Here is a 57,671-nt window from a genome sequence, read left to right on the forward strand (position 1 = left end):
GAATACGGTACCATCTACAGTGCTGATTACTTAAAGCGAGGCAAAGGAGCTGGCGCCTATCACAAGTTTATCCTCTCAGAGCTGCTGCCTTCGATTTACAACACCTTTGACATTACCAGCGACCGTTCGAAGCGCGCTGTAATGGGCTTTTCGATGGGAGCACTGTCGGCTTTCGACCTTGTGTACCAAAATCCCTCTGTATTCGGACTGGCAGGCTGCTTTAGCGGCTCCTTCTGGTGGCGAAAAAAAGCCTATTTCAGAGGTTTCGATGAAAAAAAAGACAGAATCATTCACCGAATGGTGCGCAAGCAGGGCTTTAAACCCGGACTCCGCTTCTGGTTTATGGCCGGCACACAGGAAGAAGAAGATGACCGCAACAACAACGGAATAATCGATGTAATCGACGACCAACTCGACCTCATCGCCCAACTCTGCTGCACAGGTTACAAGCCCTATTACGAAATACACTATTTAGAAATTGAAAATGGCCAACATAACCAAAAAACCTGGCGATTGGGTATTCAAAACTTTTTAGAATGGGGCTTTTGCAAAAAAAGAACAGAAGGCTACCTGCTCAGGAAATAAGCAATAAATAAAATAATGATTATAGCACCGATCACGACTACTTTCTCGGCCAACTCATTCTCTTGAGCGTCTGACGAAGCAGAGACATTTTTAGGACGCAGCCTTCCAACGCTACTTCTGCGCTTTTTGTCTCTGGAATTCATATTAAGTTAAGTTTAAATTGCAACAAAAGTAAAAAATTATTTCATGCAAACCGAGATTTAAATTTTTTAATAAAAAGTTTTGAACAACTTTATATCTAAGCAAAACAAATTCAGTATTTTACTGAAAATTCCCTTTATTTTGCATTAAGCAATTGTCATTTTTCAGTAATGCCCGAGACAACCGGTGATAAAGTAATCTTTTCGCTGCTTGAGGTATGCAATAGCATTAAAAAAACACTCGATGCACGCTACACATCCCGCTTTTGGGTGCGAGCTGAGCTCATGAAACTCAATTATTACAAATACAGTGGCCACGCCTATCCAGACCTGGTGCAAAAAGACGACGGCCGCATTGTAGCACAGCTCCGGGGCATCATTTGGAAAAGCGACTTGTTAAAGATCCAGACAGCCTTTCAGCGCGACGTTAATCAATCACTTACTGAAGGTATTGAAATTCTTTTTGAATCCTCCATCACCTACGATCCCGTATATGGATTAAGCCTGCGCATTCATCAGATCGATACCACCTTCAGTCTGGGACTCATTGAAAAAGAAAAACTCCAAACCATTGAGAGGCTCAGGAACGAAGGCATTTTTGATTCAAACAAAAAGAAATCACTGCGTGAGCTTCCAAAAAATGTTGCAATCATATCTGTAGAGACCAGCAAAGGGTGGGCTGACTTCAGGCAGGTAGTTGAGCCCTACATTCAGTACTACGGGCTATTCTTCCTGATGTTTCCCGCTTTACTGCAAGGCGAAGGTGCCGTAAGCACCATTCGCGAACAGTTGCGTAGGATACAAAGCGTAGCATCGGAGTTCGACATGGTTATGATCATTCGCGGGGGCGGTGGCGAAGCAGGCCTCTCTTGCTACAACAACTACGACCTCTGTCGCGACATTGCCACCTTCCCTATTCCCGTGCTTACCGGTATTGGCCATTCCACCAACCTTACTGTGGCCGAAATGGTGGCTTATCACAATGCCATTACCCCTACAGCTCTTGCAGAGTATTATCTCGACATTTTTAAAACACGCGAATCCGAATTGATTTGGACGGCAGATAGCATCAGCAAATACACCTCATTGCGCATCCAACAGCAAAAAAACAAACTCAACAATACACTGCTTCGCGTACAGAACTCGTGTGCCCGACAACTTTCATCGATGCATTCAACAATCGAACAAACCGTTGAAAACATACATTTATCAACTCACCAGGCTCTTCAATGGCTCCCAACAGTAATAACCCAGGCCATTGAAAAGATGAGAAAAAATTTCTTCGCCTATTTATCAAAGCAGCACAAAGAGTTACAAACCTATTCACGAATAATTCGAATTCAACATCCAGAAAACATTTTGAAAAAAGGCTATGCGTACCTTTTGGCCGACAATGAAGCAATCAAAAACATTAATCAATTAACTCAAAACCAAGAAATAACCATTGTATTAAAAGACGGTAGAGCTTTAAGCAAGATTCTACACGTCGAAAAAAACACAACTAATGAGCAAGAAAAAAAAGAAACCGGTACAAATAATTGACTACACAGAACTTAAAGAAAAAATACTGAGAACACTCAGCATTGAAGCCGGAAGGCCTCTGAATCACAGACAAATAAGCGCCCGAATTGGTATAAGCTCAAAAATCGTCAGGCAACATGTAAGACAATGTCTCGACGAGTTGGTGGGAGAAAAGCTTATCGAAGCACTTTCCGATGGCAAGTACTTGTACCGTCCAAAAGCACACACTGTGACCGGTGTTATTGAAATAACCTCTGCTGGTCACGCCTATTTAATACCCGACCCGGAGCCCGATGGATCGCGCAGTCGCGATGTATTCATCCATCGCGATAGTCTCAACCACGCCTTCAACGGCGACCGTGTGGAAGTAGCCATATATGCCTATCTCAAAAAGGGATTGCCACACGGTGAAGTGATTTCAATACTTGAGCGAGCCAAAAAAGAATTTGTAGGTACCTATGTGGCAGCCGGTAAAAAATATGGCTTCGTCGTGCCTGATAACAAAAAGGTGTACACCGATTTTTATATCGTTGAAGAATTTAGAAATGGAGCTCAAGATGGCGACAAAGTGGTTGTAGAGCTCACAGACTGGCCAGAGCTCGCTACCAGTCCATTCGGGAAGATTGTTAAAGTACTCGGCCAGCCGGGTGAACACGAAACAGAGATTCACGCCATTCTTGCTGAATTTGATCTACCATACGAATTTCCGCCAGATGTAGAGCGCGAGGCAGAACAAATTCCTGAAACCCTCGACCCCAAAGAGATAGCACGCCGTAGAGATTTGCGAGGGATCACCACCTTCACGATCGACCCAACGGACGCAAAAGACTTCGACGACGCACTCTCGCTGCGCAAGCTCGACAATGGACACTGGGAAGTAGGTGTGCATATCGCCGACGTCACTTATTATGTAAAACCCGGTTCAAGACTCGACGATGAGGCCTATCGACGGGGAACATCGGTCTATTTAGTCGACCGAGTTGTGCCTATGCTTCCTGAAAAGTTATCAAATTTCCTCTGTTCCCTGCGTCCCAACGAAGACAAGTTCTGCTTTTCCGCCATTTTTGAAATGGACAATAACGGCAATATTTTTTCAAAATGGTTTGGCCGTACGGTAATACATTCAAATCGAAGATTTACCTACGAAGAAGCTGAAGAAATTCTAAAAACTGGCAATGGTGATTTTTCAGAAGAGCTCAACACGTTAAATCACATCGCAAAAAAATTAAGAGCTGCGCGATTTAAAGCTGGCTCTATCGGCTTCGACAAGTCTGAAATAAAATTCCACTTAGACGAAAAAGGTAATCCCACTGGTGTATACCAAAAATCGATTGGCGACAGCAATCACCTCATTGAAGAATTCATGCTTTTAGCCAATAAATACGTCGCTATGGAAGTCGGTCGCACCCCTGAAGGCAAAGCCTCTGGCCGCACTATGGTCTATCGCGTACACGACGATCCAGACCCAGACAAACTCCTTGAGCTTCAAAATTTTGTGTCAAAATTTGGATACAGGCTAAATATTTCGAGCAGAAAGCAGATCACACACACCATGAATGCCATGCTCGAGTCTGTAAAAGGTAAACCCGAGCAAAATCTCATCGAAACTCTGGCCATACGCTCTATGGCTAAGGCCGTGTACAGCACAAAAAACAGAGGACATTACGGTCTTGGCTTTGACTATTACACTCACTTTACATCGCCGATTCGACGATATCCCGATGTAATGGTGCACAGAATACTGCACATGCACCTCGAAGGACGCGAGGCCAAAAATCGCAACGAATGGGAAGAGCGCTGCAAACATGCCTCACTGCGCGAAAAACTCGCCACCGATGCTGAACGCGCCTCCATAAAATACATGATGACAAAATACCTGATGGACAAATTGGGACAAGAATTTGAAGGTGTAATCTCAGGTGTAACAGAATGGGGGGTCTACGTCGAATTAGTTGATAACAAATGCGAAGGAATGATCCGAATTGGCGACTTTAAAAATGATTACTACATCTTCGACGAAGAAAACTATCAAATCATTGGTTCTCGAAAAGGTAAAAAATATCAACTCGGCGATAAAGTGCGCGTACGAGTCAAAAAAGCCGATTTGCAACGCAAACAAATTGATTTTTCACTCGTAGAGTAACTTTTTATAGTTACTTTCGCCAAAAATTCGCAATTCATGGACTCAAAAAAGCTTGAACTTGCTACCATAATTACTGGTTCTGTAGCCATTTTGATGGCGATTTATTTTGGTTTTATTGCTGCTTCTGCCCTCTCATCATCTAAATTAATAAACTATGTTTTTGCTATAGCATTTCTTGTATTTATTGCATATAATTACATCAAATCAACTGAATACGAGAAAATAAAAAAACAACTCACTGATGAGATATCTGAATTAAATAATCGCATTGAATCTCTTACAATTGATATTAATAAAAAAACTGCCGAAATTGAAAAATTAAATAATGAACTTTCAGTAAAAGATAAAAAAATCACTGAAATAGAAAGCGAGAACAAGAAATTACAACAAAAAGTAGAAAGTTTAGAAGAAAAAATTATAGAGCTCAGCCAAAAAATCGATAATCCCACCGTTTAGTGGTAGAGCTGATTATAGCAGCCGTAATTTTGGGCATCACCTTGAGTTTTATGGTAGGCCCTGTCTTTGTATTACTGATTGAAACGAGCATTTACAGCGGTGCTACCAAAGCCCTGGCCTTTAATTTGGGTGTTCTTTTATCCGACATTTTCCTGATCGCGCTTGCCTCATATGGCAGCGAGCAACTTTTAAGTGACATTACCGGTAATAACTATATTTATTTAGCTGGTGGAGCAATTATTCTTATTTATGCTATATTCTCTTTTGTAAAAAAGCAAAAAATTTCTGTACAAAAAATAGAAATACAAAGCAGTTATTCGAAGAATATTTTAAAAGGATTTTTGATAAATTTTATGAATGTTGGAGTTTTAGCTTACTGGATGACGAGCATCGTACTTGTGGGTAATAGATATGACTACCAATTTAAAAAGATGTTCATGTATTTTTCGATCACATTAGGTACATATTTTTCGGTCGATTTGATCAAAATTCTCTTTGCTCGCAAAATGAGAAAATACCTTCAGCATTCCCATATGCAAAAGCTTAACACTGCAGTAAGCATCATTTTAGGTATTTTCGGAATATCCCTGATACTAAAAGGCTTATTGCTCAAATAAGCCAATAGATCCCCCCACCCAAGTTTTGTTTTTATTGTATTTCACGCCGATCATCTCGCCCTTACTTAGACGCATAAGGTTGATCATCGGTTTTGGTTTTTCCTCCTCATCAGGCCAAACGTAGAGAATGCGAAATTCAGCTTTTGACTTTTGAACATCACTCGGATCAGCAATGATTTCAGCATAAGTCACTTTTTCCTGGAGCACATAGTTGTCTTTCTGATGATCAGGTATGGACACAATGTCTTCAGGTGTTACGTTAAATATTACTCCACTGCCTGAGAAGCTAAATAGCGGTTTCAAAACAAAGGCCTCTAAGTTTGAGGGAATTTCTTTTACTTCAGATAACTTAATGCATTTAGGAGAAAATTTGGAATCAATATGTGGCAACAGAAGTTTAGAAATCTTAAAAAACCAATTCGGATGCGTGATCCATTCTACATCGTACTCTTTAGTAAAGTCGAGTGAATATTTCAGATCTTTTCTTTGATCTAATTCATCGAAAATAATGCGGTTATATATACGCTTTATCTCTATTTCTTTGCCATTTTTTTCATAATAGAGTTTGTTGCCTTTTACAAGGATTTTCGAAAGACATATATACTCTATTCCAAGTACTTTTTTTGTAACAATAAAATCAATAGCAGTATTTTGTTTTTCAGGTTCTATTTCGAGTAAAATGACATTTTCAGGTGCAGAATCTCCAAGAATAATTTGTTTTAAAGTGTCGTAATATTCAACTTCACCTGCCTTACAAAAAAAAGGAGTCAGATGAAGAGGTAGATCGTAATGCTCCAAATAGTGGTGATAGAGCCATGGCTGGTAGTAAAATAAGGAAGGAAAACCCTGTAGCTCAATGAGTTTAGGAATAATTTCTCCTTCCTGAGAAAGAGTAATACCAAAATCGATGGCTATAAAGTGAGGGCGTTTTTCATTGCCGGGCACAATCTTATTTTCAGGAATAATTCCTTCTGCTATTTTATTCAAATCAAGAGATAGGACTTGATGGAGTATTTCTTCAGCTGCCGTCAGAAAGATTTCTTTTTCTTTCTTCGAAAAAAAAACGGGTGATTCCGCTACTCTGAAGGGGATAGAATAATCAAATTCTTTGTTAAGCTTTTGCAAAAATTTTTGATAGGAAGCTTCTGAAAATTTTTCATTAAATGCTTGTCTATATTTGAGGTACATGGGCAGAAGAATTTTTTTCTTTTATTTGATGTGCTTCATTCAGAAAATTCATTAACACTGTATTGCGAGTAAGAAGAATTTTATCAGAGTCATTTATGCTCTTTAGCATATCATAGTACTTATCTTCTCCATACGTGTCGATAATGAATTTTTTCTTTTCCGGATTGTGAAGGTAGTTCAGCATACCTTCTACATTAGCTTCCGGATGAAATTGAGTGCCAAAGATGTATTCATCGAAGCGCATGCACATTACAGCGCGCTCCAGTTTCACATGAGGTCGCAACTTTTCAATACAGAGTATCTTGCTGCCCATCAGATTGAGGGCCACCTCGTTGGGCTCTGTGATTTGGTAATCGCGGCTATCCACAGCCCAGAAAGGATCGGGCAACTGTACTAAGTAACGGTCCATTTTACCATCTGTAGTTTTGTGAATGGGAAATATTCCGAACGAGGTGGATTTGCGCTTTGACAATTTTCCAAGCCCGTAATGGCGTACAAAAATTTGAAAGCTGTGACAGATCAAAAACAACAACTTTGGTTGATCAGGATTTCTCCGGTTGTGTGCTCTAAGTTGTTCTATAAAGTCAAAATAGGCCTTTTCCCATTCGCTGCCCTCGCTGTCGATTGGGCTACCAGGGCCGCCTGTCGATATATAAGCATCGTAATTTAAGCCTGGTACTAGGGCCGATCCTCGTGTATCGTATTCTACAACGATTGGATGAAGGTTTCGCCGTTCACAGAATTCGGTAATAATGCTGTGAATGCCTTTTTTGCCCTGATTAGGTTCACCCAAATACATATCGAGTATCGCGACTCGAAAAATCGACTTCATTCAAGAAACTTTAAAGTGAAACGGGTCTTTTTCGGGTAGTACGCTGCTCAATGCGCTTCTCGTAATGAGCCCCCTGGTAAATGCGCTGTACAAAAATTCCTGGTGTGTGGATAAAATTGGGATCAAGAGCTCCGGCTGGTACCAACTCCTCAACCTCTGCCACGGTTATTTTACCTGCCATAGCCATTACATGGTTAAAATTCAGGGCTGTTCCCTTGTAAATGAGATTGCCCGCCGTATCACCTTTCCAAGCCTTTACAAAAGCAAAATCGGCCTCAAAGGCATATTCTAAAATATGTGGTTTACCGTTAAAAATTCTTACCTCTTTCCCTTCAGCTACTTCAGTGCCGTATCCGGCAGGAGTGTAAAAAGCAGGAATACCTGCCCCAGCTGCCCTACACCTCTCGGCTAAGGTGCCCTGCGGAATAAGCTCTACCTCCAGTTCACCGCTCAGCATTTGACGTTCGAACTCCTCATTTTCGCCCACATACGACGATATCATCTTTTTGATCTGTCTGGTCTTCAGAAGCAAGCCCAATCCAAAATCATCTACACCAGCATTGTTGCTAATACATGTGAGGTTTTTAATTCCAGCTCTCCGTATAGCGGCTATGCTGTTTTCCGGAATTCCGCACAACCCGAAACCACCAAACATTACCGTCATACCATCTTTTAGACCTTGTATGGCTTCGTCTGCGTCTTTTACCGTTTTGTTAATCATTTTTTAAATGAATTTATTTGGCAAAAGTAGAATTTAATTTGGAAGCATAAAACAAATCAACGGAGGTGACTTCATTGAATTTCTCCAATTTAAAATACTGATAATCAAATTTATACATACATTCTTTTCCTCTTTTGAAGAATTGTTCTCAGTTTTCAAAATTTAGCTCATCTGTATTGAGAAAGATAGAATTCAGAATTCCTATCTCTTAAAAATTCTAATACTTTTGAGCCGCTTTAAATAGCCTGACACCTATGGAAATCATTGCATCGTTAGTCACACTTACTGTTCTCGAAATCGTACTAGGCATTGATAATATAATCTTTATCAGTATTTTATCGTCGAAACTTCCTGTACATCAGCAGGCCAAAGCCAGAAGACTTGGGCTCACCCTTGCTATGGCCACTCGAATATTACTGCTACTGTCGCTGAGCTGGATGATGCGGCTTACTAAACCACTTTTCGAACTTCCATTTGATTTCATTCACCCAGAAACCAGAGAATTCTCAGGGCGTGACATAATTCTTTTGGCCGGTGGTCTTTTTCTCATTTACAAGAGCACCACCGAAATTCACCATAAACTCGAAGGTGGGTCTGATAGCCACACGACTTCGATTAAGGCCTTATCTTTTTCGTCGGTTATTGTTCAGATTTTATTGTTAGATATCGTTTTTTCGCTCGATAGTGTCATTACAGCTATCGGAATGGCCAATAAGGTATGGGTAATGGTAGCTGCTATCGTAATTGCTGTAGGTGTAATGATGATCTCTGCAGCGTCGATTAGCAATTTTGTCGAAAAGCATCCCACCATCAAAATTTTGGCACTTAGTTTCTTATTGCTGATAGGTGTCTCTCTACTCATGGAAAGTTTTGACCAAGGCATCCCAAAAGGTTACATCTATTTCGCAATGGCCTTTTCCGTATTTGTGGAAGTACTTAATCTTCGATTACTGAAAAAGCAGGTTCAGCAATAAACGTCAAGTAAACAAGCGAGTTATTCATAAATCTTCGCAAAGCGGTTGCCCTTGCTGTTGCGACCAGCGCGAAACATCCCTTCCGTATTGTAATCGTGATAAAGGTTACCCTTATCATCGATGGCGATCATACCTCCACTTCCGCCGAGATTTTTAATTTCTTCTAAAGTGCTTCGTATGGCTTTCGAAGCTTTCTGCCTTCCAAAACGCATTCGAGCAGCTACCTGGTAAGCTGCTGAGGTGCGAATAAAGTACTCGCCATGCCCAGTACAACTAACAGCAATTAAACCATTTTTGGCATATGTACCTGCACCTATGATGGGTGCATCGCCTATTCGGCCGAATTTTTTCATCAGCATTCCTCCCGTCGAAGTGCCTGCGGCAAGATTGCCATCTTTGTCGAGCGCTACGCATCCTACGGTGCCATATTTTTGGTTCTTGAGGGCTTCTTCCCATCTCGCTCGCATATCGTCAGTAATGAAGTATGAATTAGGAACACTGTCAAGTCCGATTGAAAAGATAAATTTTTCAGCACCTGCACCCGATAGCATTACGTGTTGGGTTTTGTCTTTTACCGCCTGGGCAGCCAATATCGGATTTTTAACATGCCTCAATCCACTCACTGCACCAGCTTTCTGATCATATCCCGTCATGATAGATGCATCTAATTCCGCTATACCTTCTTCGGTGAGTACAGCTCCTCTACCTGCATTAAACAAAGTATTATTTTCAAGCATCATCACTACGTGTATTACAACTTGCTCGGCCGATTCACCGCGCTGAAGCATCGAATACCCAGAATCTAAAGCTGCATTTAGTGCTGCTAAATACACGTTTACCTTTTCCGGATTATTTCTCAATGCCATGTAGCCAGCTCCGCCATGCAGTACGAGTCCAAAGTTTTGAATTTGACCGAAAAGATTTAAAAAGCTAAACAGCATGGCAGCATTAATGACATTTTTTAGCATAAAAGTATTTTTTTATTTTTGTACTAAAAAGCAAAACTATGGAGCAGGATAAAAATTTCAAATCGCTGAAAGAATTCTACCCATTTTACCTCACAGAGCATCAAAATCCCACCTGCAGATTATTACATTTTATTGGTACCGGATTGGTATTTATAAGCTTCTTTATGTTTTTATATACATTTAATTGGATCTATTTTGCCATTATCCCCGTATTAGGATATGGATTTGCATGGGTCGGACATTTCTTTTTTGAAAAAAATAAACCCGCCACTTTTAAATATCCAGGTTACAGTTTAGCATCTGATTTCATAATGTTTTTCGACATATTGACGGGAAAACAACCCATTAATCCCAAATAATATTTTCATTTGTATTTGACTAGAAGCACATAAGAAATCATGTCTGAAATACAGTTTACCAAGAAACTGCTGCGCTCTTACACCTTTTTTGCAGCAGTTTCAATAGCTATTTATACTCCTGTAATTTATTATTTGGGAATATATGAAGTAGCCTATCTAGCAGCATTGCTAGTGGTTCTTATGATTGTATCATATTTATTGACTTTTTACAATCAATTCAACTTATCTCGAATCATCTTTTTTGCCTCGATAGCTGGCGTAATTGTAGCATCTATTATAAGCAAAAAATACCTCAATGGAGTAAGTTTATACATTTTTCCATTAATGGCATACACATTTGTGTTAACCTTTTCTCACGAAAAAGAATTTAGGCGATTAGTATCATTAATTGTATTTGTTGCTTTTCTCTTAATTATAGTTTTTTTGTCGTTTAAAGAGAATATTTTATTCACGTTAGAATACAAAATATTTTATCTTCTCAACTTTGTTTTAGCCTTTCTGCTTCTGAGTTATTTGCTCGGTATTATATCATATAAAAACATCAGAAGAGAAAAAGCGTTACAAGAAAATCAAGCCAATATTCAGACGATCATAGATACCATTCCACAGCTTGTAATTCAAGTAGATCGAGAGTATAGGATTAAATCATTAAACAACAGATTTGCCGCTATAGTCAAATCCCTATTTGATAAAAAAATTGCAGAAGGCGAAAGCATTTTAGAATTTACATTCGATACCGATACAGAGAGGGTAAAAAAAGCTATTGATTTGGCTTTCAATGGACAACAAACTATTGTAGAAAAAAGAATAAAGTTAAAAAACCACAATGACCTTTGGATTCAATTACATTACTTGCCTGTTACAGTACAAAATACTATTACCTCTGTTTTATTGATAGTTTCGGATCAAACAGAATATAAAAAACTGCTCATCAATGCTAACAAACTTGCTGATATTGTAGCGGAAAGTCCTATACCTATTTTTGAAATTAATACAAACGGACTCATTCTATATGCAAATTCAGAATGTGCAAATGAATTTGGATTAAATACAGGAAATTATGTTCCATCAAACTGGATGGATTTTATCATCACTGTATTTGATGATGAAGCATCGGAAACAGAAATAAAATTTAAGAATAAATTTTACCGTTTTATTGCAAAAAAAGATAAAGCAGGTGAAACACTCAGAATGTACGCTCTTGATTTTACATTGATCAAGGAAAACAATTCATTGTTGGAGCAACAAAAATTGTTTTATGAAAGCCTTTTAGATGTAATACCCTCAGATGTAGTAGTGCTCGACAGTGATCTTAAGTATAGATTTGTTAATAAATATGCAATTAAAGACGATAGTAGAAGAAAATGGATAATAGGGAAATCAGATAAAGAGTATTTTGAACTTAGAAATTTTCCTCAGGAATTATACGAACAACGAAGAGAAAAATTGATGAAATCTATTGAAACCAGAAGGGAAATCGAGTGGACAGAAGAATTTACAATTAACGGAGAAAAAAAATACTTCCTCCGTAAAGTAAAACCATTCTATGAAGAAGGAAAAAATTCACTGTTATTACTAGGATATGGTACGGAAATAACTTCGCAAAAAATAGCAGAAAATGAAATAGAAAAACAAAAGAAACTATATCGTGAAATCTTAAACAATCTTCCGATTAGTGTCTTTCTTAAGAACCTTGAAGGCAAATATCTCTTCGGTAATACCCATACATTGAAATACATAGGTATAAGTGAAGATCAATTTGTAGGAAAAATCGATTACGATATTTATCCTTCGAATTTAGCAAGTGAATATCGAAAAACAGATATCGTAGCAATTGAACAAGGTGAGCATACCTTTGAAGAAAAACTCAATACCCCATGGGGAATTGAGTACATTTATGGAGGAAAAAAATTAATCCGCTTGGATGAAAAAGAAAGTTTAATTTTAGGATTCTCGATCGATGTAACTGATAAGATAAAATCCCAATTAGAACTTAAAAAACAAACTGAACTAATCGAGAAATTCTTTGATATAAGCCCGACGTTAATTTACATCAAGAGAGCAGACGGAAGTATCTACATGGCAAACAAAGCGACTGCGAAAATGTTTGGATACGATTCGCCAGATGTTATCATTAATAAAACTCCCGAAGATTTACATGTGAAAAAGGAAGAGTTAGCAATCTGGAAACTACATGATTTAAAAGTACTTGAATCGAATGAATTACATATTTTTGAAGAAACTTTTACTACTCCTGACAATCGTGTTTTATGGTATCTTACACACAAAATTCCTTTTAATATTGACGAAAATGAAAAATGCATCCTCGGAGTAGGTGTTGATATCACCCCTTTAAAAAATATTCAAGCCGATTTGCTTGAACTCAACAGAAAAGCTCGAGAAGCTGCCGACGCCAAAATGATGTTTCTCAGCAATATGAGTCATGAAATTCGTACACCCTTAAATGCTATTATAGGTTTCGGACAGCTATTGATGCAAGAAGAGCTTGACGACAAAGTACGAGAGTTTGCCAAGACTATCCTTTTTGCCGCTAAAAATTTACTGAGCCTAATAAACGACATTCTGGATTATTCGAAAATACAAGAAGGAAAATTTCCTGTAAATTTTGTTTCTTTCAATTTGAATAAGTTTATATCAAACATCGAATCTATTTTTAAATTAAAAGCTCGAGAGAAAAACATCTATTTCAAAATTGAAAAAGAATTTGATGAAAACATTATCATTCAATCGGATAGTACTATACTAAATCAAATTTTAAATAATCTTATATCCAACGCCATAAAGTTTACAAAAATTGGAGGAGTAAAAGTGATCATTTCAGTAAAAGATAAGAATTTAAACATAGAAGTTCATGATACAGGCATTGGCATTTCAGAAGATTTTAAAAACAAAATTTTCAATACTTTTGAACAAGAGAATTCTCAAATTAGCAGAGAGTTTGGCGGTACAGGTTTAGGGCTTGCTATTACAAAAAAATTCGTCGAACTACTAAGTGGAGAAATTTACTTTGAATCTACACAAGGAGTTGGAACTATTTTCTATGTAAAAATTCCGGTTAATGTCATAAAATTCAATGCAGAGGATCAGAGGAAAAATTCAATTGAAGAAGAGAGAAATCAGATTTTAGAATATTCAGAAAATCACAAAAATTACACCATCTTAATAGTAGAAGACAATATCGTAAATCAGCGATTACTTGTAAACATATTGGAGCGATTGGGATTCAATTACGATGTGGCAAACAATGGCTCTGAAGCTGTTATTAAAGTAAACCTGAAGAAATATGATTTGATTTTGATGGATTTACACATGCCGGAGGTGGATGGCTTCAGAGCAACTGAACTTATTCGGCTGAGTTCGGGAAATGCGACTTCGAGCAATGTGCCTATCATAGCTGTTACGGCCGATGTATTGCCTGAAACCTTAGAGCGCTGTGAAGCCATTGGCTTCAATTCATTTCTGAAAAAGCCTATGGAGATCTATCAACTGTACGCCATTCTAAAAAAACTCGTTGAAGGCAACTTTTCCTAATAGTGAAAGAAATATTTTTGTCGCGATTTTTAAAGTGTTGAATGAAGCGAATAGCGGTTTTTGCCTCGGGAAGTGGTAGCAATGCTGAAAAGATTGCAAAGCATTTTGCTGACAGTGAAATAGGTAGAGTTACTCTTGTTTGCACAAACAATAAAAAAGCCGGAGTAATTGACAGAATGAAAAAACTTGGAATTCCAGTTTACATCTTCACGCAAGAAGAACTTGAGAACGGAAACGTATTGTCTCGATTGCGTTCGGCTAAAATTGACTTCATTGCTCTCGCTGGTTTTTTAAAGAAAATCCCGTCAGATATTTTAGATGCTTACGACTACAGAATTGTTAACATACATCCTGCCCTGTTACCCGATTACGGCGGTGAAGGTATGTATGGCATGCGTGTGCACGAGGCCGTGGTAGAAAACGGCGAAGAAGAAACCGGCATCACGATACATTATGTTAACGAGGAGTACGACGACGGAGAGATTATCTTTCAAGCTAAAGTAGATATAGATCCAGAAGATACGCCGGAAGAAGTAGCCTACAAAGTTCAACAGCTGGAGCATGCCCATTATCCGGGTGTGATCGAATCCTTACTGCAAGAGTTGGATGACTGATCGCTCGCAGCCAGTCGTTAAGATATACACTGATGGAGCATGCTCGGGCAATCCGGGTCCTGGCGCCTATGTTGCAATATTGACTTTCAAAGACAAAGAGAAAATCCTTACGCGTCACTTTCGGCTTACTACTAACAACCGAATGGAACTTATGGCTGTGGTCGATGCCCTTAAAGCCATTAAAACCGAAGGTTTACCCGTAGAGATTTATTCTGATTCAAAATATGTAGTAGATGCCGTTAATCAACATTGGCTTACCAACTGGAAGCGCAAGGGCTGGAAAAAGGTGAAAAATGTGGATCTTTGGTTAGAATTTGACAAATTATATCAGAAGTTTAAGCCTAAACTTTTTTGGGTTAAGGGCCACAACAATCATCACTACAACGAACGCTGCGACCAAATGGCTGTCGAAGCACTCTCCAAACCAAATCCAGAAACAGATGTTATGTTCGAGAAATCATTAGAGAATTCTGGATTTTTATGATGCGACGTTTGTTTCTTTTCTTTTTTCAGCTAATTCCAATTTTGTTTTACGCTCAGTACACCCCATCAGAAGTTGATTTTTGGCGAGTAAAAACCACTAGGCAAAACATGCTGATACTTGGTGGCTGGGCTTTGGGAAACATAGGTGTTGGCATAGCCGGAATGAATGCTACAACGGGTAACGCTTATTACTTCCACCAGATGAATATGGCCTGGAATGTAGTAAACTTTGGAATTGCTACTGCCGGATATTTCTTTACAAAACCTCAGACCAGTGCCACCAATACATCCGTAGCAAATGCGCTTATTGATCTTGAAAATACTCTGATGCTCAATACCGGTCTCGACCTTGCTTACATCACAGCCGGCCTTGCTTTGGTCGAACTTTCTAAAAACAGTGCCTATATTTCTCCCGAAAGATTTCGTGGCTTTGGCACTTCGCTAATTTTACAGGGCGCATTTTTAGGTGTTTTCGACCTTTATCAATACATTGTGTTTCACAAGAAAAGAAAGGTTTTTTTGGAAAGTCGATTCTCTTTATTACAATTTGAGCCAAGTATTAATGGCTTGGTTATACGATTTTAAATCATTCAGATACAGGAAGGTCTATCTTAACCTTGTGCTTGTTGATGAGCTTGCGCAGGTTAATCAAGGCATAGCGCATACGACCTAATGCCGTATTTATGCTTACAGAAGTGATTTCGGCAATTTCTTTAAAGCTCAAATCTTCATAAATACGCATTTCCAGCACCTGTCGCTGGTCAGGCGGCAACATGGCTATGAGCTTTTTAAGGTCGGCTTCTGTTTGTTCACAGATCACCTGTGATTCCCAACTGGGCACTGTGGCTTTGATGCGGGTAAAAATGGACTTTTGGTCGATGGTTTCGCTTACAAAATTTGTCCTGTTGGTCTTTCTGAAGTGATCGATGATGTAGTTGTGCGAAATGCGCAACACCCAATTGATAAACTTCCCCTCTTCGTTGTATCGGCCAAGTTTCAGCGTATTTATGACTTTTATGAAAACATCTTGAAATATGTCATCGGCCAAGTCATCGTCTTTCACTTTCGACAAGATATACTGATACACTTTCTTCTGGTGGCGAGAAAGGAGATGCGCAAACGCACCTTCATTACCCGCAGCATACAATTCGATGAGCTGTTGATCGGAAAGGTTGTGGTAAGCCATAACTACTTCTTTTACAGTTTTTTAAATCCAATTAAGTGGTATTAGAAGTAGTTTTTCCCGATAGGCTTACAGATTTTTGAATTTGCTTTTACAAATATAAAAGAATTATTAAACAATTCTGCAAATAGGCTTATTATACTTTTGCTTTCATTTTTACGCAGAAACGAATGACCGATAAAAATGTACGGGAAAGCAAGGAGTTTATTACCATTCGTGGAGCCCGTATGCACAATCTGAAAAATGTATCCGTATCTATTCCGAGATCTCGATTTGTCGTTATTACGGGTGTATCAGGTAGTGGAAAATCATCACTTGCCTTTGATACACTGTATGCTGAAGGGCACAGGCGCTATGTAGAAAGCCTTTCGTCGTATGCCCGGCAGTTTACGGGTAAGCTGACCAAACCCGATGTGGATTTTATATCTGGTCTGGCCCCTGCAATAGCCATTCAACAAAAAGTAACGAGCAGAAACTCCCGAAGTACGGTAGGAACCAGCACTGAGATTTACGACTATTTAAAGCTGTTGTTTGCTCGCATCGGTCAGACATATTCACCAATCAGCGGAAAGCTGGTAAAACGCCATACCGTTTCAGATGTGGTCGATTACGTGACATTGCTCGAAGAAGGGATGCGATTTTTACTTGCCTTCAATTACCAACCTGGAGAAGGAAGGAGCATAGCTGATGCACTTAAAATTTTGAAGCAGCAAGGCTATGTGCGACTTTTTTACGAAGGCAATGTCATTAAAATTGACGAATATGTGCCTCAGAAGGAGAACTTTCTAAAGGTAGTAGTTGATAGAGGCACAACCGGGCCAGCTGACGAAGAAGAGCTTAGTCGCCTGGCTGATTCAGTGCAGACGGCTTTTTTTGAGGGCAGAGGGAGCTGTGAATTGATTTTTCCAGACCGGCCGGAGTATAATCGGATATTTTCCAATCAATTTTCGGAAGACGGAATTCAGTTTGAAGAGCCGACTGTACATCTTTTTAGCTTCAATACCCCTTACGGTGCATGCCCTACATGTGAAGGCTGGGGCAGTGTGATCGGTATCGATGAAAGTCTGGTTATACCGGATCAAAACCTATCTATCTTCGACGGATGTGTAGCTCCCTGGCGTACCGAAGGCATGCGCACCTGGCTTGCACAGGTGATCAAAGGTGCCGAAAAAGCCAGCCTTCCTATCCACAAACCTTATCGAATGCTCACTCCTGAACAAAGAGACATGCTCTGGAGGGGAACTCGGTATTTCTCAGGTATCAATGACTTTTTTAAAGAGATTGAGTCCAATCTGCATAAAATTCAATACAGGGTTCTCCTTTCGCGCTACAGAGGGCGTACTACCTGTCCCGATTGCAAAGGAAGCAGACTCAGAAAAGAAGCTCACTATGTCAAAGTTCAGGGGTACTCTATTGCTCAACTGGCTGACATGCAAGCTGATGAGCTTCTGAGGCTGATAAATTCCTGGACTTTTGAACCTTATGAAGAAAAAATTGCAGAAAGGTTGTTGAAAGAAATTACTTCAAGGCTGCAGTATCTGTGCGATGTAGGTCTTGGGTATCTCACGTTAAACAGACGCAGCGACACACTTTCTGGAGGCGAAACACAGCGCATACAGCTCACCACTTCTCTTGGCAGCAGCCTGGTTGGCTCTATGTACATTCTCGACGAGCCCAGCATTGGGCTGCACAGCAGAGATACCGAAAGGCTCATCGGCATCTTAAAGCGCCTAAAAGCGCTTGGTAACACCGTAATCGTGGTAGAGCATGACGAAGACGTTATGCTCGCCTCTGACTACCTGATCGATATGGGACCTGGTGCAGGAAGTTTCGGAGGACAAGTCGTCTTTGCCGGGGAACCGTCAGAATTAAAAAATGCCGATAGCCTGACGGCACAGTATCTGAACGGAAAATTGGAGATAGAAATCCCCAAAGTGCGTCGCAAGCCGCTTGATTTCATTGTCATTGAGGAAGCTTATCAAAACAACTTAAAATCAGTAACAGCCCGTTTGGCAGTAGGATGTCTGAATGCAGTAACGGGTGTAAGCGGATCGGGAAAATCAACACTTATCAATGAAATTCTTTATCCGGCCGTATTGAGAGCCTTTGATCTTCCGGGCGAAAAGCCAGGCTTACACAAGGCTGTTCATATTCCGAAGAAATTCATCAAAAAAGTAGAATTTGTCGATCAAAACCCCATTGGAAAATCTTCGCGCAGCAATCCGGTAACTTACATCAAAGCTTTTGACGGTATCAGAGAGCTCTTTGCCAACCAAAAATTATCAATGCTTCGCGGCTATTCTGCACGTCATTTTTCGTTTAATGTACCTGGCGGAAGGTGTGAAGCCTGTGAGGGTGAAGGCGTTATTACTGTAGAGATGCAATTTATGGCCGATGTACACTTGGTGTGCGAAGAGTGCAACGGACAGCGTTACAAAAAAGATGTGCTCGAAGTTAAAGTTCAAGACAAGTCAATCTACGACATTCTGGAGTTGACCATCGATGATGCGTTTGACTTTTTCCGGTCAAATGGTGCAGACAGAATTGCAAATCAGCTTAAGCCACTCATTGATGTAGGTCTGGGCTACATCAAGTTGGGTCAGTCGGGCAGTACGCTTAGTGGGGGTGAAGCACAGAGGCTGAAATTAGCCACTTTTTTAGCTCACGGAAGTAACAGCGAACCCACTCTTTTTATCTTCGATGAGCCAACGACCGGACTGCACTTTCACGACGTCAAAAAATTGCTGGATGCCTTGAATGCCTTAATCGCTAAAGGCCATACTGTAGTGGTAATTGAGCATCACCCCGACGTTATTAAGTGTGCCGACTGGATTGTTGATCTTGGGCCCGAAGGTGGTACTGGTGGTGGGGAACTGCTGTTTGAAGGTACGCCTGAAGAACTCCTTCAGTGCGAGCGCTCATATACAGCTAAATATTTGGCCAAAAAGTTGATACCAGCGGGGGTGTAATCAACACGCACTGCACGGTTTTACTCTTTAAGGTCACTTGTACATTTGTGGCTGGTCACTTAACATCTTTATTGGTGGTAGATTCTGTTTTTAGATACCTTAAATATGGTTTTTACATTTTATCCTCGCACTCAAAGCTGAAAGCGATGATGCATACCTTGTGGCCTCCGGTGATGGATAACTCTGATGCACCCGATAAAAGAAAAGTGGAGTGCGCCGTACAGATCGCAGTAGATTGGCTGATCTACAATCAGCTACAAGGAAAAGACGGTGGATTTGCCACTTTTGACTTTGCTACCGGCTGGACTTCTTCCTATCCTGAAACCACGGGGTATATCTCTGAAACTTTTCTTAAGTGGTCTCAACTTAGAAAAAACGAAAAAATAGCGAAAGCTGCGGAGAGGGCACTCGATTGGCTTATTTACATTCAAAAACCATCGGGTGGATGGGCTGGTGGCTACATCAGTGAAAACAGGCCCGAAATCGTTTTTAACACCGGTCAGGTACTTCGAGGGTTAATTCTAGGTTATTTGTTTTTTAAAAAAAATGATTATTTCGATGCTGCCAGAAGAGCGGCCGATTGGCTGGTGAATATTCAACACCCAGACGGATTTTGGGACAAACATGTGTATATGAATGCTGTACGGGTGTACGATACTTATGTAGCAGCACCTATTTTTGAATTTGGGGATCTATGCAATGACTCTAGGTACAAACAGGCGGCTGTAAAAAATGCTTTTTGGGTAATAAGACATAAACAATTGCCAAATGGATGGTTTGTAGATGCTGACAATACTTTGAAGCACAACGACAAGCCAATTTTGCACACCATTGCATACACGCTCGACGGACTTCTGGACATAGCGATGCATACTGGAAATGAAGAGATCTTCAATAGTTCATTGAAAACAGCATTGGCCGTCGAGCAGAAACTGAAAGCAGAAAAGATGCTGAAAGGTCGATATGATCGGAAATGGATAGGCTATCGAAGTATTTGCAACACAGGTGTAGCACAAGTGGCTATTGTTTTTGCAAAGCTGTACCTAAAAACCGGCGAATCGCACTGGAAAACTTCCTACAATAGTCTGATTAACTATCTGCTACAACAGCAGCTGACTATGGTGCAAGATCCAAGGCTGAGAGGAGCATTAACGGGTAGTTCCCCTATTTGGGGGAGATATGAACCCTTCAGATTGCCAAATTGGGGGGTGAAGTATTTAATAGATGCCCTGATGTACAACGATTTAGTTAACGGGTAAATCCATGAGAGATCTGCTGCGCACACTTACTCCAGACTTTTTACTCACCCTTTACAGAAAATACAAAAAAGAAAAAGTACGTAAAAACCTTGCTGATAAGGCTAAAAGAGGAGATGTAATTACTACAAAAGTACTAATCGACCAGCTTAAGTGTATGGGCATAAAACAGGGAGACTCTGTATTGGTGCATAGTGCCATGAGTCGCATGGGCTGCCTGGAAAATGGCCCTCGAACCCTAATAGATGCTCTGCTAGATGTAGTTGGCTCCAATGGCAATATCTTAATGCCCACATCGCCCAACCCAGCACTACAACTGGACTACGTGCGTCAACATCCGCACTTCGATGCGCGCAACGACCCATCTGCTATGGGTGCTATCACCGAGTATTTTAGAAAAATGCCCGGTACCATACGCTCGCTCAGCCCTACGGAGCCTGTAAATGCTTTAGGCCCGCTTGCTGAATGGCTCACTGAAGGCCACCGAGGAAGACTCACACCCTACGACAGCTATTCGCCCTTTTTTCGACTTACCGAGGTGCGAGGAAAAATCCTTTATGTGGGTGTCACCCTCGCTCAAGCAGGCACGAGCTTGCATCTGCTGGAAGATGCCGTAGAAAAGTTTCCATATCCGGTGTATTATTTTGAAGTGTTTAATGTAAAAGTAACTGATTTAAAGGGAGAAACATACCAACAGCAAATCAAAGTACACAACCCAGCTCAATCAGCTAAGAGGCAATGCGATGCATTGATACCTATGTTTGTAGAAAAATCGGTTATGCAAAGAGTTCAACTGGGCGAAGCCCCTACCCTACTGGCAGATGCAGCCGGCATGTTTCGTGTAATGCTGGAAGCATATATGACTAAAGGTATAACGATGTACACCCCTTATGGACGAGACTAAAAAAAATCTCCTGCTTACTGGAGCCTCTGGTGGGATTGGTCGTGCAATCATCCCAGTATTGGCAGAGGCCGGGTACAACCTTTACTTGCAAGCATATAGGCAAGCTGAAGCTTTGATGGAATTTTTAAAAGAAAAAAGGATCGATGCTGTAGTAGTGCGCCAATCGCTGCGCACTGCTGATGATGTACGAGAAATGCGAGAAAAAATCGCCGAGCCTATACAAGTGCTGGTGGCAAATGCTGGCATCAGTCGGTCAGCACCAGCCCACAAGATGAATGAAAGCGATTGGCAAGAGACTCTCGATGTGAACTTATCAGTACCCTTCTATTTGGCTCAGACGTTCTTCCCCGAAATGCGAGCAGCTGGTTTCGGCAGGGTGATTTTTATATCGTCGGTAGTTGGTGCTACTTTGGTGCGAGGCACTGCAGCTTATGCTGCCTCTAAGGCAGGCTTAATGGGCCTGGCAAGAGCACTGGCTGCTGATTGGTCTGCCTTTGGCATCACCGTGAATTGTGTAGCACCCGGATATATGGATACTGGAATGATCGAACAAATACCTGAAAATATATTACCCCTCTTTCGTGACAAAAGCGTGCAAGGCAGGCTTGGGCCGGCCGAAGAAATCGGTTATGCCGTCGCCTACCTAGCTTCAGAAAAGAGCAGCTTTATTACCGGGCAAACCCTGCACATCAACGGCGGAATTATTTAGAATTTAAAAGTTATTCAACCTCTATCAGTCCGGGGTTGAAATACTAAATAAGAGACCTACTAATTTTCTGTCAACCTTTATCAATTCGAAGGTGGTAAGTTATGTCTTGCATGACAGATCATAGCGAATATAAACGGAAAGTCGCAGACAACGTCGAAAGTAGCCGACTGAAATTACAGGCCTTAAACTGATTGGAGCTCCTTTTTTCAATTAATGTTTAGAGGAACTGAAGCAAAGGCGCATGAGTAGATTTTTCAAAGTTCTTTTACGAAGACAAAAAGGCACTTCGCCTGAGAAGAGCTTTAATAAATAAAAAAACCTTTTGCCTCTTTGGCCTTCAAAAATGGTGGGCTGAGGGAATTGGCTGTCTATCTTTACGCCGGTACACTGATAGCTATGATTTCGATACTGATACCGACCTACAATTACAATCCTACAAATACAGTACGCGAGCTGCACAGCCAGTGCACGGAGCTGGGCATCGCATTTGAAATTTTAGTGGCCGACGATGACCCTGATTCTGAGATGGCATCAGCTTATGCACACCTTAACGAGCTGGAGCATGTACATGCATCGATTAACCCAGTTAATCTGGGTAGAAGAGGCAATCGAGATTACCTGGCTTCAAAGGCTCGTTATGAATGGCTATTGTATTTGGACGAAGATGCCGTGATCACTCACAGGTCATTTGTAAATAATTACCTGTCGAATTTGAAGCCTGGCGTAGTGATTTGTGGTGGGGTGGACTATTGTGCAACGCTTTCTAAAGCTGAGAAAAAGAAATTGCGCTATCGTTATGGTTTGCGCAGTGAGGTAGTGGCTGCCACTGACCGCAACTCAGCCCCATACAGTTCGTTTATTACATTTAACTTTTTGATTCCCAAAGAAATATATCTAAAACTACCAAAGCATACCGAAATTGTAGGCTATGGGCATGAGGATACAATGATGGGGTATGACTTGAAGTACAATTTCGTGCCTATACTGCACATCGACAATGCCGCTTGCCACAGCCAAATCGACAGCAATGAGGTTTTTTTAGAAAAGACGAAAGAGGCCTTGCAAAATTTATCACGCATGATGGCGTCAGGTAAGGTTGATGAGGAAGTACGCATGTACAAGGCATATGCACGGGTACGAGCTACCGGGCTTCATGTGATCCTAAGGGTTTTGTATTCGCTTATTGGCAAAGAACTAGAAAGTCACATTTTGCACGGCCATCCGAAGCTATGGCTCTTTGACCTATACCGGCTGATGTATTTGAGTTACATACAGCCACAGATTACAACTCCCGGCGCATGGAGGTAAGGCCTGACTTTTCGGTAGTGATTGTTTCATACAATGTATCTGCCTATCTTAAACTTTGTCTTTACTCTGTTTTTAACGCCATTGGTAAGCACAAAGTAGAGGTATGGGTGGTTGACAATGCCTCTTCCGATGACTCAGTAAAGATGGTCAGGGAGAATTTTCCTGAAGTAAAGCTGATTGTAAACGATGAAAACATAGGATTTTCAAAGGCAAACAATCAGGCTCTGCGATTAGCTAAGGGGAAGTATCTTCTTATGCTCAACCCTGATACGGTATTGCCGGAAACGATCTTTGATACATGTAAGCGCATAATGGAGGCTCATCCAGAGGTAGGGGCAGCTGGAATTCGGATGCTCGATGGCAAAGGTCATTTTTTGCCGGAGAGCAAGCGCGGTATGCCTGCACCTTTGGTATCACTCTTCAAAATCAGTGGAATATATCGACTTTTTCCTCGATCAGAAGTATTTAACAGATATTATCTTGGGCATACGTCGCCACTTGAAAACCAGTATGTCGAAATTCTGGCTGGTGCCTTTCTTCTGGTGCGTACAGAAGTGGCTGAGCGCATTGGCTATCTGCCTGAAGAATATTTTATGTATGGCGAAGATATTGATTTTTCATATCAGGTAATTCAAAACGGATTTAAAAACTACTACATAGCTGAAGATAAAATTATTCATTTTAAAGGAGAGAGCACTAAAAAAGGCTCGCTCAATTATGTATATATTTTTTATAAAGCTATGGCCATTTTTTCGGCCAAATATTTTGGTAAAGGAAATGCCTTTTTCTATCACATTTTAATCAGTTTTGGCATACTACTGACGGCTATAGGAGCAGCGTTGAAACGCTTAATTCAAACCATTGGAATTCCTGTGATAGAACTATTAGCTTTTTATGCCGGATTTTGGTACATTCACGACTATTGGGAAAAAAATCACCGTTTCATTTCAGGAGGAGAATATCCACCTGAGTATGTATATGGCATCTTACCATTGTATTCGATTGTTTTGATACTCAGTATTTTTATGTCAGGTGGGTACAAAAAAGAACAAAAACTCTCGGATGCTCTTCGTGGCTTGGGTATAGGATTTTTGATTATTACTCTTTTTTACGGATTAAGTCCGGAGAGTTGGCGGTTTTCGCGAGCCATCATGGTTTTGGGCACTTTGTTAGCCTTATTTTGGGTGATTATTTTCAGAAATTTACTGAAATTTTTAAAAATCATACAACCAGATCTTACAAAAAGGGATTTGATAGTTTGGATAATTACAAGCTCAGTTCATGAGCTCAATGCGTGTTCTATGCACTTTCGGAATACTGCTTATTTTGATATTAAAGTATTAGAAACTTCTCTCGATTCTTTTAAGATTTTACTATCGGCTTTCAAGCCTGATTACGTGCTCTTTGATACAGATTCTATCTCTTTTTCAAAGGCCATTTCATTGACTGAAAAACTTCAAAAAACTTCTGTAAAAATGCTATTTAAAATTCCAAAAGAAGATACATTTATAGGTGATGATATAGTGATTAATATATCGAATAATGTTAAAGACAAAGATTTAAAGAATATACCTTTTTTAAAGCGATTTTTCGACTTTGTTTTTGTTGTTTTTTTTATTCCTTTATTTTTCCCATTTTTAAGAAGAAAAATCACAATTAATTGGAGAGATATCAAAGATATTTTAACGGGGAAATTACAACTGATTGGGCAAGGAGAATCGCATAAAAGCATTGTGAATTTATCTGATTACATCTCAAAGTTGGACTTTGAAATGTCTTCTTTTATTTCTCTTGATTACTTTTCGCGATATTCACCAAACAATGATTTAAAAATCCTCAAAACGCTAAACCAAATTTACCGGAAATATAAACATAAGTAAATTCTTGATAAGCCCTTAAAACATGCACAAGTCTTAACACTGCATGTACTTTTGGATAACTTTGCAGCAATGTCATTACGCGCCCGCATATCAAAATCGCTCAGAAACCGCTACCGCCTGGTAATCCTCAACGATGAAAACTTCGAGGAGCGATTTTCCGTTAAGCTCACCAAGCCCATCGTTTTTACGGTAGTAGCAGGAGGCAGCTTGCTGCTGGTTATTGCTACCACGTTTATTATTGCCTTTACTCCTTTAAGAGAATACATCCCGGGATATTCGAGCACTGAGCTTAAGCGACTTGCTATACAAAATGCCCGGCTTGCTGACTCACTTCAACAGCAACTGGCCTATACCGACCAGTATTTAAAGACCATACAAGCGGTAATAAACGGCGAAATTGAAGTGGACAAAGACAGCGTAAACATTCGACAGCTTACGGAAGAAAACAAAAAGAAGATCGATCTGAGTATAGGCAAATACGACAGCTTGCTTCGATACGAAATCGAGCAAGAAGAGATGTACAACCTCCAGCCCATCAGCAGAGAGCAATTTATAGCAGCATTATTGTTGTTCAGACCAGTGAAAGGCAGTGTTATTCAAGGTTTTGATTCAGAGAGTAAGCGCTATCACATCGAAATAGCCACAGGCAACGGAGAGGCGGTAAAATCGGTGCTCGATGGTACAGTGATTTACTCAGAATTTAACCCCACGTGGAATTACATTGTGATCATTCAGCATGCAAACGATCTGATATCAGTGTATCGAAATCTTGCCTTTCCGCTTAAGCGAAAAGGTCAAAACGTGCAGACCGGCGAAGTGCTTTCTTTTGTAGAGAGCTCAAAAGAAGCTGATAGCCGACCCATCTTTGCATTCGAATTGTGGCAGAAAGGCCAACCGATCAATCCTCAACTTTTCATTAACTTCTAACTTTGGCAAATGTCACTGAAATCTTCAATTGCCCGATTATATGCAGCTCACGTGGTACGCTCTACCGAACGATGGGCTTCTAGACCAGTAGAGATTCAAATGCGCTGGCTTAAAAAGCTGGTAAATAAGGCCAAACATACTCAATACGGCAAAGACCATGACTTTGCCTCAATAAGAAATTACGACGACTTCAAAAAGCGCATTCCCATTAAAGACTACGAAGGGCTGAAATCATACATTGAAAAAATTATGGCCGGCCAATCAGATGTACTTTGGCCCGGCAAACCCCTCTATTTTGCGAAAACATCGGGAACCACCTCAGGCACGAAATACATCCCAATCAGTCGGGAATCTATGCCCTATCACATCGCAGGGGCGCGCAACATGCTCTTGCACTACATTCACCGAAGCGGTAAGGCCGACTTTGTGGACGGCAAAATGATCTTCCTTCAAGGTAGCCCAATATTATCGGATACTAATGGCATCAAAACAGGTCGCTTATCGGGCATAGTAGCCCATTATGTACCTGCCTATTTGCAGCGCAACCGCATGCCTTCGTGGGAGACCAATTGCATCGAAGATTGGGAAGCAAAGGTAGAAGCGATCGTTCGCGAGACGATAAAGGAAGACATGCGCCTCATTAGCGGTATACCGCCCTGGGTGCAGATGTACTTCGAGCGCCTGCTGCACTATACGGGCAAAGCCACCGTAAGTGAAGTGTTTCCAAATTTTTCACTATTGGTGATTGGCGGAGTGGCTTTTGAGCCATATCAGAGGATTTTTGAAAAGCTCATTGGCAAGCCCATCGATACATTAGAGCTATATCCTGCTTCTGAAGGATTTATTGCCTATCAAGATCATCCAAATAATCGTGATCTTTTGCTCTTGCTCGATGGCGGAATTTTCTTTGAATTTATACCCGCCGACAAATTTTTTGAACCGAATCCCCCAAGATACCATATTGGCGAAGTACAGACAGGAGTACATTATGTAGTAATTCTTAATACAAACGCCGGACTTTGGGGCTACAACATCGGAGATACCATCGAATTCACTTCGACCTCGCCCTATCGCATACGTGTAAGTGGTCGAATTAAACACTTTATCTCGGCCTTTGGTGAGCACGTGATAGGCAGTGAAGTAGAATATGCAATAAGCCAGGCCATTAAAACACACGGAGGGCGCGTTAACGAATTTACGGTAGCCCCCCAGGTAACCCCTCCTGAAGGCGGACTTCCTTATCACGAGTGGTGGATTGAATTTGATGAATTGCCCGCTGACATGTCGGCTTTCGCTCTTACCCTCGACCAAGCCATGCAAGACAAAAATGTGTATTACAAAGACCTCATCACCGGAAAAATCCTTCGCCCTGCAGTGATAAGAATGCTTCCAAAAAACGCTTTTAACCAATATATGAAATCCATCGGAAAGCTCGGTGGTCAGAATAAGCTGCCGCGACTGTCGAATGATCGAAAAATAGCCGTACAGCTGGAAAAGCTTTTTTTAAACCAGCAAGTAGACTCGTAAGCCTTCAGCAAACAACTTCCATTGGTTCAAATAAACAATAGGAGTTTGTAATAATATATATACAATAATTCCGGCTAAATCCTTTAAAAGAGTGATTCAATACACCGCAAATACACAAAAAGCTCACTAGGAGTAAAAAATTTCGGAAATCGCACAGTAATGCTAATATTTTAAAAATCAGCTTTTTAAAAAAACTGATTAAAGAGTTGCTTTATTTGCTTTGTAAAGCGAAACAAACATTCTACCTTTGCAACGAAGGTGAAAGTCGAAGATGAATTCTCTGGAGTTAGTGGTTAATAAGCTGAAAAGCAGAGCTTTAGAAGCATATAACCAATTAAATACACTCAGAGATGAAAATTTTCGACTAAGAGCAGAGGTAGCTCGACTGAAGAAGCGTATTCAAGAGTTGCAGAGCGAAAATGCGCGAATATTAGAGCTCCAAAACTCCCTTCAAACAGATTTGGACCGAAGCGAACATTTCCATTCACTTCAGGCCAAATCAAAAATTAATGAATTAGTGCGGGAAATCGACAAATGTCTTGCACTGATAGAGCAATAAATTATGGACGTACAATCAGGAGAGTTCCTTAAAATAAAAGTACAAATCGCTGGGCGCTGGTATCCTTTAAAGATTAAGCGCTCAGAAGAGCAGACTGTGCGCAACGCTGTAAAACTCATAGAAGACAGCTTGAGCGCACTTGAGCGCAGTTATGATGTGGCATCAAAGCAAGACCTGCTTGCCATGTGTGCCCTGCAGCTGGCCAACAAACTGCTTACTACCGAGAAGAAACAGCAAGAAGAAGCTCAAAACCTCGAGTTTCAGCTCTCTGAAATTTACTCCTTGCTCGATTCAGGTGTACAAGACATTCCGTCGGCCTAACGTTCTTTATTTACCTGATTGCCCGCACTGAAGAACTATGTGCTAAACTCAACAGAAAATCCGATAAGGAGCACAGCCTGGTGAGACTAAAGCAGGTCGCAACCTATACCTGTGGTAGGTGAACTTTCCGGGTTCCAGCGAAAGCTTGAAGCTACACCGGCATCCTAAACGTGTCTAACGGAGTTTAGACATCGCATTCAGTGCGGGTTTTTTTATTTTAAGTTTTGAAAATTATGGAAATCGTAATTGCCCTTTCATCCCTCCTATCCGGCATAGCAGCCGGTTGGTTTATAAATAGCACAATTGCTAAAAAGAGATTGCTCAAGCGAGGCTCAGCCATTATTCGCCAAGCTGAGCAAGAAGCTGAGGCTATAAAAAAAGAGAAAATTCTGCAGGCAAAAGAGAAATTTCTCGAGCTTAAAGACCAGCATGAAAAAGCTGTAGCCCAGCGCGAGAAAAAAATTCAGGAAACAGAACTGAAAACGCGCGAAAAAGAAGCCCGTGTAAACGCTCAGCTTGAAGAAGTCAACCGAAAAGAAAAGGAACTGGCCCGCAAACTCGAACAAATCGAGCGACAAACAGAAGCATTGGAGCGCAAAAATCAGGAAGTAGAAAAACTGCGCCAGCAGCAAATCCACCAGCTGCAAGTCATCAGCGGGCTCACAGCCGAAGAGGCAAAAGCACAGCTGATCGAAACGCTCAAAGACGAAGCAAAAAGCCAGGCTTCTATTTACATACAGAATACTTTAGAAGAAGCTAAAATGACAGCTGCCCAAGAGGCGCGCAAGGTGGTGATCAAAACCATTCAACGCATCGGTACCGAAGTAGCCATAGAAAATGCCGTGTCAGTATTTAATATTGACAATGAAGAAGTAAAAGGCCGAATAATAGGTCGCGAAGGTCGAAACATACGTGCCCTCGAGGCAGCAACAGGCGTAGAAATCATAGTGGACGATACACCGGATGCCATTATCCTCTCGTGCTTCGACCCCATTCGCCGTGAAATCGCTCGACTTTCGCTCCACCGCCTCGTAACGGATGGACGCATTCACCCAGCCCGTATCGAAGAAGTAGTGGCTAAGGTGACTAAACAGATAGAAGACGAAATCGCCGAAGTTGGTAAACGCACCGTGATCGACCTTGGCATTCACGGTTTGCATCCCGAATTGGTAAAAATCGTAGGCCGAATGAAATATCGCTCGTCGTACGGACAAAACTTGCTTCAACACTCGCGCGAGGTGGCAAATCTATCCGCCGTAATGGCTGCCGAGCTTGGATTGAATCCAAAAATCGCCAAGCGCGCAGGACTGCTGCACGACATCGGCAAGGTACCAATGGAAGAAACCGACCTGCCGCATGCATTGCTCGGCATGCAGTGGGCTGAGAAATACGGTGAAAAACCCGATGTGTGTAACGCCATAGGAGCACACCACGACGAGATTGAAATGACTTCTATCTATTCACCCATAATACAAGTGTGCGATGCCATTTCAGGAGCCCGCCCAGGTGCACGCCGTCAGGTGATGGAAAGTTATCTACAGCGATTGAAAGATCTCGAAAACCTGGCCATGAGCTACGAAGGCGTTACAAAAGCCTATGCCATACAAGCAGGTAGAGAACTGCGCGTTATGGTGGAGAGCGAGAAAATCAGCGATGCCCGCTCTCAAGAGCTCTCTTTCGAGCTGTCACAACGCATTCAAAACGAAATGACCTACCCCGGTCAAGTAAAAGTGACTGTAATTCGCGAAACAAGAGCTGTTAACATTGCCCGATAGATCGATGCGACTGAGCTTGGGGCTTTCAGGGGTTGGAATGCTGTTGGCATCACAACTGTTTTGCCAACATGTAGTGATCACTTCGCCCGATAGAGTCGAATTTGCTTTTGGAATCGACTCCTTTTTCTATGCACGAAAATGGACCATTTCTTCTGCGGCTCCAATCAAAAAAGATCAAACAACTTTTTTTGTATTACTGAAAAAAGACTCCCTACTCCTTCAAAAAAAGATTCCCTCCACACCCGACAATCACCACTTTGTAATTGAAAAAGGCAAAAGCGGAGAATATACTTTATACTACCGCGGCATTTTAAATGCTCTACCAGATTCAATTGAAATTTTTAAGGAAAAGACAAACATCCATTTATCAAGTGTACTGACTAAGCGACCTAATCTAGCTGCATCAACCTCACTTCCTGCTCTTTCGCAAAACATCGAAAAGCCTCAACCTCAAAAAGTAGATACCACCTTGCGACAAACGTCATCAATCCCCTCTCAGAACATGCCTGGCAGATCTGACACCAACCTCACCGCTCCACTACCCACAATAGATGAAACTCCGCCTTTCGACAAAACCGTAGATGCCGTAAAAAAAGCGGAATTTGAATTTGAGCGAATGATGCTCATCAGAGAATATGTAGAAAAACACAATACAAATACACAAGAACTTAAAGTATTAGCCCGACTGCTTACCTACGATTTGACCCGATTACAACTCTTAAAAGACTGCTATTCATACACTCTCGACAGAATTAATTATCGAGCTCTCACTTCGGTATTTGATTTCGAAATCTCGAAGCAATCTTTCTTGGAGTTTATCAACGAACATGAAAAATAAAAGATTTCTACTCATCGGGCTCTTTCTCTTAGTTACCGGCATTGTATTAGGTGCACTCGCAGCACATGCATTGAAAGCTCACTTGACCGTCAACCAACTTGAAAGCTTTAAAACCGGTGTTTTTTACCATCTGCTCCATGCCCTGTTATTTATTTCCTTCGGATTGCACACAACGGCTGAAAATCAGAAACAAAATATCACATCTGGTCTATACATTGCTTTTGTTGGTGTTTTGATGTTTTCCCTTTCGATTTATTTTTTAAACCTTCAAAATATTATAGGCTTTCCCTTGCGATGGTTGGGTCCAGTCACACCAGTAGGTGGAGTTTTGATGATTGTCGGCTGGACCATAGTTTTTTGGAAGTTTTTTAAAGCAGACTGAAATCTGAATTTTTATTTCTCTACTACATAGCTTAGTTCCGAGCTTTGTTCAATGTAATTTTACCTTTTTACTACTTTAGACCTATTAAAACATGAAACAACTGCAGCTAAGTCTGCTAATTATTGTTACACAGCTGATCAGCTGTAACCATAAATTTCAAAAAGCGCAAGTAATGAATCAAATTACAGATCCACACTCTTTTGCCGATCTCTCAGGTACTAGGCTTACTCACCTCGATTGGGATGCTGAAATTGATTTCATCCACCGAAAAATAAAGGCAGTTGCTACATGGACACTTGAATACAAAAAGGATACGCTCGTTTTAGATGAAAACGGGCTGAGAATTCTATCCATCAAAGACCAAAACGGACATTTACTCCCCTTCGAAGAGCATGAGGTGGATACCGTTAGGGGTGGATGGATAAAAATAGTACTCAATCCAAAGGTTCAGAAAATCGCCATAGAATACGAAACACTCGAGCATCCTGCTGCCCTACAGTGGCTCGAGGTAAATCAAACACTTGGCAAGCGTTATCCTATATTATTTACGCAAAGCCAGGCAATACTCGCGCGCTCGTGGCTGCCCTGTATGGATTCCCCTTCCATTCGTTTTACCTATAGCGCCCGCGTGAAAGTTCCAAAAGGTATGCTTGCACTAATGAGTGCCGAAAATCCACAAGAAAAGTCGCCAGATGGTATTTATACCTTCTCGATGAAGCAACCTATCCCTTCGTACCTAATGGCACTGGCAGTAGGTGACTTCGAATTCAAAGTCGTAAGTGATCGAAGCGGTATATACGCTGAACCTGAATTGATCGATGCTGCACATCAAGAATTTAGCGATGTAGAAAAAATGATTCTTGCGGCCGAATCGCTTTACGGACCTTACCTGTGGGATCGATACGACTTACTCGTCATGCCTCCCTCCTTTCCATTCGGTGGGATGGAAAACCCAAGACTCACTTTCGTTACTCCTACAGTTATAGCCGGCGATAAATCGCTGGTTTCACTTGTAGCCCATGAACTGGCCCACTCTTGGTCTGGCAACCTGGTTACCAACGCTACCTGGAATGACTTCTGGCTCAACGAGGGATTTACCGTCTATTTTGAGCTGCGCATTATGGAGCAAATTTACGGTGTGGAATATGCCGAAATGCTTGCCCAACTCTCATACAATGAGCTAATAGGTGCATTAAATACCCTTCCTCCTGATGAAACTATTTTAAAAGCAAAACTAGATGGAAAAAATCCAGATGACGCTGTAGGCCCAATTGCTTACGAAAAAGGATATTTCTTCTTGCGAACCATTGAAAAAAAAGTGGGACGTAGATTTTTCGACGAATTCTTAAAAAAATACTTTGAAACTTATAAATTTAAAAGCGTAACCACAGAAGATTTTTTAGAATTTCTAAAAGCAAACCTTTTGAAGAAAAAAGATTGGGAAGAAATTAATGTTGAAGCCTGGATATATGAACCAGGATTACCACCAAATATAGCCAAACCGAATTCGACAAAATTTTCAGCTATTGAAAGTGCAGCAGTATCCTTTCTGAAAACAAAAATAGTACCCGTAACTAACCGATGGACTGCATTAGAATTTATTTATTTCTTGCAAAATTTAAAAGGTAAAATCGATGAAGAATTATGTAAAAAATTAGACAATCAATTTCATTTTACTCAGTCTAAAAATTCTGAAATATTAGCTTTCTGGTTTTTGCTTTGTATTGAAACCAATTATAAGCCTGCCTTGGGTGCAATGAAACAATTTACCATACAAACAGGAAGGAGAAAATTTGTCATACCAATTTATAAAGAATTGATAAAGAAAAATCAAATTCAGCTGGCTAAATCCATCTTTAAAGATGCAGCAAAAAACTATCATCCTATTACGTATAACAGCGTAGCCCAGCTTTTTGATAAAACACTATAAAGTGGCAAGAATTCTCATCCTATTTTTTGGATTACTGGCTTACATTTCAGCTCATGGACAATTACATGTAAAAACAAATGAAGAATCGGCTATAAAAATTTTATTTCTTACGCTAAACAAAGCTACTGAATTTGATAGAAAAATATCAAAACTTGATCTACATTTTATAAAATCATCAGAAATATTTATCGACAACTATCCTTCGAAAATTCCATTTTTAGGTGGAGTATTATTGCCTAATATTTCTGATACAGGATTGGTTTATCTTCGACTGGCTGAAGGCTTTTTAAAACACGACAATTCTATTCACAGAGAATTTATTTACAAACTTTCAGAGTTTGGAAAGGTACACGATTATCCCATTATTTCGGTTACACAATATTTATTAAATCCTTATAAGAGGTACATTCAAATTCCTACCATTGAGGCTAATTATTATTTACTACCATTTCAGTGGAAAAATTACATGAGCTACCAATACTTTTATGAAGCCAAAATAGAGAGTGATTCAGGTATTTTTTATCAATTCTACTTCCATCCAAAAAACCGATTTGGTAGTTTTTTTTCAGGCACTGTATTAATTGATTCTGCTACGAGCCAAATTGCAAAAATTAGGTTAAAAGCAGAGAGTAACAACAAGCTAAATTTAGCGGATAGTCTGCTAATAGAGATGCATTTTAAAAGGATAAAAGACATTTATTATCCCATCAATTATTGGTACGCCTTTCACTACAGTGTACAGCAATATACTGGCAGACACGTCATTCATGTTTATACCGATAATTCAGCGGAAAACTTCCACCACAGTTTTCAAAAATTTACACAAATTGAAATTCGCGATACAGCTGATTTTTCAGAGGTTGATTTGACCCCAGAGCAAAGAATAATACGTGACGAGGAAATCACTTATTACCTTAAAAAAAAGCAAGGTATTATCCAGGATTCCTTATTTAAATATGCATTGAGATATCCGTTTAAAACCATTCTAACATCAGGATTAAAACTTCCGATACGTGGAGGAAAGAATTTAATAGTAGTTCAACCCTTTTGGCGCGGAGTTGGCTTTAATGCAGTAGAATCTTTTTACGTGCGATTAGGTGCAAGTATTTCAAGTACAGGGTGGAGTAAATTAACATATAATGTTGAGGTACGTCCGTCTATTGCTATGGACTACTTGCGATGGAAACAATCACTCACCTGGAATTTTCTGCATCGATACAATGGAAAAGGAGAAATCACATTTGGAAACACCATTTTTCAAATAAATGAAAACGACCCAGTTTTACCTGTAATTAATTCTTTTTATTCCCTTTTTTTGAATGAAAATTACGCCAGTTTTTATGAAAAATCGTTTATAAAAGGCGTTTTTAGCATATCCGTTAGATCCTTCGACATTCGACTTTTGGCCGAACATTCACATAGGAGGTCTCTGAACAATACATTAATTCGTAGCCCGTTATGGGACTCTGGTACTTTTTTGCCAAACAATCCTGATCACCCGCCAGCTATTACAGCTGATGGATTCCAAAATCACTGGGGATTGACCTTCGACCTGGATATCAGCTGGCAGCCGGGACGTTATTATTTAGACGCAAATGGACGCAAAATTCCATTAAAATCCGAAAGGCCTACCTATTTTCTCAACTACAGAAAAGGTGTAAAAGCTCTCAACTCGACTGTTGACTTTGACCAAATCACATTTGGTCTGCAGCTCAAGAGGCGCATTTCTCGATATGGAGTAAGTACCTTGGACGTGCAATATGGGCGATTTGTCCAAAAAACTAATGTGCCTTTTATTGATTTTAAACACTTTAACGGTATTCAGACGCTCTTTTTGCAACCCACTTCCGACCGCTGGAGCGACATCAGGCAATTTCGCACCCTGCGGTATTACGATTTCAGTACGGATGAATACTTTTTTGAGCTTCACTACATCCATCGATTCGGTGGAGCATTGTTTAACAACTGGAAGAGCTTTAGCCGGCTGAATATCCACACCGTAGCCGGCTTAAACTTGCTCTCTACTGAAGCAGAAAACATTTATTTTGAGCCATTTATAGGATTTGAAAACCTTTTTAAAATCTTTAAAATTCAATTGGCCTACGGAATGGACAATTGGCAAAAAAGCCGAGTGACTTTTCGTCTCGGCTTTAATTTCAATATTGGAATTTATCAGAAATACCGAAGAATTTAGAAACCGCTCTCTTGGGTATCATCATTTACCTTCTGCATCAGCAAGCATCTGGTCGATCAGGTATTTGTAGGGCCCTTCATTGCCAATGAGCTTGGCTTTTTCGATTAGAGAGCGTGCCTGAGTCTCTTCTTCGTGCTGCTCTTGCACATACCATTGGAGGAATTGCAAGGCGTTGTAGTCGCCAGAAGCCGTTGCTGCGCTTACCAATGCATTGACCGATTTTGTAACATTGAGTTCGTTGTGATAGAAGGCCTGTAAAACATCGAAAATGCCTTCAATTTTTTGTTCTCGATTTTTAGGCAGTTCGATTACCACCTTACCTTCTCTCTCTATCAGGTAGTGCACGAGCTTGAGCATATGGCCACGCTCCTCTTCGCTTTGTTTAAAGAAGAATTTTGCGGCATTGTCAAAGCCGTTTGATGCACACCAAATTGCAAGCTTTAAATATTCAGTTGATGCTGTGTTTTCTATTAAAATTTGTTCGTTAAACAGCTTTTCGAGTGATTCTGCTATCATTACCTGGTAATTTTTAAAGGTTAATCAAATAAATATTTATCACTACCATCAGAAAGTCGACTGCTGCTGCGCACTCCATTTGGCTCAATGTAGCGCTTCTGAACTGCTTCGTCAGCCGATGGTTGCCTTATGAAAAGTACCCGACCTGAGAAGTGCAAGTCTTTGCCGGCCATGGAATGGTTAAAATCTACTACAATTGAATTTGGCAACACCTCAGTAACCACACCCGTAAGTGGATTTTCGGAGGGGCTGAACTGAAACTGAACATAGTCACCCTTTTCATATACTCGATTTGGGAAATACTCTGTTTCAGGCAATTCACTTAAATTAATTTCCCTGATCAGATCGGGTTTTATACGCCCATAGGCCTCATCAGCAGTAAGGGTAAAGGAAAACCTCTCTCCTTCTCTAAGACCTCGAAGGTTATTTTCGAATGCTGATAACATCACTCCGGCACCGAAGTAGAATTTCAATGGCCAATTTTCGCTCATTATCTCGAGCAAAGGGCCTTGTGGACCGCTTTCTCTCAATTCGTAACTGATCTCCACGATGGTGTTATCAGCGATTGTTTCTGGTTTTTGGCTGTTCATATTCATAGTTTGATAGTATTTTGTGTAAATTGTTTTCGTGATTTTTAAAATGATAATCGTCGAGCTTGGCAAGTAAATCTAAAAGTTGTTCGATTTCACTTTGTTGTAAAGGGCCAGCAATTATTTCGTTTAATGGATAAAGTACTTTGAAGGCTTCGAGTACCTTTTCGCGTCCGTAGGGCGTAAGACCAATACGAAGCGCGCGACGGTCATCAGTGTCGTTTATTTCAAGCAGGATGCCTTTGGTTACAAGCCTTTTAATAGTAGCCATGCCTGTAGGTATTTCAATTACCTCACGGCTGAGCAATTCAGATTTGCGCGGAGTTTTTCCATGTAGTAGGCTTGCAGCCAGACCAAACTCTTCAGGGGTAGAAAACTCGGTGTATTTGAGCAGTTCTTTGTTGTAATAGCGCGCATACCTGCACATTTTTGCGAGCAGATAGCCTAGTGATGAAAGCTTGCCAGTATTTGAATGGATGTAACGCAAGTGATTATCTTCAGTTTTTGTAGCATTGATGTACCTTCCGAAGGCAGATAAATTTTTATCTGTTTGTGAAGCATCTTCCCAGAAAGCATCGAGCTTTTCCAGCACCTCTTTGATTAAGTCATATTTGGTCATCACTTTTTATAATTTTATAATAAACCTGCCAAAACAATATTTCAATTTAATAGTATTTACTACAATAAAACATGAAACATGAAAAAGTTCACCGCAGTTGTTGCCCACATAAATTTTATAGGATTTTTATATGGACAAACGGGCGTTGTTCGGGGTACAGTGACCGATGCCATTACCAATGAGCCACTCCCTTTTGCAAATGTGGTAATCAAAGGAATGAACAAAGGTTCGACCACTAATGAAAAAGGTCAATATGAAATTACAGGTGTGCCAGTTGGGCTTTACAACATCGAGGCCTCATATATTGGCTACTTGCCTAAAACCGAATTTGAAGTGCAAGTGAGCCAAGCGCGACCAGCGATTGTAAACTTCAAACTCAGGGAAAATACAGCCCAAATAGGCGAAGTGACCGTGACTGCCCAAAACAGCTTTAACCGCTCACAAGAGAGTCCTGTGTCGCTCAATACAATCGGAATCAATGAAATACAACGCAACCCGGGAGCTAATCAAGATATCTCACGCGTCATTCAGTCTCTGCCTGGTGTGGCAAGCACACCTAACTTTAGAAACGACATCATCATACGCGGTGGCGCACCTAACGAAAACCGTTTTTACCTCGACGGTATCGAAATTCCATCGATCAACCATTTCGGCACGCAGGGCAGCAGTGGTGGCCCGGTGGGTCTAATCAACGTGCAAACCATCAGAGAGGTAGATTTTTATACAGGAGCCTTTCCGGTTGAAAGGAGCAATGCTCTATCGTCAGTAATGGACATCAAGCTCAAAGAGGGTAACGAAGAGAAATTGAAATACGTCTTTCAAGTAGGTGCATCGGAGGCCGGCCTTACTGTGGATGGACCATTGACGAATAACACATCATTTATTGCATCAGCCCGCAGATCGTATTTGCAATTTCTCTTTTCGCTGCTCGAGCTGCCATTCCTGCCTACATATAATGATTTTCAGTTTAAAACCCGAACCAAGCTGAGTGAAAAGAGCCAATTGGTGATTCTTGGTCTCGGTGCCTTAGACTACGCTCCTCTGAATCCAAATGCCAACAGTACAGAAGAGCAGCGATACATTTTAGCCTATTTGCCCGTGTTCAATCAGTGGAATTACTCCATCGGAGCCCGTTACACCTATTTTGGTAAAAACTCCTTTACCAATGTGGTGCTCAGCCGCTTTATGCTCAATAATGAAGCATTTAAATATCCAGATAACAACGAAAACCTACTGAAACTTCTCGACTACCAAAGCCGAGAGATTGAAAACAAACTGCGCGTGGAAAATGTAGCGCGTGTAGGCAAGCTGAAAGTAACCACCGGCGGACTATTCGAGCAGGTAAAATACTCAACAGCAACTACTGACCGCCGTTTTGCCAATGGCTTTGTACTTGACTATGCCTCCGAGCTTGTGCGTTACAAGTATGGAGCCTTTGCACAAGTATCGGGCACATCACTGAAGGGCAGACTCGACTACTCAGTAGGGATACGTACTGAAGGTCTTAACTTCAACGAACATATGGGCAATCCGCTCAATCAACTTTCTCCCCGAATATCTTTGGCTTACAACCTGACAGACCGCTGGGCTCTCAATGCTAATTGGGGCATTTATTACCAACTACCCCCCTTCCCAACCCTTGGCTTCCGCGACAATGTCGGAAACCTAGTGAACACTTCAGCCCGCTACATCCGTTCCGACCACTACATCACGGGTATTTCATGGTTCCCCAGTACCACTGCCAAAGTGGCCATTGAAGGATTTTTGAAAAAGTATTTCAATTACCCGTTTCTTCTGCGCGACAGTGTATCGCTGGCAAACCTTGGCAGCGACTTTGGCGTGATCGGAAATGCACCTGCCGTGTTTAACAACCAGGGACGTGCCTATGGAGTAGAGCTGAGCTACCAGCAAAAGCTCTACAAAGGATTTTTCGGGATACTTGCCATCACGGCTGTACGCAGTGAGTTTCAGGACAGAAATGGCATCTATCGCCCCTCAGCATGGGACAACAGATTGATAGCCACAGCCACTTTTGGTAAAAAATTCGGTCGAAATTGGGAATTTGGATTTCAGTATCAGTATCTCGGAGGGGCACCATACACGCCTATTGATACCATAAAATCAGGCTTTATTCCTAACTTTCAAAACAATTCCTTTGGATTCTTAGATTTTTCGCGCATCAATTCAGAGCGCGTCGAGGGCTTTCACCGCCTAAATGCTCGCATCGACAAAAAGTGGTTTTTCGCGCGCTACAACTTAAATGTATATTTCGACATTCAGAATGCTCTCGGCTTAGCTCCTCAGGGAGCTCCACGATTTGACGCTGTGCGCGATGAAAATGGGCAACCTATTGTTAATCCCAATGATCCATCGAGATATCTCACTCGTCTGATTCCCAACAGTTCAACAGGTCCAGCCCTGCCGTCAATCGGAGTAATTGTGGAATTTTGAAAAAGTTCCGCTACAAAAAATTCTACCAGGATTTGGTTTGTATAGTTTCAAAATATCAATCTATCAAAAGCAAGCCTTGTAGCATCAATCATCCAAGTTTAAAGCACAAGCAATCTGGTTTTTAGTTTAAGAACTTCCGGGAAATCCGTGTTATTGGTACATAGTTTTTTAAAAACTAATTTTTTTTGTTTCCCACAATAAATTTCAACAAAAAATATTTTTAAATTTGACTATTACAAATGGATTTGATATGAAAAATCTTATTAGATTTAGCATTCAAATTTCATTGGGTTTAAACAGTTTTTTTCTATATAGTCAAGTTGCCTACACATGGAATGGTTCGCAGAACAACCAGTTTATCAATGCACTTAATTGGACTCCAACACGAAATGTACCTTCGAATGATGATCTACTTATATTTAACTCAACTGCAACAATAGCCCTCGATGGCATAACATCCCCTTACACAGTAGGACAACTTATTTTACAAACAGGTGCCGACATTACTTTTACTTCAAGTTCTGCTGTTACAATCAACATAATTGGTTCTGTGGGAGAGGATCTGGCTGTATGCACCACTTGTAAACTTACATTATCTGGATCTCAGGCTATTACAATCCAAATACTCAGTGGTGCCACAGCTGAAATAAATGGAGAAATAGTTTTAACAGGAAGTGCACACAGACTACTTCCCGGAGTGAATAATCAGGATCAGATTGTTTTTAAAAACGGGGGATCATTAAGAGCCACCACGGGATTTACCGGAAATGCTTTCGGAAATTCAGGATCAACTCTCAATTCTGTAATTTTTCAAAACGGATCGAAATATGTTTTCGAAGCAGGGGGTAATCCCTTTGGTGTAAGTGCACCAAATTCCATCGTGATATTTCAATCAGGAAGCAGATTTGTACAACAAACCGGTAGTTCACCAGCACTAGCTGACCGCATATATGCAGATTTTGAAGTAAACATTCCCGGTTCGACCACCTATTCGGGTAGCTCGACTGTAACTATGAATTCATTCATCATCACATCAGGCACAGTAAATTTTAACATTAATGCAAATAGCCAGATACGTGGAAATATAATAGTACAAACAGGAGCATCGCTGAATTTCAATCCTTCATCAAATGCCACATTAAGACTCACCGGCACTTCGATACAGCAAATAAGTGGCGATGGCTCTCTTTCTTTTGGTAGCAACATACAACTTAGGGTTGAAAACATTGCGGGTGTAGTCATAAACAGAAATATTACCATAAATCGTATTGAAGCACTTAGCGGTGTGCCTGTTACAATAAATTCGGGTAATAATCTTACAATTAACAATGCTTTTGATTCTCAAGGTAATTTAATAGTAGATGGCACAATCACACTGGAAGCAACATCAGCCACACAATACGCAATGCTAAAATGTACTGGGATTATTTCCGGAACTGGTCAGGTCGTTCAGAAACAATTTCTGAAAGAGGGATGGAATATGATAAGCCAATCTTTAACTGCCAGCACTGCTGCTTTTTTTGGCTCAATTGGCACGGACGCAGGTCATCCAAACATCAAAAATTTCTATTCCTGGAATGGACAGAATTGGGTAAATATTCCAAATAATTTAGCCACAATCACCCCTGGAACCGGTTATTTCGGTTTTGTCGGTCAATATGGAATTTACTCATCGGCAGGTGTGCGATCTTTCACAGGAATGCCTCTGACTTCCGTAAGCCTTCCAACTCTTACACACCAGACTGCGGATAATGCTGTAAATTTTACGCTTTCAAATAATCCGGCAGATCGCACAGGCTGGAATCTCATAGGCAATCCCCTTACATGTGCTCTGGACTTTTCAACGCTGACCAGAACCAACGTAGCAAATGCCTTCTACATTTATGATCACAATGGTGGAAACCCTGTATACAGATATTACAGTGGTGGAGGTATTTCTGATCCTTACATTGCACCCATGCAGGCTTTTTGGGTGAAAACAACTTCACTTCCTGCTAGCTTACATTCCGGACCAATAGACATGACCAACGGAATAATTCCTTCAACTACTCCAATACGATATAAACCTCAAACATCAGGTATAGAAGATTACTTCATTCTACGCGTTTTTCAGATTTCTGATACAACAAAGTCTGATTTCGTTGTGCTCTCAATACACCCTACAGCTACAGATGGCTATGATGAAGAGTGGGATGCTTTAAAACTTAAAAACGGTGGTGTAAATCCAAATATTTACTGCGTGTCAGGCACTGCTTCTTTGGCGGTAAATACGTTTTCTTTTTCCAATAATGTAAGCCATAAAGAGTTTAATATTCATTTCCAGTCCAACTTAAACCAATCGCAATATTTTATTTCTCACGACGATTCTAAACTGACTAATTCTTACAACCTTTACTTAATCGATAAAAAGACAGGAAATTTGCACGATTTAAAAACCGGTCCTTATTACTTTTTTGCTGACACTTCGTACATCGATCGATTTATTTTCAGAATAAGTCCTAACGCACTTTCATATAATGAAGAGAGTGTTTTTGCGAAAAACGTTCAAGTCTTTATCGAAAATCGTACACTCAATATTTTAACAAAAGAATATTCAGACAATGTATTTGTAAAAATTATAAATGTTACAGGTCAAATTGTATTGGACAAACAAATCCACTTATCTAAAAATGAGAAAACTACCATTGATTTAAAACCCACTATCCCAGCTGGTGTTTACACAGTCATTTTAGAGACAACAAAGGGAAGAATATTGAAAAAGTTTCTAATCTTTTAATGCATTTAATTATTTCCAGTACAGAGAGAATTTAAAATTCTGTATATTGGATTTTACATAAAAAATTATTTTTCTGTAAAATTTCGCATATAGTACAGCATCGCTTGCCTATCGTTTTCGAAAGTAAGCAGTTTAATGGAACTTTCTGAGATGGAAAGTGGCATAAGTTGCTGAATTTCATCGTTTCGAATTTCAAACGATTGTTTCGGGAATACTTTGTAATAGATTGGAATAACCGATATTTCAGAATCAAAAATTGAAATTACTGGTTTTTCATAAACATAAAACTGCTCGGCTTCGTATTGCTCTAAACCTAACTCTTCGCGCAGCTCGCGCTGAAGTGCATCCGACACTCCCTCCCCCCACTGCAATCCACCACCTGGAAATTTTACCATTTCAACCCCCTTGTAAAATTCCCTTGTAGCAATTAGCTGGCTGGGTGAATCCGATTCGATAATGGCATATACGCGTATGGAAAATCTCTTACTCATAATACAAAAATAGCCGGCTGCAAAGAACAACCGGCTATTTTTTTGGAATAAGATTTTTTTATCTCGTGATAGTAATAGTACCGTTGTATTTTTCTTGACCTACTATAAGGTCGTAGAAGTAAACGCCATCAGGCACTGGTTCACCTGTATTTCGACGTCGGCCATTCCAGCAGGCACTAGGGTTACCTTCATCGCAGTTTTGATAGTTATTTGATTCAAAAACAACATCCCCCCAGCGATTAAATATACGTATTTGGGCAGATGGATGCGTATTGAGTTTTAATACGATAAACACATCGTTTATACCATCGCCATTTGGAGTAAACACATTGGGAATGGTGATTTCTTCAGGACCGGTGGGAGGTGGTGGAGGCGGTGGGGTGGTATCTTTAGGACAGGTATCGGGTTTTATCAGGTAGATGGTCTTTCTAAAAGTGTGTCCTGAAAAGCAGTTGTCATAAATAAATACTTCTACCGAATCTTTTTCAGCCCATGTTTTTGATTGCCAGAGAGTATCATTCGTCGGATATACTACCCCTCGATAGGTCCAATCAATGAAATATGGAGGAATTCCTCCGCTATCTGGAGCAGCATTCAGAACATACTCAAAAGGAAGATCGCAATAAAATAAAGTATCAGGTAATTTACTGACATAAATCGGATCATTATCAATTATATAAAATGTGCGTGTAACACCAGCAGTAAAACATCCACTATCTGCTGTGGTGATTATAACTGTTTCTACACCTTCCTTAATCGAATCTGCAAATGGATATACGATCAAACCTTTCGCAGTATTACCCGGTTCGAAGCGTATTTCTCCATTGAGGGTATCGTAGTCAAGCCCGTTAATTGCTGTTCCTGAAACATTGTAATAAATGTAGGTGGTATCTGAAGCCGGAAACTGACTCACAAAGTTCATAAGGCCATAATTACATCCTTCAATTAGTGTACTATCATTCGGTGCATTCGGAAATGGATTGGTTGTCTGAAGTTCCGGCTCTATGCCTTTGAAACTTCCGGCTTCCAGAAATACAGCTGAATTTAAAATTCCGTCACTTACATCGGCAATTGCCATTTTAATTGTGTAGGTTTGGGCACAATTAACTTTTGTCTCAGCGGTAAGAGGCACTGTAAATCCCGGCATTCCAACAGTAGTCATCGCAGAGTTATTTACAAAATAGATTGAGTGAGCTACAAAATTTGGATTAGCAGCAAGACAGGGAGCCGGATTCCCGGCACTTGGAACCCCACTGTTTACAGTGTTAATCGCAACAGGAATATTAGTTCCTGGAATCAAGGCTATATTTTTGGAATTATTTGAAAATGGACCAGTAATACCCGGTCCGCTTACAAAAAATCCAAAAACATCGTTGTAACTTGAGCAAGTATAACCAGGGTATTCTCGAGATGCAAAAACATACCTGAACTTAATGGAATCACCCATTGGTACAAAGTTGAATGTGATACGCACCAGGTTGTTGATTGAAGCTGCAGGTAATCCCATAGATACAAGCAATGCCTGTAGATCGGCATCAGTACCTCCTACATTACCAACGGGTGTTGCAGGTCCTCCTGGAACAACGTGATTAATCCCTCCGGTAGACATCACCACCCCGCTATCGAGGCCAAGATTAGAATTTACACCATTAAAAAATCCTATGCCTGAATTACCAACAGAAACAATATTACTCACCTGTACCCCTGTGCCGATAAGAACATTCTGTATCAGATTAGGAACCGGCGAATATAAAGGTGCTGCTTGACTCACAGTGAGCTGAGCCTTTGCGGAGTAACTTAAACCCCCTGAAACTGCTACAATAAGTCCAAGAAGTTTTTTCATAAACTATCTGATTAAATGGATTGTGCCTGAACGCTCTTCTTTAACGTCGTTTTTCAATGTAACTAAAATTTTATACAAATATAAACCCTGAGGTGCATCCTGGTTTAAATACTTTCCATCCCAGGAGTTGGTTACATCATTAGATTCAAATACCATTTGGCCCCAGCGATTGAAAATTTGAATCTGATATCCTTCGATGCCTTCAGCTGTAACCTGAAAAACGTCATTTTTACCATCGCCATTGGGTGTAAAGCTGTTCGGTATATATATGAGAAAATCACGACGTACATTGATATTTCTACGAATTGTATCCTGGCAGCCAAATTCATTGGATGCTACAAGCGTAACGATATAAGAGCCGGGAGTCGAATAGATGTGTTTCGGATTTTGCAATATAGAAGTTTTACCATCGCCAAAATCCCAAAAGTATGCATTGGCTTTTTTAGAGTTATTAAACATTTGCACCGCAAGTTCTACAAAGCTGATTTGTTCTGCCCTGAAAGCTGCTTCCGGCTCAGGATAAACATAAACTACGGATGAATCTACTTTGACATTACCGCACTTATCAGTTACAATAAAGTAATAAAAGGTTGTATCCATCGGTTGTACTGTCATCCTGGTATCTTGTGGAAATCCTCCCTGCCATCCGAAGGTAAATGGTGGTTTATCGCCTGTGAAAGTTGCTTCAATCTGAATCTTTTCACCCTGGCAAATGCCGTAGTCTAAGGTCTCAATGGTAATATCTTTACTGGTATTAGCGTAAAGTGCTTTAGACAAAACAATAGTATCGGAGTAGCACGAATCAGTAATGTAAAAAAACACTGTGGTATCGCTTAATACCGAAAACCAGCGTACTTTATTAGTATCTCCGTCAGCCCACCAGCCAAAAGCTTTGCCTTCACCGCCAGTCATAAGCACCTCGAGTTTGATCGAATCCCCGGGACAGTACACCGTATCATATCCGCTTTTATTAAGTATACCGCCATTCATTGGTTTTGGGTCTCGTATCCAGATACGAACGGTATCCAGTGGATATTGGTAACATGGACTCCAGGTGTAGTATGTATTAAACGAAAGTAGTCTGGGTTGCTGTGAAATTTTATTATTAATCGGAGTTACCCAAAGTGTATCATAAACTTTACCAGGTGCAATAACAAATGAATCAGGAAGTGCAATATAATCGGTACCGGCTATGGCTGTACCCCCTGTATTAAACTTAATTGTCAGCGGAATTTGGGTATTGAACGTACGCTTAAAAACAATAGGAAATGATCCACAACTTTCAGATATCGTGTCACCTTTATTTAAATATCCCGGACTATTTCCGGTGTGATACATCTCAAGCTTTGGTATTTTGAAACTATTGGCGCGAAGGAATACGGCTGAGTTCAGTGCATTATCACTTACGTTGGCTATAGCCAGTTTTATACGGTAATAATTTCCACATTGCACCTTAGCTACAGCTTTTAGTGGCTTGGTAGCGCCATTGTAAGAAGTACCTAACGGAGCATTATTAAAATAAATACTGTGTGCTACAAAATTAGGATTAGCCGCCAAGCATATAGCAGCATTTCCTCCGCCGGTAGGTGCTCCGCCATTCAGTGTATTGATCGCTACAGGTATATTTGTACCTGGAATAAGAGCTATGTTCTGGGTTGTTATCTGATTAGATGGAGCATTGTTAATACCGGGACCCGTTAGAAAAAATCCAAATACATCATTAAATGCCGTGCAGGTATAGCTTTGATACTCTTTGGAAGCAAATACATATTCAAACTCCAATGAGTCGGCATAGCTGATAAAATCAAATTCAATTCGCGCAATGCTAAACAAGCCACCGGTGATGCCCATCTGCTGCTGCAATGCCTGTAGCTGTGCATCAGTCATTGGCCCGCCTGGTCCTACTGCATTCCCCCCTACCAAGGCATCCGTGGCCGGTGCGGTGACCATTATGATGCCTGTATCAATTCCAATATTGGTATTTACCCCATTAAAAGCACCTATTTGATTTGTGTTTGGCCATTGAGGCTGAGGACCAAACCAGAAAACAATTAAGGAATCTTGAACGAAAATATTTTTTACCAGCCACATTCCATTTTGATACTGGCCGGTATTGTTTACAATGAGTTGTGCTTGTATATAAATTCCTGATGTCCAAAGAAATACCGAAAACAGTATTTTTCTTACCATTCAAGTGAATGTTAAATCTTTGTGTAAAAGTACTAAAGAAATGAAAAAATGAGATAAAACGCTTGATAATATCCATATTTGTTTGTCAAACGATAGTTATTACTCATTTTTAATTATGATTGAATCAAAGACTGGATTGATTTACCAATACCGCAAGCCGACAAGTCAAGAGGCTAAAGGAGCTATTTACCTGGTACACGGGTATGGAAGCCATGAATTGGACTTGTTTTCTTTTGCTAATGAGCTGCCGGCCGATGCGCACATCTATTCCCTCAGAGCGCCCTATCGCCTGTCATGGGGCGGCTACTGCTGGTACAACATTGATTTTTCGGCGGATGGCCGCGTCATCGGTCAGAATCTGGAGGAAGCCTTAGCTTCAAAAGAACTAATTCACTCCTTTGTACAAAATACCATGAAGGACTTAGGCCTCCAACCCGGTAAGGCTATTTTAATGGGCTTTAGTCAAGGAGCGATACTCGGGTATGCCGTAACCCTTACATACCCCGAATCGCTGAGTGCACTTGTGGCAATGAGCGGATATATTAATAATAAATTGTTACCTGATCAAATGCCTTACGAGCGACTAAAACATCTTGAAATTCTCATCGCTCATGGAACTGAAGACCCTGTAATACCCTTTGAATGGGCAAAAAAGAGTGCTGATTTTTTAGAAAAGTACAAATTAACACATCGTTTTTACGGCTTTCAAGCCGGTCATGGAATTGATAGTCAAGCATTTTTGGAAATAAAAAATTTTGTTAGCAAAAAAATATACAACTTTTAATTTTTATTTAATTTTGTGATAACCAAACAAAAACTTGTGAGATATGAATAAAAGTTTACTTACTCTATCGTTGATCTTTGCTGGCTTTATTTACGGTCAAAACAAAGTAATCCCTGAAACCATTGAATATCCCCCTGTTAAAGGTTTTGTGGATGCAGGATTATGGGGACCCTATCAGCAAACAGCATCAAAAGTTGCAAACCTCGGAATAACCATTGGCAATGGAGGAAATGCGTATGGTATAATGTTTGACGCCAAAACTTATGTATGGGCGCTACCTTCTCTTAACTCTGTAGGTATGGTACATCGCTCTACGCCGGCAATTACAAATGACGTATCAACAGGTTCACTTCGTTATGGATATTCAACAAACAGAGGACTTACTTGGAACATCAACCAGGGACCCCTTTGGAATCCAACCCCCTCCACTGAGGTAGCTCGCTATCCTCAAGGCGTTTTGTTTAATCCATCAGGAAATACAAATCCTGATTCTTTATATGTTGCATTTTATGCACCTGTACTTGATAATTCTAACACAAACTGGGGAGGGATCGTAGTAGGTAGTGCACGAGTATCAGGAAGCGCTAACTTGAGCACTCAACGTTTTAGCTCGTTCACTCCCAACCCATCTTTTGCCGTACAGGTTCCTAATGACTTCACTGCTGTAAATTCTACTCAAAAAGTATTTGGAATTGCTGAAAAACGCATCGGTACAGCATATGACGACACACTCGTTCTAACAGTTGGCACATGGAATAATGCAACAAAATCTTTCACTTGGACAAATCAATTCCTACACTGTCCTATGGGAGCAGATGCTAATGGTGCCAAGCAAATAGCAGATGCGAAAATCGGATTTGGCCCAAATGGTCAAGTAGGATATATTGGCATAATAGGTTATTCAACCGATACAAACTTTGCTCCCGTGCAAGCATTCCATCCACTTTACATGAAAACCATCGATGGTGGGCAGACTTGGACAGGTCCGTTCCCAATTAACTTACAAACACTTCAATTTTCACATGGATTGACCGGTGGTGTTCTTGCGTCAATGCAAGCATATGGTACCGCAAACAACTGGACAATTAATCATATTTCCACTGCATTTAATATCGACGTGGCTGTTGATGCCAATAACAATCCCCATTTTGCTGTAAACATTAATCCTGCCGCGGTATCCACACTTACAAGTTCAGGTGGTTCAGGTAACCCTTTTTCAATCTATTCAGCATTTAATTATGCTGTTGACATTTATTCACCAAACGGTGGCAATACCTGGTCGGCGATTTTTCTTGATACTCTCGATTTCTTTAGAGGTAACTATGGCTCAGGTGCCAATTTAGCTGAGGACAACAGAATTCAGATCGCAAGAACAGAAGATGGTCAATATCTTGTTGTTACATGGGGTGATACAGATTTCAATTTATGGGGAAACCCCAACGGTGGAAATGTTTTCCCGGATGTTAAGGCTAGAGGTTTCCGAGTTCAAGGCAACTCTATAACGCTTTATCCAGTAGTTAATTTTATGGATCAAGCAGTAGATTATAAAGGTGCGGGCCATCAACATTGTTTAAGCCACTTCTTGATAGATTCTACCAGCTTGCCTCAACCACGACTCAGAGTGCCCGTTGTAGTTCAAGAATACCAAAACGGCGATATAAATAATGACCTACTTGCGGTTACCTACAAATATTTCAATTTCTCTTATCAGTGGACTACAAGTAATACTGGCCAGAATGAATTTGCAAATGCTCTATCGAATGTAAGAATATTCCCTAACCCTACCAATAGTAACACAGTAGTCATCATACTCTTTGAAAATGCTAATGCCGGAAACTACTCTCTGGAAATCACCGATATTACCGGAAAAGTAGTAAAAGCTCAATCCTTGGGCTTTGTAGGCGAAGGCAAGCAACGTGTAGAATTATCTGCTGCGGATCTTGCGGCTGGTATTTATCTTGTAAATATTAGAGGCACTCATGGTGTAGCGTCTCAGCGACTTGTGGTTCGCTAATTATTACTGCAGAAATATATATAAAAAGCCGCCCCTAAATTGTGGGCGGTTTTTTCGTTTAATACTTACGCATGAAAATAGAAATACGTATTCAATACACTGAAGAGCACCTGAATAATGTAAATGTGGACATTCAGCAACTCGTACGAGCTGCCATTGATGCTGCCGGGCAGGCTCATGCGCCCTATTCCGGCTTTAAAGTAGGTGCGGCCCTACTGTTGAGCGATGGTACAATAATCACCGGAAGCAATCAGGAGAATGCCGCCTACCCAAGTGGCCTGTGTGCCGAGCGCGTGGCACTATTTCAGTTTGGCCATAGCTGTGCGGGCCGTACTATTCTAAAGGCTGCCATAGCCGTACCTCATATCACCGGCGACCAACTCATCCCACCTTGTGGAGCTTGTTTACAGGTGTTTGCTGAGTACCGGAAAAGACAATATTCGCCTATCGAAATCATCCTTGCCAACGGTGATGAACGGCTGCTGATAGCGCCAGATGTCAGTACTTTTCTGCCTTTTGCATTTACTGATGAGCATCTTACAGGTTAATGGATCCAAACAAATGACCGGAACTGAATTATTTAAAATTTTCCTCATTTATTATGCATGCATAATTTTTTTAGTTATTTTTGGGGCAACTAAACCCAATAAATATGGAAACAACTATTAAATCACCCATAAAAGGTGGTGAATTCATAATACGGACGCAAAGCTGGGAAGATGTTTTTACGCCGGAGGACTTTTCCGAAGAGCAACTGATGATGGCCAACGCATGTACCGAATTTATCGATAAGGAAGTTCTCCCCCAACGCCACAGATTTGAAGAGAAAGACTACGAATTCACCCTCCAGATTATGAAAAAGTTGGGCGAATTGGGTATGCTTGGCATATCAGTACCTGAGGAATACGGAGGGTTGGGTATGGGATTTAACACCTCAATGCTCGTATGTGATCGCATCTCCGGTATTTCTGGATCGCTCTCCACCGCTTATGGTGCTCACACAGGCATAGGAACCCTGCCTATTCTGCTCTATGGTACTGAAGAGCAGAAGAAAAAATACCTTCCAAAACTCGCTACCGGTGAATGGATGGGCGCCTATTGCCTAACTGAGCCAGGTGCAGGTTCTGATGCCAACTCCGGAAAAACTCGTGCCGTGTGGAATGAAGCTGATCGTACATGGAGCATCACGGGCCAGAAAATGTGGATATCAAACGCGGGTTTTGCAGATCTTTTTATCGTATTTGCACGCATTGAAGACGACAAGTACATCACCGGATTCATTGTAGAGCGCGGAACACCAGGGATGAGCTTTGGAGAAGAAGAAAATAAGCTCGGTATACGTGCATCTTCCACACGTCAGGTATTTTTTAATGAATGTAAAATACCGGCTGAAAATATGCTCGGCGAACGCGGTGGCGGATTTAAAATCGCAATGAATGCTCTCAATGTGGGTCGTATTAAGCTTGCTGCAGCTGTAATGGACTCTTGCCGGCGAGTTACCTCCCTTGCCGTAAAATATGCAAATGAACGCATTCAATTTGGTGTACCTATTTCAAGTTTTGGTGCCATTCAGCAAAAGCTGGCTGACATGGCTACCCGCACATGGGCAAGCGAATCAGCCACCTACAGGGCAGGTCAGGATATTGAGAATAACATCGCCCGGTTAGAATCCGAAGGTTGCTCACCACAGGAGGCTAAGCTCAAAGGTGTGGAAGAATATGCGATCGAATGTGCAATACTTAAGGTGCATGGATCAGAAACAGGCTCTTTCGTAGCCGACGAAGGTGTTCAAATTTACGGGGGAATGGGATACTCAGCTGATACCCCTATGGAAGCAGCCTATCGCGATGTGCGCATTGCCCGTATTTATGAGGGAACTAATGAAATCAACCGCATGCTCTCCGTAGGCATGTTACTGCGTCGTGCACTAAAAGGTCAGCTCGACCTGATGACTCCGGCGATGAAAGTGGCCTCTGAACTGATGACAATTCCTTCTTTTGATACACCAGACTACAGACAGCCTTTAGCTCAGGAGCTCGAAATCATCGAAAATCTGAAAAAAGCCTTTTTAATGGTAGCCGGTAAGGCTGTTGAGAAATTTGGTATGAACGTAGAAGATGAGCAGGAAATATTGATGAATGCTGCAGATATCCTAATCGAGACTTATGTAGCCGAATCAGCTGTATTGAGAGCTCTGAAAATTCTGAATACTAAAGGCGAAGAAGCTGCAAAAATCCCTATAAAAATGGCCGAACTGTACACCTACCTGGCTGTAGAAAAGATACAGAAGGCAGCCAGGGAAGCCATTTACAGCTTTACTGAAGGAGATGAGCAACGCATCTTGCTGATGGGATTAAAACGCTTCACCAAGTATCAACAGCCAGTGAATCCTAAAGCTCTGCGCAGAGAGATTGCTGCTAAGCTTATAGCAGAGGGAAAATACTGCTTTTAACAGAAAAATGTTGCTTTTGAAGTATTAATCCAGACTTCCAAAGAAGTCTGGATTTTTTTCTTTCAAAATTTCGATATAGCTTGACATCACATTTTTAATAAACATAATTTACATCCATCGTTAGACGGTTGAATAACTGTTTTTTTAAGAAATTTCAGCAGATTCGCGGTCGATTTAAAAGCAATTTTTTCTGGTTTTTTCCACTTACATGGCTCATAGCCGCATTCCCAGTACTGAGTTTGTACGGCCCACCACGCGTGTACCCCATCGGGTATTTAACCGGTCCAGGGCACTGTAGAGGCGTTGGAGGTGCTCCTCCTTCTCGTCGAAGAGATCGAGCTGACATACCCCGTGAATGAGCTTGCTGAACTTTACACCGACCAATCGAATGCGGAGCCTGCGATCGTAGAGCCGGTCGAAGAGGCTGTGCACTACCGGAATGAGCTTGTGATCGGCTTGGGTATAGCCTATGATCTGCTGGCGGCTTACTGTTTCAAATGTGCTGTAGCGTACCTTCACGGTCACACATCCGGTCATGCGCTTGCCGGCGCGCAGTTGCTGTGTCAGCTCCTCAGTCATGCCGGCTAATAGCCTTTTTACGGCATGGTGGTCTATGGTGTCGCGCTCAAAGGTTTGCTCTGAGCCCATAGACTTAGCCTCGCTATAGGGTTCTACGGGCGAGGGGTCGATGCCCTGTGCCTTTTTCCAGATATCTAAGCCATTGGCTCCGAGAGTGTGTTCAATGAGCCTGAGAGGCATCTGCTGTAAGGTAGCTACGCGTCGAATGCCGAGTTCATAGAGGGTGTTTTGCATCTTTTCGCCTACACCGGGAATGCGCTTCACGGGCAGAGGTGCCAGAAAGGGACGTTCTGACCCGCGCTCTACGCGCAGATATCCGGCGGGTTTGGCCTCGCCGGTGGCTATCTTAGCTACGGTTTTGTTTACAGAGTAGCCCATAGATATTGGCAAGCCTGTCTCGCGCATGATGCGCTGCCGCAGCTCGCAGGCCCAACGGTAGGCGTCGTAAAAGCGATCCATACCAGTAAGATCGAGGTAAAACTCATCGATCGAGCGCTTTTCGTACACGGGAGCAGCCTCAGCGATGATGTCGGTGACCAGGCGCGAGTACCGGCTGTACTCGTCCATATCACCGCGCACGAATACAGCATCAGGGCAAAGCTGCCGGGCCATCTTCACCGGCATGGCTGAGTGTATGCCGTACCGGCGCGCTTCGTAGCTACACGAGGCTACTACAGCGCGATCGCTGCTACCACCTACTATCACAGGCAGTCCGTTGAGTTTTGGATTTTTGAGCCTCTCTACCGATACAAAAAATGTATCGAGATCCATGTGTGTAACAATTCTGTTGTCGCGCGCTGAGAGCTCCAGCATGTCCATACCACATTTTTGTTAATTATATAATCAATTAATAGAGTACAATATAGTCAATTTGAGGAATTGGAACAAGATGTAGAGGGTAAACCTGAAAATTTTTAATCGGTTGGAGCTGTTTGTGTTAAAAAGAAAAATGAAAAAATATGAATGGTAATAGATGGTTAGCCACATGGAATGCATGGAAACTAAAAATTAACAGCCGCAGCGAGTGATTTCAGATATATTGATACCGTATAGCTTCTTCATCTGGTGCTCCGTTTTTGGATATAAATCAATCACACCGATGAGGCTGTAATCACGTCAGCCCTCTACACTAATAAAAATTCCAGATTCATCTGCTATCAAAAATCCGCACATCCGTGGATAGAATCAGCAAAAATCTGTGTTTTTTGTTTTTGTAATCGTTAAAGTTAAGGTTTATTTGAGTGGACTGAGGCTGCTCTGTGTGAGGTGCCCGGCAGGAGCACAATAAGGAGGTTGAAGGTGGAGCAAAGCTTAGCCGAAGCATAGGAGCGAAGCGAACAAGAGAGTAGTCCGGTCCAGACCAAGGTACTTTTCAGCCCCTAGTCTGAACTAGCCGGTCAGCTGCCCTACAGTGTAGCGTTGCGAGGGAAACGAACTAAAAAAAAAACAATCAAATAAAGAGAGAATCGCAAATGAGCGGATAGGCCGTAATTTCGAGCACTGAACCAAGGGAATTGCAAAAAACCGATGACACAAGCCGAACTGGAACAGAATAAAAACGAGGATTCGCTGAAGCTGCTGATCGGAGAGCTGAAGAACCGCCTGGATAAAATAGCCCTGGGTGGAGGTAAATCAAAAATTGAAAAACAACATCAGCAAGGTAAGCTGACAGCACGCGAACGCATTGAGCACTTGCTCGACAGAGATGCACCTGTGCTTGAAATTGGGGCCTTTGCTGGCTGGGAGATGTACAAAGAGCACGGCGGGTGCCCGGCAGGTGGCGTGGTGGTGGTAATCGGGTATGTGTGTGGGCGAATGGTTATAGTGGTGGCCAATGATGCCACGGTAAAGGCCGGGGCGTGGTTTCCGATAACTGGTAAAAAGAACCTGCGTGCACAGGAGATTGCCATGGAAAACCGCATTCCGATCATTTACCTGGTAGACAGTGCAGGAGTATATCTGCCGATGCAAGACGAAATTTTCCCTGATAAGGAAAATTTTGGGAGAATCTTTCGCAACAATGCCATTATGTCGTCGGAAGGTATTACACAGATAGCGGCCATCATGGGCAGCTGTGTAGCCGGTGGAGCGTATCTGCCCATAATGAGCGACGAGGCCTTGATCGTAGAAAAAACGGGTTCCATTTTTTTGGCGGGCTCGTACCTGGTAAAAGCTGCCATAGGTGAAGATGTAGACAATGAAACCCTTGGAGGAGCGACGACACATTGTGAAATTTCGGGTGTTACTGACTACAAAATGCCGGATGATCCTACGGCGCTGCTGACGATTCGCAAAATCGTGGACAAGTTGGGTCACGAGCCAAAAGCGGGCTTCGACCGCGCAGAGGCAAAGCAGCCGATTCGTGATCCGAAGGACATCTACAAGATATTGCCAGCCGATAGATCAAAGCCGTTTAAGACAAGAGAAATCATTGACTGCCTGATAGATGCCGACAGCTGGGTGGAGTACAAAGAAGGCTATGGTAAAACAATCATTACCGGCTATGCGCGGATTGACGGCTGGGCCGTGGGCATTGTAGCCAACAATCGGGAAATCGTAAAAAACAAAAAAGGCGAAATGCAATTTGGCGGAGTGATTTACTCCGACTCGGCCGACAAGGCAACGCGCTTCATCGCCAATTGCAACCAAAAGAAAATTCCGTTGGTGTTTCTGCAAGATGTAACGGGCTTCATGGTGGGAAGTCGTTCAGAACACGGTGGTATAATAAAGGATGGAGCCAAAATGGTAAATGCAGTGGCAAACAGTGTAGTGCCAAAGTTTACAGTGATTATTGGAAATTCTTTTGGAGCAGGCAATTATGCGATGTGTGGCAAAGCATATGATCCGCGCCTTATTGTGGCGTGGCCAACTGCTCAAATTGCGGTGATGGGCGGCCAACAAGCGGCCAGTGTATTGCTACAAATCGAAAAAGCTAATCGCGCTACAAAGGGCGAAAAGCTCTCAGAAGAAGACGAAAAGGCCCTGCTGGAGAAGATTAAGAGCCGGTACGATAGCCAAATGAGTCCGTACTACGCAGCTGCCCGGCTTTGGGTAGATGCCATCATCGACCCGGTGGATACACGCCGATGGATATCTATGGGAATTGAAATGGCTAATCACAATCCAAACATTAAAAAGTACAATCCTGGGGTGATACAGGTGTAAATGATTGAATATAAAGTATTTTTACTTAATCGAACTCTTCACCCCAAAATCCTTTGCCCTTTTCTGCCTTGCCATCAGAGAGCAAGCGCGTTTGGCAGGCCAGACGAAAACCTTTCTGAAGCCCGTTTCTGAAGGGTAGGAAGTTGAGACGCGATTTTTCCATAGCAGTAGGTTCAGAGCATAGAGCTGGCTCAATGCGGATGCAACAAGTGCCACATGTACCAAGTCCTTTGCAGTTGAACCACTGGCTTTGGCCGTTGTGTGGCGATAGGCCGGCCTCTATCAGCTGGTTTCTCAGTGGCTTGTCAGAAGTTATTCGTATGTATTTTCCTTTGAATTCGAGTATTGGCATGGACATGTCACTTTTGAAGAGTACGAACAATTGATTTTAAATGTTTTTGAGAAACAAATCATTCGCTTAAAAATGCACAGTTAATACAAAAAAGGCGGTAAAGGTTTTTAATAAATCTTTTACATTTCTGCCATCGAAAAGGTTTGGCATGAAAAAATTTCTATCCCTTGGCCTATTTTTAAGCGGTATTCAGCTGTCAGCACAATTTTACGATCCTGATGCGTGGTATTACTCTTTTACAGTTGGAGGAGTATCCAGCTATCTGAGTCATCAATACACTTTTAATTCGGAAGAGTATGATGCCCAGATGAAACTTAATGTATCAGCCGGGGGAAATTTGCATTACCGCTTGACGCAAAATTTAAGCTTTTTCGGAGGAGTATATTTTTTGCGGGCTGGAGGAAATTTCGGCATCACAAGGCTGAATGCGCCTGCGTTTCGGCATTTTTCAATGTCTTACTTTCAAATACCCATCGGAATACAATTTCAGCCAGATAGATGGCTGTTTGAGGCAGGAGGCTATGCAGCTTATTTGCTTGCTTCACGCGTGGTGATACACCGCGATGAGCAGTTGGGCAGCCGTACACTTAAGTTATTTAACGATACAAATCCCTTCGACGGAGGAGTTTTTGCCGGAGTGGGCTATGGTTTTCAGCTTGAGTCAGATGCCATTTTTACGGCAGGCCTGAGGTATTATCAAGGGCTTAATGATGTTTTTGCTCCCGATTTTGGTCGCAGAGAAGACAATTACAAAACGACCTTTCACCAGATTTTTTACCTTTATTTGCAAGCAGCTTATAGTTTTTAGATGCAAAAGCCTTTTTATCTGTTTGGAGCTGGTGGATTAGGAAAGGAGTACTACCATTACATTTTCCAGACGTTTGATTTTGAACGCAATTATGTTTTTAAAGGTTTTCTAGACGACGTTGCAACAGGCCAAGGCTTTCGCAATCATCCGATATTCAAGTCTGAAGAAGTTGTTTTTAGTGGTGAATGTGCAATGCTCTTCGCAGTGGGAAGCCCAAAAGTAAAAC

At 41.3% G+C, this 57,671-nt stretch carries 49 protein-coding genes (2 of these 49 cut by a window edge); 35 read left to right on the plus strand and 14 right to left on the minus strand.

All coding sequences use genetic code 11. From position 1 onward, the window contains the following. Positions 1–585: the 3' portion of an alpha/beta hydrolase gene (locus ACK4EX_RS07825; RefSeq protein WP_409771477.1), read on the plus strand. Its footprint begins 249 nt before the window's first position; the window shows 585 of its 834 coding nt (coding positions 250–834); the start codon falls outside the window, past its left edge; the stop codon is at positions 583–585. On the opposite strand, the gene ACK4EX_RS07830 is transcribed toward ACK4EX_RS07825, so the two are convergent. After that, a complete protein-coding gene (locus ACK4EX_RS07830; protein WP_409771479.1) occupies positions 567–728 on the minus strand; it encodes a hypothetical protein in 162 nt (53 codons plus the stop codon). The genes ACK4EX_RS07825 and ACK4EX_RS07830 overlap by 19 nt on opposite strands. Positions 729–896: 168 nt before the next feature. On the opposite strand from ACK4EX_RS07830, the gene xseA reads away from it, so the two are divergent. The 4 genes from xseA to ACK4EX_RS07850 are packed head-to-tail and all read left to right on the plus strand — an operon-like array spanning position 897 to position 5,462. Continuing rightward, on the plus strand, positions 897–2,267 hold the full coding sequence (xseA, locus tag ACK4EX_RS07835) for an exodeoxyribonuclease VII large subunit (RefSeq protein ID WP_409771480.1): 1,371 nt from the start codon (positions 897–899) through the stop codon (positions 2,265–2,267). After that, positions 2,230–4,389, plus strand: coding sequence for a ribonuclease R (gene rnr / locus ACK4EX_RS07840; RefSeq protein WP_409771482.1), 2,160 nt, complete (start codon positions 2,230–2,232; stop codon positions 4,387–4,389). Before xseA ends, rnr begins: the two co-directional genes overlap by 38 nt. Before the next feature lie 36 nt (positions 4,390–4,425). Next, entirely contained in the window at positions 4,426–4,845 is a 420-nt protein-coding gene (locus ACK4EX_RS07845) for a hypothetical protein (protein WP_409771485.1), read from the plus strand. Then, a complete protein-coding gene (locus ACK4EX_RS07850; RefSeq protein WP_409771487.1) occupies positions 4,845–5,462 on the plus strand; it encodes a LysE family translocator in 618 nt (205 codons plus the stop codon). Before ACK4EX_RS07845 ends, ACK4EX_RS07850 begins: the two co-directional genes overlap by 1 nt. On the opposite strand, the gene ACK4EX_RS07855 is transcribed toward ACK4EX_RS07850, so the two are convergent. From ACK4EX_RS07855 to ACK4EX_RS07865, 3 genes are read right to left on the minus strand one after another with little or no spacing between them, the layout of a single operon-like run. Next, complete coding sequence (locus ACK4EX_RS07855) at positions 5,448–6,650, minus strand: hypothetical protein (RefSeq protein WP_409771490.1); 1,203 nt, start codon at positions 6,648–6,650, stop codon at positions 5,448–5,450. The genes ACK4EX_RS07850 and ACK4EX_RS07855 overlap by 15 nt on opposite strands. Then, positions 6,634–7,482, minus strand: coding sequence for a type 1 glutamine amidotransferase (locus ACK4EX_RS07860; protein ID WP_124397644.1), 849 nt, complete (start codon positions 7,480–7,482; stop codon positions 6,634–6,636). The genes ACK4EX_RS07855 and ACK4EX_RS07860 overlap by 17 nt, the downstream gene beginning before the upstream one ends. Before the next feature lie 10 nt (positions 7,483–7,492). Continuing rightward, entirely contained in the window at positions 7,493–8,203 is a 711-nt protein-coding gene (locus tag ACK4EX_RS07865; protein WP_409771493.1) for a CoA transferase subunit A, read from the minus strand. A gap of 254 nt (positions 8,204–8,457) precedes the next feature. On the opposite strand from ACK4EX_RS07865, the gene ACK4EX_RS07870 reads away from it, so the two are divergent. Next, complete coding sequence (locus ACK4EX_RS07870; RefSeq protein WP_124397646.1) at positions 8,458–9,177, plus strand: TerC family protein; 720 nt, start codon at positions 8,458–8,460, stop codon at positions 9,175–9,177. A gap of 20 nt (positions 9,178–9,197) precedes the next feature. On the opposite strand, the gene ACK4EX_RS07875 is transcribed toward ACK4EX_RS07870, so the two are convergent. Next, positions 9,198–10,145, minus strand: a complete 948-nt coding sequence (locus tag ACK4EX_RS07875) for an isoaspartyl peptidase/L-asparaginase family protein (protein ID WP_124397647.1) — start codon at positions 10,143–10,145, stop codon at positions 9,198–9,200. A gap of 38 nt (positions 10,146–10,183) precedes the next feature. Here ACK4EX_RS07875 and ACK4EX_RS07880 point away from each other — a divergent pair, with 38 nt between their 5' ends. From ACK4EX_RS07880 to ACK4EX_RS07900, 5 genes are read left to right on the plus strand one after another with little or no spacing between them, the layout of a single operon-like run. Then, on the plus strand, positions 10,184–10,504 hold the full coding sequence (locus ACK4EX_RS07880) for a DUF962 domain-containing protein (RefSeq protein WP_124397648.1): 321 nt from the start codon (positions 10,184–10,186) through the stop codon (positions 10,502–10,504). A gap of 39 nt (positions 10,505–10,543) precedes the next feature. Beyond that, on the plus strand, positions 10,544–14,056 hold the full coding sequence (locus ACK4EX_RS07885; RefSeq protein ID WP_409771496.1) for a PAS domain-containing protein: 3,513 nt from the start codon (positions 10,544–10,546) through the stop codon (positions 14,054–14,056). A 41-nt stretch (positions 14,057–14,097) separates the two neighbouring features. Next, positions 14,098–14,670 carry a phosphoribosylglycinamide formyltransferase gene (gene purN / locus ACK4EX_RS07890; RefSeq protein WP_409771498.1) on the plus strand — a complete coding sequence of 191 codons (573 nt, stop codon included), beginning with the start codon at positions 14,098–14,100 and terminating at the stop codon, positions 14,668–14,670. Then, a complete protein-coding gene (gene rnhA, locus ACK4EX_RS07895) occupies positions 14,663–15,154 on the plus strand; it encodes a ribonuclease HI (RefSeq protein ID WP_409771500.1) in 492 nt (163 codons plus the stop codon). Before purN ends, rnhA begins: the two co-directional genes overlap by 8 nt. Beyond that, positions 15,151–15,738, plus strand: coding sequence for a DUF6992 family protein (locus ACK4EX_RS07900; RefSeq protein ID WP_409771503.1), 588 nt, complete (start codon positions 15,151–15,153; stop codon positions 15,736–15,738). The genes rnhA and ACK4EX_RS07900 overlap by 4 nt, the downstream gene beginning before the upstream one ends. A 1-nt stretch (position 15,739) precedes the next feature. Here the strand turns inward: ACK4EX_RS07900 and ACK4EX_RS07905 are convergent, their stop codons facing one another. Beyond that, a complete protein-coding gene (locus ACK4EX_RS07905) occupies positions 15,740–16,339 on the minus strand; it encodes an RNA polymerase sigma factor (protein WP_409771506.1) in 600 nt (199 codons plus the stop codon). A 167-nt stretch (positions 16,340–16,506) separates the two neighbouring features. Between ACK4EX_RS07905 and uvrA the strand changes: the two genes are divergently transcribed. The 15 genes from uvrA to ACK4EX_RS07980 all read left to right on the plus strand — a co-directional run bounded on the left by uvrA (position 16,507) and on the right by ACK4EX_RS07980 (position 35,815). Then, a complete protein-coding gene (gene uvrA, locus ACK4EX_RS07910) occupies positions 16,507–19,305 on the plus strand; it encodes an excinuclease ABC subunit UvrA (RefSeq protein ID WP_409771509.1) in 2,799 nt (932 codons plus the stop codon). Between the two features lie 146 nt (positions 19,306–19,451). Beyond that, entirely contained in the window at positions 19,452–20,564 is a 1,113-nt protein-coding gene (locus ACK4EX_RS07915) for a prenyltransferase/squalene oxidase repeat-containing protein (protein ID WP_409771511.1), read from the plus strand. A 4-nt stretch (positions 20,565–20,568) separates the two neighbouring features. Beyond that, the gene (locus ACK4EX_RS07920) at positions 20,569–21,465 is read left to right on the plus strand and encodes an AAC(3) family N-acetyltransferase (protein WP_409771514.1); all 897 of its coding nucleotides are present in this window, start codon (positions 20,569–20,571) and stop codon (positions 21,463–21,465) included. After that, positions 21,452–22,174, plus strand: a complete 723-nt coding sequence (locus ACK4EX_RS07925; RefSeq protein WP_409771516.1) for an SDR family NAD(P)-dependent oxidoreductase — start codon at positions 21,452–21,454, stop codon at positions 22,172–22,174. Before ACK4EX_RS07920 ends, ACK4EX_RS07925 begins: the two co-directional genes overlap by 14 nt. Positions 22,175–22,504: 330 nt before the next feature. Then, a complete protein-coding gene (locus ACK4EX_RS07930) occupies positions 22,505–23,482 on the plus strand; it encodes a glycosyltransferase (RefSeq protein WP_409771518.1) in 978 nt (325 codons plus the stop codon). Continuing rightward, positions 23,473–25,362: a glycosyltransferase family 2 protein gene (locus tag ACK4EX_RS07935; protein WP_409771521.1), complete on the plus strand. Its 1,890-nt coding sequence runs from the start codon at positions 23,473–23,475 to the stop codon at positions 25,360–25,362. The genes ACK4EX_RS07930 and ACK4EX_RS07935 overlap by 10 nt, the downstream gene beginning before the upstream one ends. A 69-nt stretch (positions 25,363–25,431) precedes the next feature. Continuing rightward, positions 25,432–26,289, plus strand: coding sequence for a murein hydrolase activator EnvC family protein (locus ACK4EX_RS07940; RefSeq protein WP_409771523.1), 858 nt, complete (start codon positions 25,432–25,434; stop codon positions 26,287–26,289). 9 nt (positions 26,290–26,298) lie between these two features. Beyond that, on the plus strand, positions 26,299–27,816 hold the full coding sequence (locus tag ACK4EX_RS07945; RefSeq protein ID WP_409771525.1) for a GH3 auxin-responsive promoter family protein: 1,518 nt from the start codon (positions 26,299–26,301) through the stop codon (positions 27,814–27,816). Positions 27,817–28,087: 271 nt separating this feature from the next. Next, entirely contained in the window at positions 28,088–28,375 is a 288-nt protein-coding gene (locus ACK4EX_RS07950) for a hypothetical protein (RefSeq protein ID WP_409771528.1), read from the plus strand. A 3-nt stretch (positions 28,376–28,378) separates the two neighbouring features. Then, entirely contained in the window at positions 28,379–28,696 is a 318-nt protein-coding gene (locus tag ACK4EX_RS07955) for a cell division protein ZapA (RefSeq protein WP_409771530.1), read from the plus strand. Positions 28,697–28,929: 233 nt separating this feature from the next. Next, positions 28,930–30,471: a ribonuclease Y gene (gene rny, locus ACK4EX_RS07960; RefSeq protein ID WP_409771532.1), complete on the plus strand. Its 1,542-nt coding sequence runs from the start codon at positions 28,930–28,932 to the stop codon at positions 30,469–30,471. Between the two features lie 4 nt (positions 30,472–30,475). Further along, a complete protein-coding gene (locus ACK4EX_RS07965; protein ID WP_409771535.1) occupies positions 30,476–31,309 on the plus strand; it encodes a DUF4476 domain-containing protein in 834 nt (277 codons plus the stop codon). After that, the gene (locus ACK4EX_RS07970; RefSeq protein WP_409771537.1) at positions 31,299–31,691 is read left to right on the plus strand and encodes a DUF423 domain-containing protein; all 393 of its coding nucleotides are present in this window, start codon (positions 31,299–31,301) and stop codon (positions 31,689–31,691) included. Before ACK4EX_RS07965 ends, ACK4EX_RS07970 begins: the two co-directional genes overlap by 11 nt. A 172-nt stretch (positions 31,692–31,863) precedes the next feature. Further along, the gene (locus tag ACK4EX_RS07975) at positions 31,864–33,621 is read left to right on the plus strand and encodes a M1 family metallopeptidase (protein WP_409771540.1); all 1,758 of its coding nucleotides are present in this window, start codon (positions 31,864–31,866) and stop codon (positions 33,619–33,621) included. A gap of 1 nt (position 33,622) precedes the next feature. After that, positions 33,623–35,815: a DUF5686 family protein gene (locus tag ACK4EX_RS07980; protein WP_409771541.1), complete on the plus strand. Its 2,193-nt coding sequence runs from the start codon at positions 33,623–33,625 to the stop codon at positions 35,813–35,815. Between the two features lie 21 nt (positions 35,816–35,836). Here the strand turns inward: ACK4EX_RS07980 and ACK4EX_RS07985 are convergent, their stop codons facing one another. The 3 genes from ACK4EX_RS07985 to ACK4EX_RS07995 are packed head-to-tail and all read right to left on the minus strand — an operon-like array spanning position 35,837 to position 37,540. Continuing rightward, positions 35,837–36,331, minus strand: a complete 495-nt coding sequence (locus ACK4EX_RS07985) for a ferritin (protein ID WP_409771544.1) — start codon at positions 36,329–36,331, stop codon at positions 35,837–35,839. A 20-nt stretch (positions 36,332–36,351) separates the two neighbouring features. Then, positions 36,352–36,927: a peptidylprolyl isomerase gene (locus ACK4EX_RS07990; protein ID WP_409771546.1), complete on the minus strand. Its 576-nt coding sequence runs from the start codon at positions 36,925–36,927 to the stop codon at positions 36,352–36,354. Continuing rightward, a complete protein-coding gene (locus ACK4EX_RS07995) occupies positions 36,890–37,540 on the minus strand; it encodes a MarR family winged helix-turn-helix transcriptional regulator (protein ID WP_409771548.1) in 651 nt (216 codons plus the stop codon). The genes ACK4EX_RS07990 and ACK4EX_RS07995 overlap by 38 nt, the downstream gene beginning before the upstream one ends. 78 nt (positions 37,541–37,618) lie before the next feature. Between ACK4EX_RS07995 and ACK4EX_RS08000 the strand changes: the two genes are divergently transcribed. Together ACK4EX_RS08000 and ACK4EX_RS08005 are read left to right on the plus strand one after the other, a co-directional pair. Next, positions 37,619–39,991, plus strand: a complete 2,373-nt coding sequence (locus ACK4EX_RS08000; protein WP_409771551.1) for a TonB-dependent receptor — start codon at positions 37,619–37,621, stop codon at positions 39,989–39,991. A gap of 250 nt (positions 39,992–40,241) precedes the next feature. Continuing rightward, on the plus strand, positions 40,242–42,767 hold the full coding sequence (locus ACK4EX_RS08005) for a T9SS type A sorting domain-containing protein (protein WP_409771553.1): 2,526 nt from the start codon (positions 40,242–40,244) through the stop codon (positions 42,765–42,767). A 65-nt stretch (positions 42,768–42,832) separates the two neighbouring features. Here ACK4EX_RS08005 and ACK4EX_RS08010 read toward each other — a convergent pair whose 3' ends face one another. The 3 genes from ACK4EX_RS08010 to ACK4EX_RS08020 are packed head-to-tail and all read right to left on the minus strand — an operon-like array spanning position 42,833 to position 47,291. Further along, a complete protein-coding gene (locus tag ACK4EX_RS08010) occupies positions 42,833–43,258 on the minus strand; it encodes an NUDIX hydrolase (protein ID WP_409771556.1) in 426 nt (141 codons plus the stop codon). A gap of 58 nt (positions 43,259–43,316) precedes the next feature. Beyond that, on the minus strand, positions 43,317–45,101 hold the full coding sequence (locus ACK4EX_RS08015) for a choice-of-anchor L domain-containing protein (protein ID WP_409771558.1): 1,785 nt from the start codon (positions 45,099–45,101) through the stop codon (positions 43,317–43,319). Positions 45,102–45,104: 3 nt separating this feature from the next. Beyond that, a complete protein-coding gene (locus ACK4EX_RS08020; protein ID WP_409771560.1) occupies positions 45,105–47,291 on the minus strand; it encodes a choice-of-anchor L domain-containing protein in 2,187 nt (728 codons plus the stop codon). Between the two features lie 115 nt (positions 47,292–47,406). Between ACK4EX_RS08020 and ACK4EX_RS08025 the strand changes: the two genes are divergently transcribed. The 4 genes from ACK4EX_RS08025 to ACK4EX_RS08040 all read left to right on the plus strand — a co-directional run bounded on the left by ACK4EX_RS08025 (position 47,407) and on the right by ACK4EX_RS08040 (position 52,541). Continuing rightward, positions 47,407–48,075 (plus strand): alpha/beta hydrolase, encoded by a 669-nt coding sequence (locus tag ACK4EX_RS08025; RefSeq protein ID WP_409771562.1) that lies wholly within the window; start codon positions 47,407–47,409, stop codon positions 48,073–48,075. Between the two features lie 43 nt (positions 48,076–48,118). Then, entirely contained in the window at positions 48,119–50,089 is a 1,971-nt protein-coding gene (locus tag ACK4EX_RS08030; protein WP_409771565.1) for a T9SS type A sorting domain-containing protein, read from the plus strand. Between the two features lie 71 nt (positions 50,090–50,160). Next, on the plus strand, positions 50,161–50,637 hold the full coding sequence (locus tag ACK4EX_RS08035; protein ID WP_409771567.1) for a cytidine deaminase: 477 nt from the start codon (positions 50,161–50,163) through the stop codon (positions 50,635–50,637). A gap of 104 nt (positions 50,638–50,741) precedes the next feature. Beyond that, positions 50,742–52,541 carry an acyl-CoA dehydrogenase family protein gene (locus tag ACK4EX_RS08040; protein WP_409771569.1) on the plus strand — a complete coding sequence of 600 codons (1,800 nt, stop codon included), beginning with the start codon at positions 50,742–50,744 and terminating at the stop codon, positions 52,539–52,541. Between the two features lie 213 nt (positions 52,542–52,754). On the opposite strand, the gene dinB is transcribed toward ACK4EX_RS08040, so the two are convergent. After that, positions 52,755–53,939, minus strand: coding sequence for a DNA polymerase IV (dinB, locus tag ACK4EX_RS08045; protein WP_409771571.1), 1,185 nt, complete (start codon positions 53,937–53,939; stop codon positions 52,755–52,757). A gap of 708 nt (positions 53,940–54,647) precedes the next feature. On the opposite strand from dinB, the gene ACK4EX_RS08050 reads away from it, so the two are divergent. Continuing rightward, entirely contained in the window at positions 54,648–56,285 is a 1,638-nt protein-coding gene (locus ACK4EX_RS08050; protein WP_409771574.1) for an acyl-CoA carboxylase subunit beta, read from the plus strand. 25 nt (positions 56,286–56,310) lie between these two features. Here ACK4EX_RS08050 and ACK4EX_RS08055 read toward each other — a convergent pair whose 3' ends face one another. Further along, positions 56,311–56,637 carry a hypothetical protein gene (locus tag ACK4EX_RS08055; protein ID WP_409771576.1) on the minus strand — a complete coding sequence of 109 codons (327 nt, stop codon included), beginning with the start codon at positions 56,635–56,637 and terminating at the stop codon, positions 56,311–56,313. Positions 56,638–56,785: 148 nt separating this feature from the next. Between ACK4EX_RS08055 and ACK4EX_RS08060 the strand changes: the two genes are divergently transcribed. Both ACK4EX_RS08060 and ACK4EX_RS08065 read left to right on the plus strand, forming a co-directional pair. Further along, positions 56,786–57,445, plus strand: a complete 660-nt coding sequence (locus tag ACK4EX_RS08060; protein WP_409771579.1) for a porin family protein — start codon at positions 56,786–56,788, stop codon at positions 57,443–57,445. Further along, positions 57,446–57,671, plus strand: partial view of an acetyltransferase gene (locus tag ACK4EX_RS08065; RefSeq protein ID WP_409771582.1) — the start only. It continues 410 nt past the right edge of the window; the window shows 226 of its 636 coding nt (coding positions 1–226); it begins with the start codon at positions 57,446–57,448; its stop codon lies off the right edge, out of view.

The organism is Thermaurantimonas sp. (genome assembly GCF_046299575.1).
Taxonomy (GTDB): domain Bacteria; phylum Bacteroidota; class Bacteroidia; order Flavobacteriales; family Schleiferiaceae; genus Thermaurantimonas.

Coding starts and splice junctions, on each gene's coding strand:
- ACK4EX_RS07830 (WP_409771479.1), bottom strand. CDS start 728: ATGAATTCCAGAGACAAAAAGCGCAGAAGTAGCGTTGGAAGGCTGCGT.
- xseA (WP_409771480.1), top strand. CDS start 897: ATGCCCGAGACAACCGGTGATAAAGTAATCTTTTCGCTGCTTGAGGTA.
- rnr (WP_409771482.1), top strand. CDS start 2,230: ATGAGCAAGAAAAAAAAGAAACCGGTACAAATAATTGACTACACAGAA.
- ACK4EX_RS07845 (WP_409771485.1), top strand. CDS start 4,426: ATGGACTCAAAAAAGCTTGAACTTGCTACCATAATTACTGGTTCTGTA.
- ACK4EX_RS07855 (WP_409771490.1), bottom strand. CDS start 6,650: ATGTACCTCAAATATAGACAAGCATTTAATGAAAAATTTTCAGAAGCT.
- ACK4EX_RS07860 (WP_124397644.1), bottom strand. CDS start 7,482: ATGAAGTCGATTTTTCGAGTCGCGATACTCGATATGTATTTGGGTGAA.
- ACK4EX_RS07865 (WP_409771493.1), bottom strand. CDS start 8,203: ATGATTAACAAAACGGTAAAAGACGCAGACGAAGCCATACAAGGTCTA.
- ACK4EX_RS07870 (WP_124397646.1), top strand. CDS start 8,458: ATGGAAATCATTGCATCGTTAGTCACACTTACTGTTCTCGAAATCGTA.
- ACK4EX_RS07875 (WP_124397647.1), bottom strand. CDS start 10,145: ATGCTAAAAAATGTCATTAATGCTGCCATGCTGTTTAGCTTTTTAAAT.
- ACK4EX_RS07880 (WP_124397648.1), top strand. CDS start 10,184: ATGGAGCAGGATAAAAATTTCAAATCGCTGAAAGAATTCTACCCATTT.
- ACK4EX_RS07885 (WP_409771496.1), top strand. CDS start 10,544: ATGTCTGAAATACAGTTTACCAAGAAACTGCTGCGCTCTTACACCTTT.
- purN (WP_409771498.1), top strand. CDS start 14,098: ATGAAGCGAATAGCGGTTTTTGCCTCGGGAAGTGGTAGCAATGCTGAA.
- rnhA (WP_409771500.1), top strand. CDS start 14,663: ATGACTGATCGCTCGCAGCCAGTCGTTAAGATATACACTGATGGAGCA.
- ACK4EX_RS07900 (WP_409771503.1), top strand. CDS start 15,151: ATGATGCGACGTTTGTTTCTTTTCTTTTTTCAGCTAATTCCAATTTTG.
- ACK4EX_RS07905 (WP_409771506.1), bottom strand. CDS start 16,339: ATGGCTTACCACAACCTTTCCGATCAACAGCTCATCGAATTGTATGCT.
- uvrA (WP_409771509.1), top strand. CDS start 16,507: ATGACCGATAAAAATGTACGGGAAAGCAAGGAGTTTATTACCATTCGT.
- ACK4EX_RS07915 (WP_409771511.1), top strand. CDS start 19,452: ATGATGCATACCTTGTGGCCTCCGGTGATGGATAACTCTGATGCACCC.
- ACK4EX_RS07920 (WP_409771514.1), top strand. CDS start 20,569: ATGAGAGATCTGCTGCGCACACTTACTCCAGACTTTTTACTCACCCTT.
- ACK4EX_RS07925 (WP_409771516.1), top strand. CDS start 21,452: ATGGACGAGACTAAAAAAAATCTCCTGCTTACTGGAGCCTCTGGTGGG.
- ACK4EX_RS07935 (WP_409771521.1), top strand. CDS start 23,473: ATGGAGGTAAGGCCTGACTTTTCGGTAGTGATTGTTTCATACAATGTA.
- ACK4EX_RS07940 (WP_409771523.1), top strand. CDS start 25,432: ATGTCATTACGCGCCCGCATATCAAAATCGCTCAGAAACCGCTACCGC.
- ACK4EX_RS07945 (WP_409771525.1), top strand. CDS start 26,299: ATGTCACTGAAATCTTCAATTGCCCGATTATATGCAGCTCACGTGGTA.
- ACK4EX_RS07950 (WP_409771528.1), top strand. CDS start 28,088: ATGAATTCTCTGGAGTTAGTGGTTAATAAGCTGAAAAGCAGAGCTTTA.
- ACK4EX_RS07955 (WP_409771530.1), top strand. CDS start 28,379: ATGGACGTACAATCAGGAGAGTTCCTTAAAATAAAAGTACAAATCGCT.
- rny (WP_409771532.1), top strand. CDS start 28,930: ATGGAAATCGTAATTGCCCTTTCATCCCTCCTATCCGGCATAGCAGCC.
- ACK4EX_RS07965 (WP_409771535.1), top strand. CDS start 30,476: ATGCGACTGAGCTTGGGGCTTTCAGGGGTTGGAATGCTGTTGGCATCA.
- ACK4EX_RS07970 (WP_409771537.1), top strand. CDS start 31,299: ATGAAAAATAAAAGATTTCTACTCATCGGGCTCTTTCTCTTAGTTACC.
- ACK4EX_RS07975 (WP_409771540.1), top strand. CDS start 31,864: ATGAATCAAATTACAGATCCACACTCTTTTGCCGATCTCTCAGGTACT.
- ACK4EX_RS07985 (WP_409771544.1), bottom strand. CDS start 36,331: ATGATAGCAGAATCACTCGAAAAGCTGTTTAACGAACAAATTTTAATA.
- ACK4EX_RS07990 (WP_409771546.1), bottom strand. CDS start 36,927: ATGAATATGAACAGCCAAAAACCAGAAACAATCGCTGATAACACCATC.
- ACK4EX_RS07995 (WP_409771548.1), bottom strand. CDS start 37,540: ATGACCAAATATGACTTAATCAAAGAGGTGCTGGAAAAGCTCGATGCT.
- ACK4EX_RS08000 (WP_409771551.1), top strand. CDS start 37,619: ATGAAAAAGTTCACCGCAGTTGTTGCCCACATAAATTTTATAGGATTT.
- ACK4EX_RS08005 (WP_409771553.1), top strand. CDS start 40,242: ATGAAAAATCTTATTAGATTTAGCATTCAAATTTCATTGGGTTTAAAC.
- ACK4EX_RS08010 (WP_409771556.1), bottom strand. CDS start 43,258: ATGAGTAAGAGATTTTCCATACGCGTATATGCCATTATCGAATCGGAT.
- ACK4EX_RS08015 (WP_409771558.1), bottom strand. CDS start 45,101: ATGAAAAAACTTCTTGGACTTATTGTAGCAGTTTCAGGGGGTTTAAGT.
- ACK4EX_RS08020 (WP_409771560.1), bottom strand. CDS start 47,291: ATGGTAAGAAAAATACTGTTTTCGGTATTTCTTTGGACATCAGGAATT.
- ACK4EX_RS08025 (WP_409771562.1), top strand. CDS start 47,407: ATGATTGAATCAAAGACTGGATTGATTTACCAATACCGCAAGCCGACA.
- ACK4EX_RS08030 (WP_409771565.1), top strand. CDS start 48,119: ATGAATAAAAGTTTACTTACTCTATCGTTGATCTTTGCTGGCTTTATT.
- ACK4EX_RS08035 (WP_409771567.1), top strand. CDS start 50,161: ATGAAAATAGAAATACGTATTCAATACACTGAAGAGCACCTGAATAAT.
- ACK4EX_RS08040 (WP_409771569.1), top strand. CDS start 50,742: ATGGAAACAACTATTAAATCACCCATAAAAGGTGGTGAATTCATAATA.
- dinB (WP_409771571.1), bottom strand. CDS start 53,939: ATGGACATGCTGGAGCTCTCAGCGCGCGACAACAGAATTGTTACACAC.
- ACK4EX_RS08050 (WP_409771574.1), top strand. CDS start 54,648: ATGACACAAGCCGAACTGGAACAGAATAAAAACGAGGATTCGCTGAAG.
- ACK4EX_RS08055 (WP_409771576.1), bottom strand. CDS start 56,637: ATGCCAATACTCGAATTCAAAGGAAAATACATACGAATAACTTCTGAC.
- ACK4EX_RS08060 (WP_409771579.1), top strand. CDS start 56,786: ATGAAAAAATTTCTATCCCTTGGCCTATTTTTAAGCGGTATTCAGCTG.